The organism is Neorhizobium galegae (genome assembly GCF_021391675.1).
Taxonomy (GTDB): Bacteria; Pseudomonadota; Alphaproteobacteria; order Rhizobiales; family Rhizobiaceae; genus Neorhizobium; species Neorhizobium galegae_B.
This window is the reverse complement of sequence record NZ_CP090095.1, coordinates 4520001-4576962: the sequence shown is the minus strand read 5'-3', so window position 1 is coordinate 4576962 and position 56962 is coordinate 4520001. Positions and strand designations below refer to the sequence as shown.

Annotated in this window: 49 protein-coding genes, 1 pseudogene and 3 riboswitches (2 of these 53 only partly in view); of the genes and pseudogenes, 14 read left to right on the top strand and 36 right to left on the bottom strand. The window is 63.8% G+C overall.

The genetic code is table 11. The annotated features are described in order from the left end of the window. From LZK81_RS22405 to kynU, 5 genes are all read right to left on the bottom strand, one after another. A protein-coding gene (locus tag LZK81_RS22405) for an ABC transporter permease subunit (RefSeq protein ID WP_233954727.1) crosses the window boundary here: on the bottom strand, positions 1-329 show its 5' end (the start). 1441 nt of this gene lie to the left of the window's left edge; 329 of the gene's 1770 nt are visible here — the first part of the coding sequence; it begins with the start codon at positions 327-329; the stop codon falls past the left edge of the window. Positions 330-332: 3 nt separating this feature from the next. After that, positions 333-1367 carry a branched-chain amino acid ABC transporter permease gene (locus LZK81_RS22400; RefSeq protein WP_046628423.1) on the bottom strand — a complete coding sequence of 345 codons (1035 nt, stop codon included), beginning with the start codon at positions 1365-1367 and terminating at the stop codon, positions 333-335. Positions 1368-1442: 75 nt separating this feature from the next. Beyond that, a complete protein-coding gene (locus LZK81_RS22395; protein WP_233954726.1) occupies positions 1443-2591 on the bottom strand; it encodes an ABC transporter substrate-binding protein in 1149 nt (382 codons plus the stop codon). Positions 2592-2733: 142 nt separating this feature from the next. Continuing rightward, a complete protein-coding gene (locus LZK81_RS22390) occupies positions 2734-3249 on the bottom strand; it encodes a MarR family winged helix-turn-helix transcriptional regulator (protein ID WP_233954725.1) in 516 nt (171 codons plus the stop codon). Positions 3250-3253: 4 nt separating this feature from the next. Further along, entirely contained in the window at positions 3254-4447 is a 1194-nt protein-coding gene (gene kynU / locus LZK81_RS22385; protein WP_233954724.1) for a kynureninase, read from the bottom strand. Between the two features lie 201 nt (positions 4448-4648). Between kynU and LZK81_RS22380 the strand changes: the two are divergent. Beyond that, a pseudogene (locus LZK81_RS22380) lies at positions 4649-5055 on the top strand (ACT domain-containing protein). Here the strand turns inward: LZK81_RS22380 and LZK81_RS22375 are convergent. Together LZK81_RS22375 and cobA are read right to left on the bottom strand one after the other, a co-directional pair. Next, positions 5052-6365, bottom strand: a complete 1314-nt coding sequence (locus LZK81_RS22375) for a cobyrinate a,c-diamide synthase (protein WP_233954722.1) — start codon at positions 6363-6365, stop codon at positions 5052-5054. The pseudogene LZK81_RS22380 and the gene LZK81_RS22375 overlap by 4 nt on opposite strands. Then, on the bottom strand, positions 6362-7141 hold the full coding sequence (gene cobA, locus LZK81_RS22370) for a uroporphyrinogen-III C-methyltransferase (RefSeq protein ID WP_233954721.1): 780 nt from the start codon (positions 7139-7141) through the stop codon (positions 6362-6364). The genes LZK81_RS22375 and cobA overlap by 4 nt, the downstream gene beginning before the upstream one ends. Positions 7142-7194: 53 nt before the next feature. On the opposite strand from cobA, the gene LZK81_RS22365 reads away from it, so the two are divergent. After that, positions 7195-8307 carry a cobalt-precorrin-5B (C(1))-methyltransferase gene (locus tag LZK81_RS22365; protein WP_233954720.1) on the top strand — a complete coding sequence of 371 codons (1113 nt, stop codon included), beginning with the start codon at positions 7195-7197 and terminating at the stop codon, positions 8305-8307. On the opposite strand, the gene cobM is transcribed toward LZK81_RS22365, so the two are convergent. Genes cobM through cbiE form a run of 3 tightly spaced genes read right to left on the bottom strand, consistent with a single transcriptional unit; the run spans position 8280 to position 10698 of the window. Then, positions 8280-9065: a precorrin-4 C(11)-methyltransferase gene (gene cobM / locus LZK81_RS22360; RefSeq protein ID WP_046606719.1), complete on the bottom strand. Its 786-nt coding sequence runs from the start codon at positions 9063-9065 to the stop codon at positions 8280-8282. The two genes, LZK81_RS22365 and cobM, sit on opposite strands and share 28 nt — an antisense overlap. Then, positions 9062-9448: a cobalamin biosynthesis protein gene (locus LZK81_RS22355; protein WP_046606720.1), complete on the bottom strand. Its 387-nt coding sequence runs from the start codon at positions 9446-9448 to the stop codon at positions 9062-9064. The genes cobM and LZK81_RS22355 overlap by 4 nt, the downstream gene beginning before the upstream one ends. Further along, positions 9445-10698 carry a precorrin-6y C5,15-methyltransferase (decarboxylating) subunit CbiE gene (cbiE, locus tag LZK81_RS22350; RefSeq protein WP_233954719.1) on the bottom strand — a complete coding sequence of 418 codons (1254 nt, stop codon included), beginning with the start codon at positions 10696-10698 and terminating at the stop codon, positions 9445-9447. The genes LZK81_RS22355 and cbiE overlap by 4 nt, the downstream gene beginning before the upstream one ends. 1 nt (position 10699) lies before the next feature. Here cbiE and LZK81_RS22345 point away from each other — a divergent pair, with 1 nt between their 5' ends. Then, complete coding sequence (locus LZK81_RS22345; protein ID WP_233954718.1) at positions 10700-11455, top strand: cobalt-precorrin-6A reductase; 756 nt, start codon at positions 10700-10702, stop codon at positions 11453-11455. Here the strand turns inward: LZK81_RS22345 and LZK81_RS22340 are convergent. Genes LZK81_RS22340 through LZK81_RS22310 form a run of 7 tightly spaced genes read right to left on the bottom strand, consistent with a single transcriptional unit; the run spans position 11431 to position 19623 of the window. Continuing rightward, positions 11431-12198 carry a precorrin-3B C(17)-methyltransferase gene (locus LZK81_RS22340; protein ID WP_233954717.1) on the bottom strand — a complete coding sequence of 256 codons (768 nt, stop codon included), beginning with the start codon at positions 12196-12198 and terminating at the stop codon, positions 11431-11433. The two genes, LZK81_RS22345 and LZK81_RS22340, sit on opposite strands and share 25 nt — an antisense overlap. Continuing rightward, positions 12195-12935: a precorrin-2 C(20)-methyltransferase gene (locus LZK81_RS22335; protein ID WP_046628439.1), complete on the bottom strand. Its 741-nt coding sequence runs from the start codon at positions 12933-12935 to the stop codon at positions 12195-12197. The genes LZK81_RS22340 and LZK81_RS22335 overlap by 4 nt, the downstream gene beginning before the upstream one ends. Beyond that, entirely contained in the window at positions 12932-13561 is a 630-nt protein-coding gene (locus LZK81_RS22330) for a precorrin-8X methylmutase (RefSeq protein ID WP_233954716.1), read from the bottom strand. Before LZK81_RS22330 ends, LZK81_RS22335 begins: the two co-directional genes overlap by 4 nt. Next, the gene (gene cobG / locus LZK81_RS22325; protein ID WP_233954714.1) at positions 13558-14871 is read right to left on the bottom strand and encodes a precorrin-3B synthase; all 1314 of its coding nucleotides are present in this window, start codon (positions 14869-14871) and stop codon (positions 13558-13560) included. The genes LZK81_RS22330 and cobG overlap by 4 nt, the downstream gene beginning before the upstream one ends. Beyond that, positions 14868-18161, bottom strand: coding sequence for a cobaltochelatase subunit CobN (gene cobN / locus LZK81_RS22320; RefSeq protein ID WP_233954713.1), 3294 nt, complete (start codon positions 18159-18161; stop codon positions 14868-14870). Before cobN ends, cobG begins: the two co-directional genes overlap by 4 nt. Before the next feature lie 17 nt (positions 18162-18178). Then, on the bottom strand, positions 18179-19216 hold the full coding sequence (cobW, locus tag LZK81_RS22315) for a cobalamin biosynthesis protein CobW (RefSeq protein ID WP_046628446.1): 1038 nt from the start codon (positions 19214-19216) through the stop codon (positions 18179-18181). Next, the gene (locus tag LZK81_RS22310) at positions 19213-19623 is read right to left on the bottom strand and encodes a DUF1636 family protein (protein WP_046606728.1); all 411 of its coding nucleotides are present in this window, start codon (positions 19621-19623) and stop codon (positions 19213-19215) included. Before LZK81_RS22310 ends, cobW begins: the two co-directional genes overlap by 4 nt. Positions 19624-19729: 106 nt before the next feature. Then, positions 19730-19937, bottom strand: a riboswitch (cobalamin riboswitch). A 59-nt stretch (positions 19938-19996) separates the two neighbouring features. Next, positions 19997-20224, top strand: a riboswitch (cobalamin riboswitch). Positions 20225-20260: 36 nt separating this feature from the next. Here LZK81_RS22310 and LZK81_RS22305 point away from each other — a divergent pair. From LZK81_RS22305 to LZK81_RS22290, 4 genes are read left to right on the top strand one after another with little or no spacing between them, the layout of a single operon-like run. After that, on the top strand, positions 20261-20437 hold the full coding sequence (locus LZK81_RS22305) for a CbtB domain-containing protein (RefSeq protein WP_037087553.1): 177 nt from the start codon (positions 20261-20263) through the stop codon (positions 20435-20437). A gap of 13 nt (positions 20438-20450) precedes the next feature. Continuing rightward, positions 20451-21203 carry a CbtA family protein gene (locus LZK81_RS22300; RefSeq protein WP_233954712.1) on the top strand — a complete coding sequence of 251 codons (753 nt, stop codon included), beginning with the start codon at positions 20451-20453 and terminating at the stop codon, positions 21201-21203. Positions 21204-21244: 41 nt separating this feature from the next. Then, the gene (gene cobO / locus LZK81_RS22295) at positions 21245-21814 is read left to right on the top strand and encodes a cob(I)yrinic acid a,c-diamide adenosyltransferase (RefSeq protein WP_233956666.1); all 570 of its coding nucleotides are present in this window, start codon (positions 21245-21247) and stop codon (positions 21812-21814) included. Between the two features lie 2 nt (positions 21815-21816). Then, a complete protein-coding gene (locus tag LZK81_RS22290; RefSeq protein WP_233954711.1) occupies positions 21817-23286 on the top strand; it encodes a cobyric acid synthase in 1470 nt (489 codons plus the stop codon). Here LZK81_RS22290 and cbiB read toward each other — a convergent pair. Beyond that, positions 23270-24235, bottom strand: a complete 966-nt coding sequence (cbiB, locus tag LZK81_RS22285) for an adenosylcobinamide-phosphate synthase CbiB (protein WP_233954710.1) — start codon at positions 24233-24235, stop codon at positions 23270-23272. The two genes, LZK81_RS22290 and cbiB, sit on opposite strands and share 17 nt — an antisense overlap. Between cbiB and cobD the strand changes: the two genes are divergently transcribed. Beyond that, the gene (gene cobD, locus LZK81_RS22280; protein WP_233954709.1) at positions 24234-25262 is read left to right on the top strand and encodes a threonine-phosphate decarboxylase CobD; all 1029 of its coding nucleotides are present in this window, start codon (positions 24234-24236) and stop codon (positions 25260-25262) included. The genes cbiB and cobD overlap by 2 nt on opposite strands. On the opposite strand, the gene LZK81_RS22275 is transcribed toward cobD, so the two are convergent. Genes LZK81_RS22275 through LZK81_RS22265 form a run of 3 tightly spaced genes read right to left on the bottom strand, consistent with a single transcriptional unit; the run spans position 25255 to position 29138 of the window. After that, positions 25255-26253: a P1 family peptidase gene (locus LZK81_RS22275; RefSeq protein ID WP_233954708.1), complete on the bottom strand. Its 999-nt coding sequence runs from the start codon at positions 26251-26253 to the stop codon at positions 25255-25257. The two genes, cobD and LZK81_RS22275, sit on opposite strands and share 8 nt — an antisense overlap. A 3-nt stretch (positions 26254-26256) precedes the next feature. Next, entirely contained in the window at positions 26257-27798 is a 1542-nt protein-coding gene (locus LZK81_RS22270; protein WP_233954707.1) for an aldehyde dehydrogenase family protein, read from the bottom strand. Positions 27799-27854: 56 nt separating this feature from the next. Beyond that, positions 27855-29138: an NAD(P)/FAD-dependent oxidoreductase gene (locus tag LZK81_RS22265; protein ID WP_233954706.1), complete on the bottom strand. Its 1284-nt coding sequence runs from the start codon at positions 29136-29138 to the stop codon at positions 27855-27857. A 98-nt stretch (positions 29139-29236) separates the two neighbouring features. Here LZK81_RS22265 and LZK81_RS22260 point away from each other — a divergent pair, with 98 nt between their 5' ends. Both LZK81_RS22260 and LZK81_RS22255 read left to right on the top strand, forming a co-directional pair. Then, on the top strand, positions 29237-30175 hold the full coding sequence (locus tag LZK81_RS22260) for a LysR family transcriptional regulator (protein ID WP_046612033.1): 939 nt from the start codon (positions 29237-29239) through the stop codon (positions 30173-30175). A 53-nt stretch (positions 30176-30228) separates the two neighbouring features. Beyond that, complete coding sequence (locus LZK81_RS22255) at positions 30229-30465, top strand: Lrp/AsnC ligand binding domain-containing protein (protein ID WP_007765628.1); 237 nt, start codon at positions 30229-30231, stop codon at positions 30463-30465. Positions 30466-30519: 54 nt separating this feature from the next. Here LZK81_RS22255 and LZK81_RS22250 read toward each other — a convergent pair whose 3' ends face one another. From LZK81_RS22250 to purU, 3 genes are all read right to left on the bottom strand, one after another. Then, positions 30520-30717, bottom strand: a complete 198-nt coding sequence (locus tag LZK81_RS22250) for a hypothetical protein (protein WP_007765631.1) — start codon at positions 30715-30717, stop codon at positions 30520-30522. A 432-nt stretch (positions 30718-31149) separates the two neighbouring features. Then, the gene (locus LZK81_RS22245; protein ID WP_233954705.1) at positions 31150-33795 is read right to left on the bottom strand and encodes an aminotransferase class III-fold pyridoxal phosphate-dependent enzyme; all 2646 of its coding nucleotides are present in this window, start codon (positions 33793-33795) and stop codon (positions 31150-31152) included. A gap of 85 nt (positions 33796-33880) precedes the next feature. After that, on the bottom strand, positions 33881-34765 hold the full coding sequence (gene purU, locus LZK81_RS22240) for a formyltetrahydrofolate deformylase (protein ID WP_046612035.1): 885 nt from the start codon (positions 34763-34765) through the stop codon (positions 33881-33883). A gap of 311 nt (positions 34766-35076) precedes the next feature. Between purU and LZK81_RS22235 the strand changes: the two genes are divergently transcribed. After that, a complete protein-coding gene (locus tag LZK81_RS22235) occupies positions 35077-36126 on the top strand; it encodes a glycoside hydrolase family 5 protein (protein WP_233954704.1) in 1050 nt (349 codons plus the stop codon). A gap of 131 nt (positions 36127-36257) precedes the next feature. After that, the gene (locus LZK81_RS22230) at positions 36258-38042 is read left to right on the top strand and encodes an alpha/beta fold hydrolase (protein ID WP_233954703.1); all 1785 of its coding nucleotides are present in this window, start codon (positions 36258-36260) and stop codon (positions 38040-38042) included. On the opposite strand, the gene LZK81_RS22225 is transcribed toward LZK81_RS22230, so the two are convergent. Genes LZK81_RS22225 through LZK81_RS22205 form a run of 5 tightly spaced genes read right to left on the bottom strand, consistent with a single transcriptional unit; the run spans position 38010 to position 43876 of the window. Next, positions 38010-40496, bottom strand: coding sequence for a glycosyl hydrolase 2 galactose-binding domain-containing protein (locus LZK81_RS22225; protein ID WP_233954702.1), 2487 nt, complete (start codon positions 40494-40496; stop codon positions 38010-38012). The two genes, LZK81_RS22230 and LZK81_RS22225, sit on opposite strands and share 33 nt — an antisense overlap. Continuing rightward, a complete protein-coding gene (locus LZK81_RS22220) occupies positions 40493-41476 on the bottom strand; it encodes a DUF1839 family protein (protein ID WP_046628469.1) in 984 nt (327 codons plus the stop codon). Before LZK81_RS22220 ends, LZK81_RS22225 begins: the two co-directional genes overlap by 4 nt. Before the next feature lie 4 nt (positions 41477-41480). Next, positions 41481-42392 carry an amino acid--[acyl-carrier-protein] ligase gene (locus LZK81_RS22215; protein WP_233954701.1) on the bottom strand — a complete coding sequence of 304 codons (912 nt, stop codon included), beginning with the start codon at positions 42390-42392 and terminating at the stop codon, positions 41481-41483. Positions 42393-42441: 49 nt separating this feature from the next. Then, a complete protein-coding gene (locus LZK81_RS22210) occupies positions 42442-43623 on the bottom strand; it encodes an acyl-CoA dehydrogenase family protein (RefSeq protein ID WP_233954700.1) in 1182 nt (393 codons plus the stop codon). Position 43624: 1 nt separating this feature from the next. After that, on the bottom strand, positions 43625-43876 hold the full coding sequence (locus LZK81_RS22205) for an acyl carrier protein (protein ID WP_046606773.1): 252 nt from the start codon (positions 43874-43876) through the stop codon (positions 43625-43627). Positions 43877-44055: 179 nt separating this feature from the next. Continuing rightward, positions 44056-44188, top strand: a riboswitch (TPP riboswitch). 99 nt (positions 44189-44287) lie between these two features. On the opposite strand from LZK81_RS22205, the gene thiC reads away from it, so the two are divergent. Further along, entirely contained in the window at positions 44288-46099 is a 1812-nt protein-coding gene (gene thiC / locus LZK81_RS22200; RefSeq protein WP_233954698.1) for a phosphomethylpyrimidine synthase ThiC, read from the top strand. Positions 46100-46843: 744 nt separating this feature from the next. Here thiC and LZK81_RS22195 read toward each other — a convergent pair. Both LZK81_RS22195 and epmA read right to left on the bottom strand, forming a co-directional pair. After that, positions 46844-47890: a lysine-2,3-aminomutase-like protein gene (locus LZK81_RS22195; RefSeq protein WP_233954697.1), complete on the bottom strand. Its 1047-nt coding sequence runs from the start codon at positions 47888-47890 to the stop codon at positions 46844-46846. Further along, positions 47887-48957, bottom strand: coding sequence for an EF-P lysine aminoacylase EpmA (gene epmA / locus LZK81_RS22190; protein ID WP_233954695.1), 1071 nt, complete (start codon positions 48955-48957; stop codon positions 47887-47889). Before epmA ends, LZK81_RS22195 begins: the two co-directional genes overlap by 4 nt. A 165-nt stretch (positions 48958-49122) precedes the next feature. Here epmA and efp point away from each other — a divergent pair, with 165 nt between their 5' ends. Then, entirely contained in the window at positions 49123-49692 is a 570-nt protein-coding gene (gene efp / locus LZK81_RS22185) for an elongation factor P (RefSeq protein ID WP_038547065.1), read from the top strand. A gap of 100 nt (positions 49693-49792) precedes the next feature. Here the strand turns inward: efp and LZK81_RS22180 are convergent, their stop codons facing one another. From LZK81_RS22180 to LZK81_RS22160, 5 genes are all read right to left on the bottom strand, one after another. Beyond that, positions 49793-51220 carry an efflux transporter outer membrane subunit gene (locus LZK81_RS22180; protein ID WP_046606748.1) on the bottom strand — a complete coding sequence of 476 codons (1428 nt, stop codon included), beginning with the start codon at positions 51218-51220 and terminating at the stop codon, positions 49793-49795. 132 nt (positions 51221-51352) lie between these two features. Then, positions 51353-54451: an efflux RND transporter permease subunit gene (locus LZK81_RS22175; RefSeq protein ID WP_233954693.1), complete on the bottom strand. Its 3099-nt coding sequence runs from the start codon at positions 54449-54451 to the stop codon at positions 51353-51355. 50 nt (positions 54452-54501) lie between these two features. Beyond that, complete coding sequence (locus LZK81_RS22170; protein WP_046612047.1) at positions 54502-55698, bottom strand: efflux RND transporter periplasmic adaptor subunit; 1197 nt, start codon at positions 55696-55698, stop codon at positions 54502-54504. 166 nt (positions 55699-55864) lie between these two features. After that, positions 55865-56467 (bottom strand): TetR family transcriptional regulator, encoded by a 603-nt coding sequence (locus tag LZK81_RS22165; RefSeq protein WP_046606751.1) that lies wholly within the window; start codon positions 56465-56467, stop codon positions 55865-55867. 44 nt (positions 56468-56511) lie between these two features. Further along, a protein-coding gene (locus LZK81_RS22160) for a phosphoribosylaminoimidazolesuccinocarboxamide synthase (RefSeq protein WP_046606752.1) crosses the window boundary here: on the bottom strand, positions 56512-56962 show its 3' portion. The gene runs 500 nt beyond the window's last position; 451 of the gene's 951 nt are visible here — the last part of the coding sequence; the start codon falls outside the window, past its right edge; the stop codon is at positions 56512-56514.

Here is a 56962-nt window from a genome sequence, read left to right as displayed (position 1 = left end):
AAATGGCCGGAAAGGCGCACGGTGATGAGGCCGAGCGGCAGGGCGGTCGCCGCCCCGACGATCAGCGACAACGGCAGGGTCAGCCACGGCGACAAGCCGTAGTTCGTGCTCAGCACTGCCGTCGTATAGGCGCCGAAACCGCAGAAGGCGGCCTGGCCGAACGAGGTGAGACCGCCGACGCCGGTCAAGAGCACGAGGCCGATCGTCACCAGCGAGGCGAGGCCGATATTGTTGAGGATCGTCAGCCAGAAGGGCGGCACCGGCAGGAGGGGAATGATCGCCAGGAAAACGATGCCGGCGAGGCCGGGAAGCAAACGCTCGATCTTCATCGCTCACTCCTCCTCGTGGAAGCCGCCGCTCAGCGACAGCCAGATCAGGACTGGAATGATGAGCCCGAAGACGATGACCTCCTTGTAACTGCTGGCGAAGAAGGACGAGAAGGATTCGACCAGGCCGACGCCGATCGCGGCGATCGCGGTGATCGGGAAGCTCGCAAGCCCGCCGATGATCGCCGCCACGAAGCCCTTGAGGCCGATCAGGAAGCCGGTGTCGTAATAGATCGTGGTGATCGGGCCGATCAGCACCCCGGAAACGGCCCCGATGGCGGCTGCCAGCGTGAAGGCGGTGACGCCGGTCAGATGGGTGCGGACGCCGACCAGCCGTGCGCCGAGCCGGTTGACGGCGGTCGCGCGCAGCGCCTTGCCGAGCAGGGTTCGCTCGAAGAACATGTAGAGGCCGATGATGATCGCGATCGTCGCTCCGTAGATGCAGAGGCTCTGGGCGCTCACCATCAAGGCTCCGATCGTGTAGTTGTCGTCGGCGAGCGGTTCGGCGCGCAGGCCCTCCGCGCCGAAGAAGACGAGGCCAAGCCCCATCATGGCGAGATGCACGCCAACCGAGGCAATCAGCAGGACAAGCACGGACGCATCGGCAAGCGGCCGGTAGGCGATCCGGTAGACGTAGACGCCCATGGGCGTGATGATCAGAATGGTGAGCAGGGCCTTCGCAACGGACGGAAGGTCGAGCGGCGCAAGCACGATGGTGATGCCGTAGATCACGCCGGGGAGCACCAGGTTGAGCGCGAGGCTGCGCAGAAAGGTGCGGACATCGGTACCGAGGCGCATGCTCCAAAGGTCGAACAGGAAAGCAACCGCCCCGAAACAGACGAGAAGCGATGTGGTGGCGGGCACCTTCCCGCCGTCGAGAAGCGCCAGCGTCAGCGCGCCATAGGCGACGAATTCGCCCTGGGGGATGAAGATCACCCGCGTGACCGAAAAGAGCAGGACCAGCGCCAGACCGAGAAGCGCATAGATCGCGCCATTGGTGACACCATCCTGGATCAGGAAGGTCGCAATCATCGCGTCCAAGGAATTTCCCCCGATAACAGAAAAGACGCTGCAAAAAGGCCCGGCGCGGACGCCGGGCCTCGTTTATTCGCCGGATTACTTGGTGATCTCGAACTTGCCGTTCTTGGCCGTGAACAGCACGACGGCGCGGTCGTCGAGGCCGAGGTGATCGTCGGCCTTGAAGTTGAAGACGCCCTGGCTTGCCGGGAAGGGACCGCCGGTTTCGATGGCGTCACGGAGAGCAGCGCGGAATTCCGGCGTGCCGGGCTTTGCCTTCTTCAGCGCGACCGGGATGGCCTTCTTGAGGATGGCCATGGCATCGTTGATATGCGGGCCGAACTGGGTGCGGGTGCCGGGACCGTACTTCTTTTCGTAGGCCGTCACGTAGGCCATGCCTTCCGGCTTGGTCTCCGCGGTATCGGGCAGGGCTTCCGGCGCCATGGCCGGGCCGGACGCGAAGATCGTGTTGTCTGCAGCCTTGCCGGCGATGCGCAGGAAGTCGAAGGTCACGGCGCCATGGGTCTGGTAGATCTTGCCGGCGAAGCCACGTTCGCGCAGACCGATCTGCGGCAGCGCGGCACCGGTGCCCGAGGCGCCGACGAAGACGGCATCCGGACGCGCGGCCACGAGTTTCAGCACCTGGCCGGAAACGGAGGTGTCGGGGCGGGCATAACGCTCGTCGGCCACGACCTTCAGGCCGTACTGTTCGCCGATCGCCTTGAACTGGCCCATCCACAGGTCGCCGTAGCTATCGGAGAAGCCGATATAACCGACCGTCTTGACGCCATCGGCCTTCATCTTGGCAAACAGGTTCCTGGCGATCAGGCCGGCATCCTGCGGCATCACAAAGGTCCACTTGCCTTTGGAAATGGCCGGCGGAACCGGCGAGCAGGAGAGATGCGGCGTACTGGTTTCACCGGCAACACCGGCAACAGCGATCGAAGCGGGCGTCAGCGCGGAACCGACGATGACATCGACCTTGTCGTCGTTGACGAAGCGGCGGGCATTGGTGGTGGCAACCGAGGGGTCGCCGGCATCATCGAGAACGATGACCTTCAGCTTTTCGCCGCCCACTTCGGCTGGCCACAATTCGACGGAGTTCTTCAGCGGAATGCCGAGCGCCGCACCCGGGCCGGTCGACGATATGGTCACGCCAATCGTCACGTCAGCCAGTGCAGAGCTTGCAAACAAGGAAAAGGACAGGACGGCAACAGGCGCCATTCCAGCAAAAAACCGGTTCTTCATAGGATCCTCCCAGGACAAAAGCGGGCGATCTCCTCCCGCCCCGCCATTTGTTTACAGGGAGATTGTTTCTTTGTAAACAATTCTGATAATGGTTATGTAAAGCTTACGAAGGCCGGTTTGAATGCGGCAGGGGTCGCAAGCCCTACTCGGCATCGCCCCCCAACAGCCGCGCCAAACCGGCTTTACCGTTCAATTCCACCATATCACGGGCCAACCTGGCGCGACGTTCGATCAGTTCGAGTATCTCCATGAATGCTGCGGTCTTTTCGGGCGGCAGATCGCCGAACATGTGTCTCTCGAGGGCATCGATGCCGGCCACCATCTTTTCGTAGATGGCCGTTCCTGCTGCCGTCAGCTGGATCTGGGCCCATCGCGCATCACGTGCGTCGGTGCGGCGGTCGATCAGGTCGCGGTCGACCAGTTCGCGGATCGCGCGCGACACCATCGCCTTGTCGATCGTCGTAAGCTTGCCGATTTCCATCGGCGAGATCGATTGATAGGTGCCGATCGCGGACATGACCCGCCAGATATTCAGCTTGAAACCGTTGGCCTCGCAAAGCAGGCTGACGAGCTTCATCATTTCCGCGTTGCTGCGCGCGAGCCGGTAAGGCACGACCTTGGAGAGCTTTCGGGGGGACGCGGCCCGTTCTTCCGTCATCCGATCAGGTCACCAATGCCCGCTGTTTATATTCGGCTGTGTCCCAGAGGCGATTGGTCATGATGTCTTCGAGGATATTCACTGCTCCCAACACCTCGGCCTCGCCGATATAGAGGGGCGTGAAGCCGAAGCGAATGGCGTTCGGAGCGCGGAAATCGCCGATCACGCCGCGCGCGATCAGGGCCTGCATGATCGCGTAGCCTTCATCGTGCAGAAAGGAAATCTGGCTGCCGCGCTTCGTCCCATCGCGAGGAGAACCGAGCTTCAGCATCGGGCAGCGCTTTTCGACTTCCGCGACGAACAGATCGCAGAGGTTTATCGACTGCCGCCGCAGGTCCGCCATATCGACGCCGTCCCAGGCATCGAGTGCGGCGTCGAGCGCCGCAAGCCCGATGATCGGCGGCGTGCCGACCCGCATGCGGTCGATACCGCCGCCCGGACGATAACCGAGATCGAAGGCGAAGGGCCGTTCGTGCCCCAGCCAGCCGGACAGCGCCGGCCGCACCTTGTGCGCATGACGCGGGGCAACATAGATGAAGGCCGGCGCGCCAGGCCCGCCGTTCAGATATTTGTAGGTGCAGCCAACCGCGAAATCCGCGTCGGCGTCGGCCAGGTCGACCGGCAGGGCGCCGGCGGTATGGGCGAGATCCCAGACGGTGATCGCGCCTGCGGCATGAGCCTTTTCGGTCAGCACCTTCATGTCGTGCAGCCTTCCGGTGCGATAATCCACTTCGGTCAGCATGACCACGGCGACGGTTTCGTCGATCGCAGCTTCGACGCCTTCCGGCTCGACGATCTTCAGCTCAAGACCTTTGCCGAGCGAGCCGATCAGGCCCTGCGCCATATAGAGGTCGGATGGAAAATTACCGCTGTCGGACAATACGACCTTGCGTTCCGGCACGAGTTCCAATGCCGAAGCGAGCGCCTGGTAGACCTTGATCGACAGCGTATCTCCCATGACGACCGTGCCTTCCGCCGCCCCGATCAGCTTGGCCACCCGGTCGCCGATTCGCCGTGGCAGCGTCATCCAGCCGGCCTTGTTCCAGCCCTTGATCAGCAGCTCGCCCCATTCATCAGCCATCAGCCTGGCGACCCGTTCCTTGGCTGCAAGCGGCAGCGGTCCGAGCGAATTGCCGTCGAGATAGATCATGCCTTCCGGCAGATAGAAGAGCGAGCGGGTCTTTTCGAAATCCGTCACCGGAACACCTTACTGTTCGAAACCAATCGTTTGAGGGGAGCTTAGCTCCGAAGCAATGCAGACTAGAAGCTGGCATCCCCCGTGCAAGGCAGATTTACGACTTTCGCGATTATTTCCGGGACGAATCCGGTCTTGCCGGTAATCGATCGCCGCCGTAACCTTGGTTATACGATCTCCGATGGCAAAGATTATAGGTGCTTCATGAGTGGTTTCACCAATCTTTCCCTCCTACTGGCCACTCTGGAGCCGGTTCTTCTCGAAGGCGAATTCGTCTATGCGACCGTCCCGCCAGAAAAGCTGCAAGAATACCTGGGCCTGAAGCCGATCGGGCTGTTTTTCGAGAAGGAAGGCCTGACGCTGATCCTGCTGAAAGAGACTGCCGAAAAGGCGGAGCTTGCCTCGAGCGCGCCGTTTCGCTGCATCACCATGATGGTGCATTCCTCGCTGGAAGCGGCCGGCATGACCGCGGCGATGGCGGCAGCGCTCACCAAAAGGGCATCAGCGCCAATGTCGTCGCGGCCTATTACCACGACCATATCTTCGTGCCGGCGGCGGACGCGGAACGGGCGGTTGCAGCGCTCAGGGCGCTTTCAGCCTCTGCCCGTTAGCCGCGAGCAATCGCGTGAAAAAAGGCGCCGCTGACCAGGCCTCGCCGGCCGCCTGTCGGACCGATCAGCTTGCCGCCACCGTCGGCGATCGTCGCAAAGGCGGCGTCCGTGCCCGGCGACACCACGCTGGCATAGTGGAATTCATGGCCGCGGATCGTATCGCCCTTTCGGCCGAGCGGGCTATCCTGGACAAGTTCCGCCTGGCGGTAGCCGAGGTTCATCCGGCGTTTGGCGAAACTGGTACGGTGGGAAAGCAGTCCGGTCATGGCGTGGGTGACACCATCGGCATCCTCCAGCGTTTCGCCCAGAACCATGTAGCCGCCGCACTCGCCGTGGATCGGTTTCGTTTCCGCAAACCGGGTGAGGCCGGACTTAAAGTTTTCGGCGGCGGCGAGCCTTCCCGCATGCAATTCTGGATATCCGCCCGGCAGCCAGCAGACGTCACAATCGACTAGCGGTGTTTCGTTGGCCAGGGGGGAGAAGGGAACAACCTCCGCGCCGGCGGAGCGCCATTCGCGCATCAGATGCGGATAGAGGAAGGTAAAGGCGGCATCCTGCGCCAGCGCGATGCGCTGGCCCGGCGGCCGCAGTGATTTTTCGGCCGAACCGCCGGGAATATTGAACGGCTTTGCAGCGGCATAGATCGCATCGAGGTCGAGCGAGGCTTCCATGGCATCGGCCAGCCGCTCGATATGCGCGTCCATTTCCGGATGTTCGCTCGCCTGGACGAGGCCGAGGTGCCGTTCGGGCAGAACCAGCGAGGGATCACGCAGGACGGTGCCGACGACGGGAAGTCCTGCCGCCTGGATGGCATCGCCGCAAAGTTTCTTGTGGCGCTCGCTGCCGGCACGGTTGAGGACGCAGGCGGCGATCTTCACGGTCGGATCGTAATGGGCAAAACCGTAGGCGATCACGCCGGCGGTTTGGGACTGGCCGGAGACATCCAGCACCAGCAGCACGGGCAGGCGGAACAGCCGGGCGAGATCGGAGGCAGCGCCCGAACGGTTCTCTTCGCTGACGATGCCGTCGAACAGGCCCATGGCGCTTTCGATCAAAAGCAGTTCCGCATCTTCCGCCTGGCCGCGCGCGAGATGCCGCAGCAGATCCGGCGCCATCGCCCAGCTGTCGAGGTTGAGGCCCGGCAGATGCGTTGCGGCCTCATGGAACCCGGGATCGATATAGTCCGGTCCGGTCTTGATGCCGCGCACCTTGACGCCGCGGCGGGCAAAGGCGCGCAAGAGGCCGATCGTGACGCTGGTCTTGCCGGAGCCGGAGCGCGGCGCACCGATGATGAGCGCGCGGGCCGTCATGGCTTGCCACCCGTTAGCACGGCCTGCATGGACACGATCCGGCCGATGACGATCAGCGCGGGAGCGGCGAATTTCTGTCGTTCGACCTCGGCCTCGACCGTTGCCAGCGTTGCAGTCAGCGAGCGTTCGTCCGGCGTCGTCGCCGCCATCAGCACCGCGACCGGCGTTTCCGACGACAGCCCGCCTTCGATCAGCAGCCGAGCGATAGTACCGATCGTGCTGACGCCCATATAGACGACGATCGGCTCGCCGGTTTTCGCCAGTGCCTTCCAGTCCAGATCGCCGGGGCTTCCCGCCGCATGGCCGGTGGCAAGGGTGATCGCACGGCTCATTCCCCGCATTGTCGCGGGAATGTTGGCCGAAGCGAGAGCCGCCAGCGCCGAGGTCATGCCCGGCAGGATGCGGAACGGGATGTTTTCCTTGACGAGCGCTTCCGCTTCCTCGCCGCCGCGCCCGAACACGAAGGGATCGCCGCCCTTCAGCCGCAAGACGCGCTTGCCCTTGCGGGCGAGTTCGATCAGCAGGCCGGTAATATCGTCCTGCGCGACGGAGGGTTTGCCGCCGCGTTTTCCGACGAAGATAAGCTCGGCGGTCGTCGCGAGCGAAAGCACGCCGTCGGAGACCAGCGCGTCATGGACGATCACGTCCGCCTTGCGAAGCGCGTCGGCGACTTCCAGCGTCAGGTAACGCGGATGGCCGGGGCCGGCGCCGGCGAGCCAGACATGGCCGGGCTCGAAGACGGGTGCTGCGACGATGGTTTCGATGCTTTCATTCATATGCGGACCTTTGACCGGTGACGCTCGGCCCCGGTCGGGCTATAGAAACGGCCATGGAAGTGGATGGCAAGAACCTTCGTCGTGGCTGGACCACGGGAACCTGCGCGGCGGCGGCGAGCAAGGCGGCCTGTCTTGCTCTCATGTCCGGAAAATTCCCCGACATGATCGAGGTGACGTTGCCCGGAGGGCAGACGCCATCCTTCGCGCTCGCCATCGAAGAGGCGGGCGAGGGATTTGCGAGAGCCGGGATCGTCAAGGATGCCGGCGATGATCCGGATGTCACGCACGGCGCGCTGATCAAGAGCACCGTGCGGCGCGGCGCGGCCGGCAGCGGCATCATTTTCAAGGCTGGCGAAGGTGTCGGCACCGTCACCCGTGCCGGCCTGCCTCTGCCCGTCGGTGAACCCGCCATCAATCCGGTGCCGCGCAAGATGATCGCACAGGCGATCGCCGAGGTCGCCGGCAGCGAGGCCGATTTCGAGGTCGAGATTTCCGTCGCCGACGGAGAGAAGATCGCCGAGAAGACGCTGAACGGCCGGCTCGGAATTTTGGGCGGCATCTCGATCCTCGGCACGACGGGGATCGTCATTCCCTTTTCCTGCTCGGCCTGGATCCATTCCATCTGGCGCGGCATCGATGTTGCGCGCGCTGCCGGCCTCACCCATGTGGCGGGCGCCACCGGCAACACGTCCGAAAAGGCGGTGCAGACGCATCATGGATTGCACGAGATCGCGCTGATCGACATGGGCGATTTCGTCGGCGGCATGCTGAAATATCTGCGCGACCATCCGGTGCCGAAGGTGACGATCGCCGGCGGTGTCGCCAAGATGACCAAGCTCGCGCAGGGCATGCTCGACGTCCACTCCAAGCGCGGATTGGCTGATCTCGAAGCTCTGGCGAAACTCGCCGGTGAAGCCGGGGCGAGCGATGAGCTTGCGGCGCAGATTGCCACCGCCAACACGGTATCCCAAGCCTTTGCGCTTGCGGGTGAAAACGGCCTGGCATTGGGCGACCGGATCGCCGCGCTCGCCTGGAAGACCGCTGCCAAGGCACTCAAGGACCCAGAGATCGCGCTGGAAATCCTGGTTTACGATCGCGAGGGCCGGCTGGTCGGCCAGACCGCGTTTACGCCGTCCGATCATTCGGAATCCTTGGTATCGGTCTGAGGCCAGCCGGGCCGGAAACGGCGCACGTAGTCGGCATTGTAGAGCTGGCTCTCGACGAAATCGGCAGCGCCCAGGCCCTTGCCGACGAAGATCAGCGCCGTGCGTTCGGCCGGCTCCGCGGCCAGCTTTGCCTCGATATCGGCAAGTGTACCGCGGATAATCCGTTCTTCCGGCCAGGAGGCGCGCACCACGATCGCGACAGGGCAGTCTGCGCCATAAAACGGTGTCAGTTCCGCGACGATGCGGTCAAGCGCATGGATGGCGAGGTGGATTGCCAGCGTCGCGCCGGTCGCACCAAAGGCCGCCAGCGTTTCGCCGTCCGGCATTTTCGAAGCGCGGCCGGAAACGCGGGTGAGGATCAGGCTCTGCGCCACTTCCGGAATGGTCAACTCTCGCCGCAGAGCTGCCGCGGCGGCGGCGAAGGAGGGCACGCCCGGGGTCAACGTGTAGTCGATGCCGTGCTTCTCCAGCCGGCGGATCTGTTCGGCGACGGCGCTCCAGACGGAAAGATCGCCGGAATGCAGCCGCGCGACATCCTTGCCGGCTTTGTGGGCCGCCACGTATTCCGCCTCGATATCGTCCAGCGACAGAGAGCCGGTATCGACGATCCGTGCGTCCCTCGGGCAATAGTCGAGCAGTTCCTTCGGCATGATCGAGCCGGCATAAAGGCAGACCGGCGAGCGGGCGAGAATATCGCGGCCGCGCACGGTGATGAGGTCGGCGGCGCCCGGTCCGGCGCCGATGAAATGCACGGTCATGAATGGTCCTTCGAGCGTGCCAGCGCGCAGGTGGCGCCATCGGCAATCAGCCGCGCGACAATCAGCTCCGAAGCCTCGCCGGCAGCCGCCAGTGCTGCAGCTTCGGAAAGACTTGGCGTGGCAGTTTGCGCAAGACTGTGTTTCGAAACGGTTCTGGTGCGGCCTTCTGCCTGCTTCAGCGCCGCCTCGTCGAGAATGCGGAGTGGCAGGTGTAGCCGTTCCGCAAGCTCGATCATTCCCGGCTCATGCCGCTTGATCTCGCCGGTTGCCAGTACGGACACGGATTCACGTGAAATATTGGCTTCAGCGCAGGCGGCAGCCAGCGCCGAAAGCAGCGTTTCCGCAGATGTGCCCTTTCGACAACCGAGACCGGCGGCAATCATGGCTTCACTCCGGGTTTCGTCCAGCTCCATTGGGTGACCGGCATGGCCGGCTTCCAACCCGACATGCCGCCGATCGGGGCTGCGCGGGAAACCTCCATGCGGATCAGTTCGCCGCCGCGTTTCGCATGGGCTACCAGAAGGACCGCTTCCATTTCGAGCGTCACGGCATTGGCGACCATCCGCCCGCCAGGCTTCAGCGCATCCAGGGCCGTGTCGAAAACGCCGGGCTCGCTGCCACCTCCGCCGATGAAGATCGCATCCGGCTGCGGCAGGCCGGCCAGAGCCGCCGGTGCTTCACCTTCGACGATGCGCAGGCCTGGCACGCCGAATGCCAGAGCATTCCGCCCGATCCGTGCTGCCCGATTGGCGTTGGTTTCGATCGCAATGGCTTTCAGGGAAGGATCGGCCAGCATCCATTCGATGCCGATCGAACCCGATCCGGCGCCGATATCCCACAACAATTCGCCGCGGTGCGGAGCCAGTGCCGAGAGCGTCAGCGCCCGGATTTCACGCTTGGTGATCTGCCCGTCATGTTCGAACAGCGTATCGTCCAGTCCGAAAGCGCGCGGAAGGATAAAGGCTCCGGCTTCAGCCTTTACGTCGATGGCGACGACATTCAGCACATCGATATCCACTAGCGCGAACTCATCGGCCTGCTGCGAACGGATGCGTTCCGCCGCGCCGCCCAGAGATTCCAGGACAGTTATCCGAGACGGCCCGAAGCCGGTGCGAGACAGAAGCTCCGCCAGCGCTGCCGGCCCGTTCTCATCGGATGTCAGCGCGATGATCCGCCGACCCGGATGAAGCGACGGCCGAATAAGATCGAGCGGCCGACCATGCAAGGACACCGTTTCGATGTCCTGCAGCGGCCAGCCAAGCCTTGAGGCGGCCAGCGAAAAGGCCGAGGGAGCGGGATAGGCGGTATATTCTTCAGGCGCGACATGGCGGGACAGCGTGACGCCGACGCCGAAGAAAAAGGGGTCTCCGGAGGCCAGCACGCAGACCTTCTGGCCACGCAGCGCGACGACATCGCGCATCGTCGCGTCAAACGGTGTCGGCCACGGCCGCGCCTCGTCGGTGATCAGGGTGGCTGCCAGTTCCAGATGCCGCCTGCCGCCGAAGACCACGACGGCGGATGCAATTGCCGAGCGCGCATTGTCGCCGAGGCCCGCAACCCCATCCTCGCCGATGCCGACGATGGACAGCCAGCGGCTTTGGTTTAAAGGTCTCTGCGCTGATTCAGGAGGCATCTTGCAACGTTCCATCCTCATTCTCGGCGGCACGGCGGAAGCTCGTGCGCTGGCCGGAAAGCTCGCCGGCGATCCACGGTTTACCGTCGAGCTGTCGCTTGCCGGCCGCACCCGCGCGCCGGCCGAGCAGCCCGTGCCGGTGCGTGTCGGCGGTTTCGGCGGTGCCGAAGGGCTTGCCACTTATCTCAGGCAAAAAGGCGTCTCGATCCTGATCGACGCGACGCATCCTTACGCGGCGCAGATTTCCCGCAATGCGGCCGAAGCTGCCGAGATCTCCGGCATTCCGCTTGTCGCCCTGCGCCGTTCGCCCTGGCTGCGGCTGCCCGGCGACCGCTGGGTCGAAGTCGAGAGCGTTGCCGATGCGGTCAGCACCCTGGGAGTGGTCCCGCGAAAAGCCTTCCTGACGCTCGGCCGGCAGGAGCTTCTGCCCTTCGAGGCCGCGCCCCAGCACGACTATCTGGTCCGCAGCGTCGATCCGGTCGAGCCGCCGCTGGCTGTCCCGAACGCGGTCTATCTGACCGCGCGCGGCCCCTTTGGGCAGGCGGGTGAGGCCCGGCTTCTGCAGGATCATGGCATTGAGGTGATCGTTGCCAAGAATAGTGGTGGGCCGGCGAGCTACGGGAAGATCGCCGCTGCGCGCGATCTCGGCATCGACGTCGTGCTGATCCGCCGTCCGGATCTGCCGGATGTACCGTCCGTCGAAACTGTCGATGAAATGCTCGCCTGGCTCGATCATGCGCCCGCGCCTTTGAAATAACGCGGCGAATAGACGATGGGGCGCTGGTTCTGCCGCTCGATCAGCCGGGTCTCGGCTGTGCCGACGATAATGCAGGTCGCCATGTCGGCCATATCGCTTGCCGCCTCGGCGAGCGGCACGATGCGAATAACCTCATCCGGCCGGCCGGCGGCGCGGCCGAAGATCACGGGCACGGTGCCGGGCAAATGGGCGCGCAGAATGTCGAAGGCCTCGCCGAGCTGATGCGGGCGTGCCCTGCTGACCGGATTGTAGAAGGCGATCACGAAACCGGCCGTCGCCGCCGCGATCAGGCGCTTCTCGATCACGTCCCAGGGCTTGAGATTGTTCGAAAGCGAGATGGCGCAGAAATCATGGCCGAGCGGTGCGCCGGCCTTGGCCGCCACGGCCAGCATGGCGGTGATGCCGGGAACGACCGAAAAATCGATCTCACGCCACAAGGCCGGCCCGTCGTCGATCGCCTCGCAGACTGCGGCTGCCATGGCGAACACGCCGGGGTCGCCGCCCGAGACGACACAGACCTTGCCTCCGCCCGCCGCCATTTCGAGCGCGGCGCGGGCACGCGCCAGCTCCTCGCGATTGTCCGAGGCGTGGCGGCGCTGGTCGGGGCGGAGGTTCAAACGGTCGATATACGGAAAATAGCCGAAAAAATCCTCAGCAGCCGTCACTGCGGCGGCCGCCTCCGGTGTCATCTGGTCCGGATTGCCGGGGCCGAGGCCGACGACGGTCAGCGAACCCGCTTTCATGGCCGTGTCTTCCAGCCGGGCACGAGGACGATCGAGAAATAGGGGGCAGGGCTCTCGTCGCGCTCTTCCAGTTTTTGAGCGGTCCCGTTTGCCATGGTGCCACGCTCCACGTAAAGCGCGCCCGACAGCTTGCCGACCGAGGCCAGCGCCCGGCGGATTTTCGGCAGGTTGCGGCCGACTTTCATGATCACTGCGCCGTCGGTGTTTCCGAGCCGCTCCGCGAGCTTCTCTTCGGACAACGTGCCGGGCAGCACGCTCAAAATATCGTCGCCCTGGACGAGCGGCATTCCGGTCATCGACCAGCAGCCGGACATGGCGGTGACGCCGGCGATGACTTCCGCGTGGTAGCGGCCGGCCAGCCGCACATGCAGGTGCATGTAGGATCCGTAGAACAGCGGATCGCCCTCGCTGAGCACGGCGACGTGTCTGCCCGCATCGAGATGCGCGGCGATGTCTTCCGCGGAGCGGTCGAAGAAATCGGCGATCGGGCCGCGATAATCGGCTTCGTCCTTGTGGGTCTCGACCGTGACCGGATAGACCAGCGGCAATTCGAGCGTACCCGGACGGATATGCGCCTCGACGATGGCGCGGCCGTTGCCGCTGCTGCCCTTCTTGCAGAAGAAGGCGATCACATCCGCTTCGTTGATGGCGCGTACCGCCTTCAGCGTCAGCAGTTCGGGGTCGCCAGGTCCGGTGCCGACGCCCGTGAGCTTGCCCTTGGGGAGTACGGCGTTCACAGTCCGGCCCTCGCCAATGCGTTGACGCAGGCAGCCGTCATCGCCGAGCCGCCCATGCGGCCGCGCACGATCGCATAGGGAATGCCGAGCGTCGCTTCCATCAGCGCTTCCTTGGATTCCGCAGCGCCGACGAAACCGACCGGCATGCCGATGATGGCGGCCGGACGCGGCGCGCCGGCATCCAGCATTTCGAGCAGGCGGAACAGCGCGGTCGGCGCATTGCCGATCGCAACGACTGCGCCTTCCATCTCGTCCCACAGGTCGAGTGCTGCCGCCGAGCGGGTATTGCCGAGCGTCTTTGCAAGCTCGATCGTGCGGCTGTCGCGCAGCGTGCAGATCACCTGGTTATGGGCCGGCAGGCGGGCGCGGGTAATGCCGTGCGTCACCATTTCGGCATCGCAATAGATCGGCTTGCCGGCGTGAAGCGCGCCGCGCGCCTGGGCAACGAAATCCTTCGAGAACCGGAAATGCTGAGCCGCCTCGACCAGCCCGCAGGCGTGGATCATGCGCACCGCGATTTCGGCCTGTTCCGACGAAAAAGCCGAGAGATCCGCTTCCTCGCGGATGATCGCGAAGGACTTTTCGTAGATCGCGTCGCCTTCGCGGATGTAGTCGTAACTGTTCATGATCTTCCTGACGTAACGGCCGCAGCAAGCCGGCGCGGTCCCAGACGGGCAATGCAGGCGGCGGAATTTTCCCCGGCGTGCCTCTCGTCTCGGACAAGATCGGCGATGCGGCGAAGGGAGTTGTTGGTATCGGCAAAAGCGACCGAGGCAAAGGGCTCGTCGGCCGCTTTTCCCCGGGTGATGAGCGAAAGGCCGGCGGCTGTTCCGCAGAGAGCAAGCGCTGACGGCTGCGGATGGGCGCAGCCCTTGGGGCAGCCGGTCACGTGCAGCTTGAACGAGCCGTCCAGCAGATCGCCGCAGTCTCCCGCGGCCTTGGCAGCGAGTTCGTGGGTGGCGATGGCTGCGGAATTGCAGGCGGGACTTCCGGAACAGGCGGCAATGGCTGAACGCGGATCGCTCGGCGAGGTGATGAAGCCGTTGCTGCCGGCAAAAGCGGTCAGCGCTTCGCAGGCGGTTTGAAGGCCGAAAAACAGGAGCGAATGGTCGAAGGCCGGTTTCAGCGACGGTATTCCCAGCCGCTCGGCCTCGTCGCAAAGAGCGATCAGAGTCTCTGCATTTGCCTGACCGAAGGCCGGGCCGATGCCTGACGCGAAAAGGTCGTCGGAGAGGCGGAAGGTGCCGAAAGGCGAGGCTGGCCGGCCAGGCGCATCGTATGTGGGCAAGCCGGCGGCGAGATCGCGTCCCCTCGCCTTGGGTCCCTTTTCGCCCAGCTTTCGAAGCAGCGCCAGAGTGGCGGAGACGGCCTCTGTTTCACGTAAAACATTGAAAACGCGGCCGGTTGTTTCGGTCCCACCCAGAAGCAGGGTCCAGAGGATGCCCTCATCGGTGGAAACGGGGGTAACCCGGATATCGGCCAGGAGGTCGGAAAGCCGGAGCTGCCCGCCACCGTCAACCACTACCGACATCTTTGGAGCGAGGCCGGCAATCTCGCGCGCACCTTGGCGGATCGCCTCGGCTATCGGGCGCGGATCGGCAATCTCGGTGTCGTCCATCCCCGCCAGGGGCGGAGTCTCGACAGCAAGTCCCTCGCGAAGCGGCAGGTTCAGCGCACGGACATCGGCGTCGAGAACGGGAGCCGAGGCCTCGCTCAGTCCCCGGATCTGCAGGTTGCCGCGGGCGGAAATATCGAGAATGCCGTTGCCGTCGCGCCGTGCCAACCGGCAGAGTTCGGCCAGCTGTGCCGGGGTGATCGCGTCGATCAGCGCGACGCGGGCTAAAAGCCCGTCGCCGGTCATCATCGGTGCCGACAGGGCGGGGCAGGCGCCGCGGCGCATGTCCAGTGTGCTTCGATCGAGGGAAAGCGTCGTCATGCCACCTTCTCCCGGGTGAACATTTCGAGCTCGGCATCGACCGCGTTGCGGCGGGGATGCCAGAGGCCGCGGCGGAGTGCTGAGCGGAACCGCTCGGCCATGAAGCGGGCGCCTTCGGGGTTCTGGCTCAGCAGGAAGTCGCGGACCTTTTCATCGCCGAGATAGGCGTCGTAGGTCGCCTCGATCAGCGATTGCGGGATGGCATGGGTGGTCTCGGCAAAACCGATCAGCCGGTCGACCGTCTCCACCAGTTCCGCGGCGCCGCGCGGGCCGTGGCGCATCTGTCCGGCGATGAAACGCGGGTTGACTGCGCGGGCGCGCACCACGCGGGTCACCGCCTCCGAAATCGAGCGGGCACGGGGTTTTTGCGGGTCGGTCGTGTCGAGCGCGATCACGTCCGCCTTGCCACCGAGCGCTGCGACCGCAGCCGCAAATCCGCCGATGAAGGCGACATCGGCCGATCCGTCCAGCAGGTCGCGGCCGGGATCGTCGCCGGTATGGACGAGAAGATCGGCGGTCCCGATGCGGTTTGCGAATTGACCGGGCATATGGCTGGCGTCGCCTTCCGCGCCACCGAAGGCATGGCTGGTGGCATCGAGATAGAGGCGGCCGAGTTCTTCGCGTTCCGCCCAGGCACCATCGGCGAGCTTTTCCTCGATGCCGGAGCCGTAGGTGCCCGGTGCCGAGCCGAAGATGCGGGGCGGTACGTGGCCTAGCTTGCCTGCCTCTTCCGCAAGAGGATTGTCGCCCGGCGCCTCCTCGCGGCTGGCGATGGCGCGCATCGCGGCGTCGAGCAAGGCGATGAGAGCCGGAAACATATCGCGGAACAGGCCGGAAATTCTGAGCGTCACGTCGACGCGCGGGCGGCCGAGCGCTGCCGGAGGCAGGACTTCGATACCGGTGACACGGCCCGTCGCCGCATCCTGCACGGGTCTCGCCCCCATCAGCGCCAGAACCTGGGCCACTTCCTCGCCGCCGCTGCGCAGAGACGCGCTGCCCCAGAGATCGAAGACGAGGCTTTTCGGCCAGTCGCCGTGATCCTGGAGATAACGCCGCAGGATTTCATCCGCTGCACGTTTGCCGAGTTCGAAGGCGGTCGGCGTCGGCAGCGTGCGCGGGTCGCTGGCGAAGAGGTTGCGGCCGGTCGGCATCACGTCGCGGCGGCCACGCGCCGGGGCGCCGGACGGGCCGGGGCGGATGTGTTTTCCGTCCAGCGCGTCGAGCAAGGCCTGTCGTTCGGTTTCGGCGCTTCGAACGCGAAGCGAATCGTCATCGCCGGGCGCGACCTGCCCGAAGACGTGCTGGCCGTCCTTGATCGAAAAGTCCTTGAGATCGCAGAGAAAGGCGTCGATGCGGGTGAGCGCCGCATCCGGATCGTCATTGTTCGAGACACCGGCCTCGCCGGCCAGTCCGGTGTCGCGGGCGGTCTCGACGATCAGCTTGGCCAGGCGGTCGCGGCGGCGGCGATCCAGCCCGTCGGCCTGGGCATACTCGTCGACCAGCAGTTCAAGTTTTTTCTGTTCTTCGGAAAGCCCGGCGCCGGCCAGAACCGGGGGCAGGTGGCCGATGGTGACGGCGGCAATCCGCCGCTTGGCAACCGCGGCCTCGCCCGGATTGGAAACGATGAACGGATAGATGACCGGCAGGCCGCCGGTGACGATCTCCGGGAAGCACTCCGTCGACAGCGCCACGGTCTTGCCTGGCAGCCATTCGAGCGTCCCGTGCGCGCCGACATGGACGATCGCATGCGCGCCAAGCGTCTCGCGCATCCATTGGCCGAAGGCGATCAGCGCGTGGCGCGGGGGCAGGTCCGGGCTGTGGTAGTCGGCGCGCCGATCGGCGTTGCGGCCGCGGTCGGGTGCGAGCGCGACGGTGATGTTGCCGAAGCTCGCGGCGCGGAAACGGAATATGCCGTCTCTGAGGTCTTCATCCGCTTCAGGCTCGCCCCACGCTGCCTCTGCAACGGGCTGGGGATCGTAGGCGGAGCGTACGTGGCCGGCGGATTGGGTATCCAGGCGATCCAGGAGATCACGCGGAGTCTCAGGGATATCCGAAACATCATAGCCGGCTACCGATAATTCGTGCAGTATCCCGAGTACGCTCTGTGGCACGTCCAGACCCACGGCATAACCGGTACGGCCAGGCGCGCTCGGATAATCCGGCATGAGGATGACGATTTTACGCTCGGCGCGGCGTGCTGCTTTCAGCCGGAGGAAAGCAGCGATACGGTCAACGACCTGTTCGACCCGGTCCGGTTCCGGCTGGTTGACGAGGTTGGCGGAGCTTTCGCCTGCCTTGAAGGAGATCGCACCGGCAAGAATGCGTCCATCGAGCTCCGGCAGGACGACGTGCATGGCGAGGTCGGCGGGGTTGAGGCCGCGCCGGTTCTCAGCCCAGCCATCGCGGCGGGTCGTGGCGACGACGATCTGGAAGACCGGCACGCCGGTGCGGTCGAAAATCGTTTCGCCGTTGCCGTCCGTGCCGCTGGCAAAGGCGGTGGTGGAAAGGATGGCCGCAGATTTCAGGTCAGAGACCGCCTGTTCGACGAAGGCCAGTGCATCCGGCTCCTTCAGTCCGCCGACGAAGATCGGCACAGGTGCAAACCCGCGGTTTTTCAGCGCCTCGAACAGCGCGTCGATCGGCGCCGCGTCATTCGCAAGCAGCATGGAGCGGTAGAACAGGATCGGCAAGCGCGGCGCATCCGGCGCAAAGCGGGCCAGCAGGTCGTTGGCCTCGACGATGCCTTTTCCGGGCGTGTAGTAGCCAGCCTTCGGCACCGGGGCCGCCTGTGGCAGCGGTTCCGTTTTGCCCTCGGCCAGCGTCGTCAGCAACCTCGCCAGAAGCCGCATATTGGCCGGCCCGCCTTCGCGGAAGCAGCTCAGGATGCCGGCGATCCGGTCTTCCGAAACAGTCGAGGCCGCGGTCAGGCGTTCGTCGCTGATGCTGCATTCGCCGGGCAGCAGCGCCAGCGCGATCTTTTTCCGCTTCGCCATACGCGAAAGTTCTTCCACGCCGTAAGCCCAGCGGTCGTATCCGCCGAGAATGCGCACGAGGATGACTTTGGCATGCGCCGCCGTCTTCTCGATCCAGAGATCGACGGACATCGGATGCCGCAGGTCGGAAAGACTGGTCAGCCGCAGGCTCGGCAGGTCGACGCTCCAGGCGGCGGAAATGCCGTTCAGGTCGCTGCCGGAAAAGGACAGCACCACCACATCGGCCGGCGACTGATTGAGGTCGACCGGTTCGATGAGGTCGTCAAGCGACGACGATGTGGTGGCGAGTATGTGCATCCTTCCCTCGGGCCTTCTTATGCGGCCAGCATCCTTTCGATCGCGGCGCGGTCGATGCCTTTTTCGCCGATCACGACAAGGCGGCTTGTCCGCGCTTCGCCGGGTGCCCAGGCGCGGTCGAAATAATGGTTCACGCGCGATCCTACCGCCTGAACCTGCAGGCGCATCGGCTTGTTCGCGACTTCCACGAAGCCTTTTATACGCAGCACGTTTTCCGCCTCCGCCGTCGCAGAAATGCGGGCGGCGAGCTGTTCGGCATCGGTGACTGCGGCCAGATCGACGACGAAGCTATCGAAATCGTCGTGATCGTGGTCTAGCTCGTCGTCGTGATGGGTCTTGCGGTTTTCGATATCGTCCTCGACGGCAAGGCCGAGCCCGATCAGCACCGCCGGGTCGATCGCGCCATTGGCGGCCGAGACGATTTTGACGGCGCGCGGCAGATGTGCGGCGACGCGGTCCCTGGCGGTCGCGAGGCCGGCGGCATCGAGAAGGTCGCTCTTGGTGAGCACGATCATGTCGGCGCAGGCCACCTGGTCCTCGAATACTTCCTCGACCGGATCGTCATGGTCGATCGAGCCGTCTGCCTGGCGCTGGGCTTCCAGCGCTTCGTGGTCGTCGGCAACGCGACCTTCGGCGAGCGCCAGCCCGTCGACTACGGCAATCACTGCGTCAACCGTCACGCGTGCCTTGACGTCCGGCCATTGGAAGGCCTGGACGAGCGGCTTCGGCAGGGCGAGGCCGGAGGTTTCGATGAGGATATGGTCGACGCGCGGTTCTATTGCCAGGATACGGTCGATCGCCGGCACGAAATCATCCGCCACGGTGCAGCAGATGCAGCCGTTGGCAAGCTCGATGATGTTGTCTTCTGGGCAGCTTTCGATGCCGCAGCCCTTCAGCACGTCGCCGTCGATGCCGACATCGCCGAATTCGTTGACGATGATCGCCAGCCGCTTGCCCTTGAGGTTCTCGATCAGGTTTCGGATCAGCGTGGTCTTGCCGGCTCCCAGAAACCCGGTGACGACAGTGCAGGGAACGCGGTCGAACGAAACGCTCATGATGGCATGTCCTCGTGATGATGAAAGGGTGGAATGCGGGCCGTCATGCCCTTACCGCGCAGGCAGGTCGGACGGCCGCGAAGGGGAAGGAAACCGCGCTCGTCCTCGGCCAGCATCATGGCGCCGGTGACGATGTCCTCGACATTATCGAGCGAAAGGTGGCCGAAGACATAGGACCAGCCGCTCTTGTGGTTGAAGGCGGCGCTCGGGCTCTTTTCGCAATTGGCGAGGCAGGTGACGGGCTTGACGGCGAGTGGCTTGCCGCTTGCGGCTTCACGTAGCGCCGCGATCAGCGCGATGCCCGGCCGGATTTCGCTGTCGGTCGCGTCGCGGCAATTGGTGCAGACGAAAATCGTCACGTCTGCCGGGCTGCCGGTTGCCGGATCATCTGGTCGGTGGTCACTCATCGGTCAGCCGCGTTCCCGCCGGGGTCGAAAAATCGGGGCGCGGAGCAGAAGGTCGAAATCCCTCTGCGGTGATCGAGACACTTCCTCCGGAGCACCCCGCCCGGTGAAGCAAAATTAAACGGACGGCAGGTCTCCTGGCTCGCGGGTCGTCGCCATTTGCCTGCCTTCCCGGTTTCCCAGTGGCCTCTCGGCAATGGCTCGCCGCCTACAGTTGCGGGGGCAGCCGCGGCATTGATCCTCAAGAAGAGGATCGCACCGCATTCTCTCTTAGCCCTCCCCGTTGCCGGAAAGGGACCATCTGTTTTCAAGTAAGCCCGGTCGTACACCCATGTCAATGCGTCGCAAAGGCGATTGCCGTGAGGCCGAATTCGTCTATAGTGACCGAGCCTATGGTGCCCGAAAGGGTTTTAGAGGGAATGCGGTGCGACGGATTTGCCGTCCAACCCGCGGCTGCCCCCGCAACTGTAAGCGGAAAGTCTTTACCCAAAACGGCCGTCCGGCCGTCAAGCCACTGGGAAATCCGGCCAACGGTATCCTGGGAAGGCGGGAGAAGGCGTCCGATCCGCGAGCCAGGAGACCTGCCAGAGGCGGCAAAGAACGTGAACGGCCCTCGGGTGGAGGGCGAAAGGACGAGACCATGGTAACGAATTCTGCTGCAGCTGCAGTCAGCCTCTCCGCTTCGAAGATCATCCCCCTCAGCATGACGGCCCTGCTCGGCCTGTTCATCGTCGGTTTTGTCGGCTTCTCGCATCTGGAAGTCGTCCATAACGCCGCGCATGACACGCGCCACTCGCTCGCCTTCCCCTGCCACTGAGGAGTTCTCCCAAATGTCGTTGTTTCGCAACATCGTCTTCACGGCGGTGATCGCCGGGCTTTTGTCCGGACTGCTGCTTACCGTGATGCAGAGCTTCTCCACCGTGCCGCTGATCCTGCAGGCGGAAGTGTTCGAAAATGCCGCGCCCGAGGCGGGCCATAGCCATGACGCCGCGCCCGCGGCACCTGGCGCTGCGGCTCATCACCATGAGGAAGAGGCCTGGGCGCCTGCTGACGGCTTCGAGCGCTTCATCTATACGCTTGCCGCAGACATGCTGTCGGCTATCGGTTTTGCCCTTGTCCTCGTTGCGGCCTCGGAAGCGTTCGGCGGCTTCAAGGGCTGGCGCGGCGGTCTGATGTTCGGCATTGCCGGCTTCCTCGCCGTCATCCTCGCGCCCGGCCTCGGCCTGCCGCCGGAACTGCCCGGCATGCCGGCTGCGGAGCTCGGCCCGCGCCAGATCTGGTGGGTCTCGACGGCGGTCTGCACGGCAATCGGCCTCGGCCTGCTCGCTTATACCCGCTCGGCCGTGTTCGCCGCGCTGGCGGTCGTGCTCCTGATCGCTCCGCATCTGGTCGGCGCGCCGCTGCCGCCAAGCCATGAAACGGCGGTCCCGATGGATCTCCATACCCGTTTCGTCAACGCGGTCTATGCCACCAACCTGGTGTTCTGGGCGGTGCTCGGCGCGCTTGCCGGGGTCGTCCGCGAAAAGTTCCGCGCTGGCGAGGAAGCTTCTGCCGGATCTCCGGCGAAGCTCGCTTCCCGGTGAAGGAGATCGACGAGGCCTCCGTCGAGCGTCACCGCGCCAAGATGGCGAACCGCAAGGCGGTTCAGGATGCGGAAGTGGCAGAGAAGACCCAGGAAAAGGGTCTTCTCATCGTCCATACCGGCTCGGGCAAGGGTAAATCCACCGCCGCTTTCGGCCTGGCGCTGCGTATGCTCGGCAATAATCGCCGGGTCGGCGTCGTGCAGTTCATCAAGGGTGCCTGGTCGACCGGGGAGCAGCCGGCGCTTGCCGTCTTCGGTGACCGCGTCGTTTGGCACACGATGGGCGAGGGTTTTACCTGGGAAACTCAGGACCTGAAGCGCGATGTCGCCGCGGCGGAAAAGGCCTGGGAAAAGGCGCTCGAGCTGATGGCGGACGAGACGATCGGGCTCGTCATCCTCGACGAACTCAATATCGCACTTCGTTATGACTACCTCGATCTCGAAAAAATTGTCGCTGCGCTTCAGGCACGGCGGCCGGATCTGCATGTGGTCGTCACCGGCCGCAACGCCAAGCCGGCGCTGATCGAGGCCGCCGACATGGTGACCGAGATGACGCTGGTCAAGCATCACTTCAAGGCGGGCGTGAAGGCCCAGGCCGGCATCGAGTTTTAGCCATGGTTGGGGTCAAGCCAGCTCGGGCGCTGATGTTTCAGGGAACGGGCTCGGATGTGGGCAAGTCGCTGGTCGTGGCCGGACTTGCCCGCGCCTTTACGCTGCGCGGCCTGAAGATCATGCCGTTCAAGCCGCAGAACATGTCGAACAATGCCGCGGTCACCGCGGATGGCGGCGAAATCGGCCGGGCGCAGGCGTTGCAGGCACGGGCCGCAGGGGTGCCGCTCAGCGTCCATATGAACCCAGTGCTTTTGAAACCGCAGAGCGAGGTCGGCGCGCAGGTCGTGGTGCAGGGCAGGGTCGAAGGCAATGCCAAGGCTGCCGAATACCAGAACCTCAAACGGACACTGATGCCGCGGGTTCTCGAAAGTTTCGGGCTTCTTCGCAATCAGGCCGATCTGGTTTTGGTCGAAGGTGCCGGCAGCGCTTCCGAGATCAATCTGCGCCAGAATGACATTGCCAATATGGGATTTGCGCGGGCGGCGGACGTGCCGGTCGTGCTGATCGGCGATATCGACCGCGGCGGGGTGATTGCCAGCCTTGCCGGCACCAGGCTGGTGCTCGACCCCGAAGATGCGGCGATGATCCGGGGCTTTATCGTCAATCGCTTTCGCGGCGATCCGGCACTGTTCGCCGACGGCATGCGGATGATCGGGGAACTCACCGGCTGGCAGTCGGTCGGGCTGTTGCCGCATTTTGCCGATGCGGCCCGGCTGCCGGCCGAAGATGCGCTGGGCCTCAATGCGCCATCGGTGCGGAAGGCGGGTGCGAAGATCAGGATCGCGGTGCCGATCCTGCCGCATATCTCCAATTTCGACGATCTCGATCCGCTGGAAGCGGAGCCGGATGTCGATCTCATCCGGGTCCGGCCGGGGCAGGCCATTCCCGGCGATTGCGATCTCGTGCTGCTGGTCGGCTCGAAGGCGACGATATCCGATCTGAAGGCGCTGAAGGCGGCAGGGTTCGACGTGGATATCGCCGCACATGTCCGCCGCGGCGGGCGGGTGCTCGGTCTCTGCGGCGGATATCAGATGCTCGGCAAAACGATCGCCGATCCGGAAGGTACGGAAGGACCGCCGGGCTCGATCGAAGGGCTGGGTTTGCTGGATGTCGGGACGGTTCTTGCGGGCGATAAACGGCTGGAGGCCGTTGCGGGCGCGAGCTTCGACGGAATCTCCCTGTCCGGGTATGAAATGCATATAGGGCGGACATCCGGCGCCGATTGCGCGCGGTCTTTTGCGACAATCGGCGGCAGCCCGGAAGGGGCGATCTCGGCGGATGGCCGCGTCTGGGGCACCTATCTCCATGGGCTGTTCTCGGACGATCGGCAGCGGTCGGCCTGGCTGACGCGGCTCGGAGGCTTTGCTTCGGATCTCGATTACGAGGCGGGCGTGGACGCGGTGCTGGACCGGCTGGCCGGCCATATGGAAAAGCACCTCGATCTCGATGGGCTGCTCAAACTTGCCAGATGATCCACGCCAGAAGGCCGAAGAGGCCGATCAGCAACGCGTCGGCGATCCGGGCGAGTTTCAGCGCGCGGCGGATGTCGTCGTAGGTGAGCTCGGAGCGCCCGCCCTCGCCCATGAAACGCGCCTCGATCATCCGGCCGCCATAACTGCGCGGTCCTGCGAGCGCGATGCCGAGCGCACCGGCCATCGCCGCTTCCGGCCAGCCGGCATTCGGCGAACGGTGATGGCGGGCATCCCGCCGGATGGCGCGGATCGCGTTGCCCGGCGAGGCGCGATCGATGAAGCCCGCTGCGACCACGAAAAGAAGGGCGCTCAGGCGCGAGGCGGGCAGGTTGATGAGATCGTCGAAACGCGCGGCCGCCCAGCCGAAGGCTTCGTATCGCGGCAGCTTGTGGCCGATCATGCTGTCGGCGGTGTTGGCCGCCTTGTAGCCCACGCCACCCGCAAGACCGCCGATCCCCATCCAGAAGGCCGGCGCCACGACGCCGTCCGAAAAATTCTCGGCCAGGCTCTCGATCGCCGCGCGGCAGACGGCCGCTTCGTCGAGCTTTTCCGGATCGCGCCCGACGATTTTCGAGACCGCTTTCCGCCCGGCGTCCAGGCCTCCGTATTGCAGCGCCGTCGCGACGGCCTCGACATGGGTTTCAAGGCTCTTCTGCGCCGGCAGGCTCGCAGCGATCACGACCAGCAGGATCGGCCCGAGGGGGATCATTCTCAGGTCGTATTCGATCACCAGGCCGAGCAGGATGGTGATGCCGAGAAGCGCCAAAAGCGCGAACACGCCCTTTCGCTTGCGCGTGGAAAAGTCGTCGTTTTCGCGGTTCAGATCGCGGTCAAGCCGGGATATCAGTGCGCCGATCCAGGTGACCGGATGGCCGATGCGGCGGAACAGCCAGTCCGGATAACCCACGATGCGCTCCGTGATCAGGGCGAAAAATGCGAGAAGGAACATGAAGTTGGCAGGCCCTGAGATTGGCGGTGAAATTGGCGATCCGATACAGCACGGCGGTAATCTTTCCCGTGCCCGGGCGCTGTTTCGCCACGCGCCGGAACCCTGGGTCGATCTTTCCACCGGTATCAGCCCGCATTCCTATCCGTATTCGCCCCTGCCCGACAATGCTTTCACGCGACTGCCCGACGTCGCATCGGCGGAAAGGCTGAAGGCCCTTGCCGCTGCCGCCTACGGCGCGCCGTCGGCGGCACATGTCGCGGCGGGGCCGGGGACGCAGATCCTGCTGCCGATGGTCGCGGATCTGATCGGCCGGAAAGGCCGTGCCGCGGTTCTTTCGCCCACCTATGCGGAGCATGCCCGCGCGGCGCGGCTTTCCGGTTTCGAGGTCACCGAAACCCACGATCTGGATCGCTTGGCGGAAGCGGGCCTGGCCGTCATCGTCAATCCCAACAACCCGACAGGACGGATCGTCCCGCGTGCCGATCTTTTGGCGCTCGCAGCAGTCATGCGCGCGAAGGGCGGGCTGTTGGTTGTCGACGAGGCGTTCATGGATGTCTCGGAAGCATCAAGCGTCACTGACGCGGTGGATGCCGGCGGGCTGGCGGTGCTCCGGTCCTTCGGCAAATTCTACGGCATGGCCGGCCTGCGGCTCGGCTTCGTGATTTCGCATCCGGAAACGATCGCGCGTATCGAGAACCGGCTCGGCCCGTGGGCGGTGTCCGGCCCGGCATTGCATGTGGCGAACGAAGCACTCGGCGATGTCAGATGGCAGCAGGCGATGCGGCTGAGGCTGAAAGAGGATGCGGCGCGGCTGGATGCCCTGCTCGGGGCTGCCGGAATACCCGTCACGGACGGAACGTCGCTGTTCCGCTTCATCCGCGCTCCCCGCGCGCAGGCGATTTTCGGGCATCTTGGAGAGCAGGGCATTCTGGTGCGCCGGTTCGAGGAACGACCCGATGATCTCAGGATCGGCCTTCCCAGCGAGAGCGACTGGCCGCGGCTCGAAGAAGCCTTGAAAACTATTTAGCCGGCGAAGTGAATTTGTCGCGCCAGGCGGGTAGGGCGCTTGCATTGGGCAAAGCCGTTGCCTCGTAGACGCCGCGGGCCACGGCGCGTGCGGTCACCAGCGTCGCCAGATGGCAGATTTCCATGAAATCCGACGGCTCGCTTAACGGTTTTGCACCAGTCGCCGCCGAAAAGATCGTGTCGCCATCAAACGGCAGGTGCGCCGGCAGGACCGCGCGGGCGAGGCCGTCATGGGCGAGGATGGAAAGCCGGTGCGCCTGTGCCTTGGTCAGCACGGCATCGGTGACGATGATGCCTATCGTCGTCGAGGTCACGTTGCGGCCCTTGAGGCGCATGCGATTGTCGAAGCTCGGAGGCAGGCCAAGCCCGCCGAACTCGTTTCCTTCTTCAAAGGGAGCGGCCCAGAAATGCGGGCCTTCGCCAATTGTCGCCGAGCCCAGCGCATTGGCGGCCACGAGCGCGGCGACCCAATGGCCGGAGGATGCCCTGGCGCTTGCCGAGCCGAGCCCGCCCTTGAACGTCGCCGTCGTGGCGCCCGTCCCCGCGCCGACGGTTCCGAGCGCGAATGGACCCTTCGCGGCGGCCCTGAAAGCCTCGTAGCCCATTTCGCGATAGGGCGAATGCAGGCCCCAGTCCTTGTTGCCGCCGTTCAGGAGATCCATCAGGATCGCCTGCGGCACGATCGGCACGCGGACGTTGCCGACCTGGAAGCCGCGGCCGATCTCGCGCAGGCCCGATTGCAAGCCACCGGCCGCATCCAGTCCGAAGGCTGAGCCGCCTGACAGCACGAAGGCATCGACCGTCTGCACGGTCATCGATGGATCCAGCAGGGCGGTATCCCGCCCGCCCGGCGCACCGCCGAGCACCGAGCCGGAGGCGATCGCCGGTTCGTCGAAGACGATCGCCGTGACGCCCGAACCCAGGGCAAGATCGGTGGCATGGCCGACGGCCACGCCTTCGATATCGGTCAGGAGATTGAGCGTTTCGGCCATCGGTTATTCGATGTCGAACTTGACGCCCTGCGCCAGCGGCAGGGTGCGGCCGTAGTTCAGGGTATTGGTGGCGCGGCGCATATAGACGCGCCATGCGTCGGAACCGGATTCGCGGCCGCCGCCGGTTTCCTTCTCGCCGCCGAACGCACCGCCGATCTCGGCGCCCGAGGGGCCGATATTGACGTTGGCGATGCCGCAATCGGAGCCGCGGGCGGAGACGAAGGTCTCGGCCTCGCGCATGTCGTTGGTGAAGATCGAGGAGGAAAGGCCCTGCGGCACGTCGTTGTGCAGGGCGAGCGCCTCGTCGAAGCTCGAATATTTCATCACGTAGAGGATCGGGGCAAAGGTCTCGTCCTTGACCGGGCCCGCCTGGGCCGGCATTTCGACGATCGCGGGGCGGACGTAATAGGCGTCGGCTGCCTCGTTCTGGTGGACGCGTTCGCCGCCGGTCACCTTGCCGCCCTCGGCCTTGGCGGCTTCCAGCGCCTTCTGCATCTTGTCGTAAGCCGTCTTGTCGATCAGCGGGCCGACGAGATTGCCGTTTTCGAGCGGGCTGCCGATCGTCACGGACTGGTAGGCCTTGGCGAGGCGCGGCACCAGCGTTTCATAGACGCTGTCATGTACGAAGAGGCGGCGCAACGAGGTGCAGCGCTGGCCGGCGGTACCCATGGCGGCGAAGGCGACACCGCGCAGCGTCAGGTCGAGATCGGCGGTCGGGGCGACGATCGCGGCGTTGTTGCCGCCGAGTTCCAGCAGCGAGCGGGCGAAGCGCGACGCAAGGCGCGGGCCGACGGCCCGGCCCATGGCCGTGGAGCCGGTCGCGGAAACCAGCGGGATCTTGTCGTGGTCAACCAAGACTTCGCCGATGTCGCGGCCGCCGATCAGGAGGGTCGAGAGGTTCTTCGGGGCCTTTCCGCCATCCGCGACGAAACGGGCGAGCGCCTTTTCGAAGATCGCCTGGGTGGCGAGCGCGGTCAGCGGCGTCTTTTCCGACGGCTTCCAAACGGTGGAATTGCCGCAGACGATGGCGAGCGCCGCATTCCAGGACCAGACGGCGACCGGGAAATTGAAGGCGGAGATGATGCCGATGGCGCCGAGCGGATGCCAGGTTTCCATCATCCGGTGTTCGGAGCGTTCTGTGGCGATGGTCAGGCCGTAGAGCTGGCGGGAAAGGCCGACCGCGAAATCGCAGATGTCGATCATTTCCTGCACTTCGCCGAGGCCTTCGGAGGTCACCTTGCCGACCTCGATCGAAACCAGCCTGCCGAGTGCCGTCTTGGCGGCGCGCAGTTCCTCGCCGAGAAGGCGGATCAGTTCGCCGCGCTTCGGAGCCGGAACCAGCCGCCATTCGAGGAAGGCCGCATGGGCTGCGTCGATCGCTTTTGCGGCGCCTGCGGCGGTTTCTTCCGGCAGTTTGCCGATCTCTTTACCTGTGATGGGCGAACCGACGGCGAGCGTGCCGCCGGTATAACTTTCGGCCTTTACGCCGAGATCGCCCAGAATGTTTTTCACTTCAGCGGCGAGATCGAGAGTGGCGAGCGTCATGTCAGTCTCCGGATGTGTAATTTTCGTCAATCTACAAGTCGGTGGCGGTTTCGCAATCAGAACCGCTCGCCGGTGAAATGGGCGACCTGTGCGCCCGTTTCGTAATAGGCTTCCTTGATGGCGCGGAAGGCCGGTTCCTGCGGGTCCGAAAGCGGCAGCGGCAGATCGATCTCGGAGACCTCCCCGAGGATATGTTTTGCAAGCAGCTTGCCGAACGTCGTGCCGGGCGCAATGCCCCGGCCGTTATAGCCCGAAAAACCGATCGTGTTGCGGCCGAATTTGTGGAGGCGCGGCAAAGCGTTGTCGGTCATGCCGATCTTGCCATACCACTCGGCCTCGAATTCCACCTCGCCGAGCTGCGGGAAGATGCGCTTCAGCGAGCGCCGAGCCCAGCTCTTGTGGATTGCCGTTCCTGTTCCCCGCAAGGCGCCGACCGAACCGAAGACCAGCCGGCCTGCCTGGTCCATGCGGAAGGAAGAGAGGATTTCCTTGGTGTCCCAGCAACCCTCGCGCCCGGCAAGGATGGAGCGGCGAAGGTTGTCGCTGAGCGGCGTGGTGGCGAGGTTGAAATAGGGCAGGTGCACCTGTTCGCGGCGTACCTGTTCCCACGGGCCGGTGCTGTAGGCATCGGTTGCGACGATCACCCAGTCGACAGTAACCTGACCGGAGGCGGTCTTGACGAATTTTCGGCCCTCGACCTCACCGGTGCTGGTGACTGCGCTGCCAGTATGGAGCCTGGCGCCGGCCTTCGCCGCCGCATGGGCAAGACCACGCGCATAGGCGAGTGGCTGCAGCGTGCCGGCGCGCATGTCGAGCAGCGATCCGGAATAAGCCCTGGATCCGACGCGGCGCTCGGTCTCGGCGGCATCGAGCAAAGTCACCGGCGCGCCGCGCTTCTGCCATTGGCGAGCGCGCTCCTCCAGTTCCTTCAGCCCTTCCGGGCCAACGGCGCAATGCAGCGTGCCGTTCTTTTCCAGTTCGCAGGCGATGGCGTGTTTGTCGATCAGCTCACGGACAAGGGCGGGGCCGTTGCCGAGCAGGTCGAGCAGGCGCTCACCGTAAACCGGGCCGAGTTCCTTGGGGAAATCGTCGGGCATCACCCACATGCCGGCATTGATGAGGCCGACATTGCGGCCGGCGCCGCCGAAACCGATCTCCGCTGCCTCCAGCAGCACGACATTGGTCCCTGCTTGCGCAAGATGCAGCGCGGCCGAGAGACCCGTATATCCGCCGCCGACAATCACCACATCGGCAGATATCGCCTCCTCCAGCCGGGTGGTGAGCGGCGGGGCGGGGGCGGTCTTTTCCCAGAGGCCGTGAGAGCGGGGATCGTTCAGCATGATGATTGTCCGGGAGCGTTGATCGCCAACTCTTTACAGGGAGCCTTTATCGATGAATATCGACATGTTCTCAACAGATCATTCGCTGGAGGAATGACATGCTGCCGCCCCGGCGCTTTCTCCCGTCATTCTCGCTGCTCTCCGCCTTCGAGGCTGCTGCCCGCACCGGCAGCGTCACGGCGGCGGCAAACGAGCTTGGCCTCACCCAGAGCGCCGTCAGCCGTCAGATTTCGGCGCTGGAAAGGCAGCTCGGCGTGGCGCTGTTCCTGCGAGAGCGCCAGACGATCCGGCTGACGCTTGCCGGAGACGGCTATGCCCGCGAGGTGCGCGAAGCGCTCAGGCGCATTTCGCATGCATCGCTCAATCTCAGGGCCAATCCCTCCGGCGGCACGCTGAACCTTGCCATCCTGCCGTTTTTCGGCACGCGCTGGCTGACGCCGCGGATCGGGCGTTTTCTTGATGCGCATCCGGGCATGGTCGTGAACCTGATCACGCGGCTCGAACCGTTCGATTTCCGATTCGATACGCTGGATGCCGCCATTCATTTCGGTGCGGCCCGCTGGCCGGGTGCGGCGCTTACCTTCCTAATGGATGAGGAAGTGCTGCCCGCATGCAGTCCGGAGTTCAAGACGCGGCACAATCTTCAAACTCCGGCCGACGTGCTGCAGGCGCCGCTTCTGCATCTCAATACGCGGCCGGACGCCTGGGAATTGTGGTTTTCGAAGAACCGCATCACGTTCGATGCCTTGCATGGTATGCTGTTCGACCAGTTCATCACCATGGTGGAGGCGGCAACCGCCGGCCTCGGTGCCGCGCTGCTGCCGCGGTTCCTGATCGGCCGGGAACTCGAGCAGGGCCTGCTGGTGCCGGCCGTGGACGCCGAGAGGATGGAGACCGGCCAATATCATCTTGCCTATCCGCCCGATCGAGCGACCTACCCGCCGCTTGCCGCCTTCCGGGACTGGATCACCGACGAAATTCATCGCGACGGGAATCGCCAGGATATGCTTGCGAACGGCGGTCGTATCGGCCAATAGTCGGACATGTCCATCATGATCGCGAAGGCGATCCGACCGACGGGAAGACGTCCATGAAACCTATTTTCGTCCAGCTCCGCTGCAAGCCCGGCAAGACCTACGAGGTCGCCGACGCCATCTACAAGACCGAGCTCGCCTCCGAACTCTATTCGACCAGCGGTGACTGGGATCTGCTGTTGAAAGTCTACATCAAGGACAACGACGAGATCGGCCGCTTCGTGAACGAGAAGATCGCGTCCATCCCGGGCATCGAACGTTCGCTGACGACGATGACCTTCACTGCGTTCTGAGCGCAATAAAAAAGCCGCCACATGGGCGGCTTTTGGAATTGAATTTAAAAAATATCAGACATGCGCCGCCGAGGCGCTGTTGCGCGAGCGAACCAGCTCGCGGATAGCAAGACGCACCTCGTCGGCAGAGCCGAAACGCTGTTCGTCCAGATCGATGACATGGAATTTCACGGCGATGAACTTCAGCCGATCCGCGTCAGGAATGACAATACCGACGGGCTCGCCGCCGAATTCGATTACTTGCTTCTGCATGGCAGACTCCCGCTATGACTGCTTGTGACGCAGCTCTGGCGAATGAAAATTTTCAGGAACGTTTGAACTGAAGCGTTACATTCGACAGCACGGAAGGGAGCGGCGATCCGTGCCATTCATTTTGAACGCGGCCTCACCAAAGGCGGCGACGCGGACGAATTTAAACATGTCACTCTCCCTTCATGGTGTTGCGCGAAAATCAGCCAGACTCAGCAGGCCGAACGGAAATCATCTGTAGGCGAATCCCACAAAATGATCAACGAAAATCAGTCTACCTAGAATTTTTTTCCGACTGATGACAGGAAGAAGGCCGAATTGTGAAATTTCATTCGCGATTCTTGGCCGCCGCCCGTCAGCCCAGAGATAGGTGGCTTTTCCACCCAAGCAAGGATCGACGGCGGAAAATTTCCGGCAAGGACCGGATCGGCCAGCTCAAATTTCCGAGAGCAGGGTCTCGATCCGATCTACCAGCCCGTCCGCGCTTTGGCGGCTGAAGCACAGCGGCGGGCGCAGGACGAGGCGTCTGGGAGCGCCGATATCCGCGACAATGCCGGGTCGCAGCCGTTCGCCGAGGTCCGCCGCTTCGTCGGTGAGATCGATGACGAGCAGCAGCCCGCTCCCCGATACGGCGGAGATCGCGGGAAAACGTTCGGCCAAGCTTTCGAGCCGTGTCTTCAGATGGCTGCCGATCTCGCGCGTGTTTTCGCGCATTTGTTCCTCCCGGATGACGTCGAGCGCCGCGATCGCGGAGGCTGCCCTGACGGGGCAGATCGCCGGCGGATGCTGGTCCGAGTGGAGGTTTGCGGCGATCTCGGGCCGTGTCACGAGAAACGACGGAGCGCCGCTGTCCGGCCCGTCCACAAACATGATGTCCGGCGCGAGCCCGCGGTGCGAAAAACCCCAGGTGTGGTGTCCGAGGCGGCCATAACCGGTTCCGGTTTCGTCGACGATCAGCAGGCCGGCCTTCTGACGAAGTTCCGTCAGGGGCTCGTCCAGGTTCTCGGGCTCGCCATAACCCTGCGCCAGCACTGCAGCGACATCGTCGAGATCGTGGATCATGTCGGTTGCCGTTCCAACGGATGGAACGGCGAAGAAGTCCGGATCCCGCCGGTCTATCCGCAGCCCCGGCAGCCCGATGATGCCACGCTTGTTGGTATGGCTGCGGGCAAGCCTGAAGGCGAGATCCAGCGCTTCCACGCGGCCAGAGACAAAAAAGACACGGCTCAGCCCTTCTGGCGCAAGCTCGGTCAGTTGCGCGCGCAGAGCCTCCTCCGCCTCAGACGGGCGGCCTGCGGCGCGGTTGAGGAGGATGGTCTGGCGGTAGGTCGCGGCAGCAAGGCGCGGATGTCCGTAGCCGATCAGGGGCGCCTGGCCGCTAAGATCGAGCGCGCTGCGGCCCGTTGCATCGAAGAGGTATTCCCTCCAGCCGCGGACGGGCTGGTCGGGATATCTCGGAGCCGGGGTATTCGCGTCGATACCGAGCAGCGCCGACGGCGAAGGGCACAATCTCGACCATGTGCCCACTTCGGTCGGCTTGCAGAAGAGCGGCGGCACCAGATCCGGATCGAGGCAGAACCTGAGGCGCAGGCCGCCGACGGAATTTTCGGTCCCCGCGATGACACCAAGCGGGTCACCCGCTGCGAGCTCTGTCTCGTCGGCCAGCGCGCATTCGAGGCCTTCGACATGCAGGGTGAGGTCGCGGCCGACAAGGACGAGGCGGGGTCCGGCGGTTTTCAGCGTACCCGCAAAGGGCGCCACCGCCGGCGTCCCGGCGGGTATGCAGGCATCGATGTGAAGCGCGAAACTTTCCGGTTCCTGCTGCGGGTCGGTGCTGCTTTTCGAAAGCCGGTATTCGCCGTAGCGGGTGCTGGCGCGGCCGGTTTCCCGGGCAATATGGGCAAGCAGCTTCCAGTCGTTGTCGGTGTCCGTCCAGTTTCCGCCGTAAAGAAGCGGACTGGTGACGCTCAAGTCCACCAGCCGGAAAGCGTCCGGGTCGATATCGGGCAGGAGGCGGCCGATCTCCGGCAGCGGTTTTTCCATGCCCGTCGCGTCAAGGATGGCCGCAAGCACCTGTGCCGGTGCAACGGTCGTTGCAGCGTTCAGTACGGCGCGGCGTTTCTCCGTATCTTCCCTGGCTTGCGGGTCGTCAGGTGATTCGGTCTGACGGCTTTCGGCTTCGGCGGCGAGAATGCCGGTGCGGGCGACGACCAGCGGCCACAGCGCTTCGAGTTCGTTCAAGGTGAACGGGTAGATGCCGTGATAGGCTCGGATCGCCGGCAGCAGCGCGAAAGGATCGCCGTCGCGGTCGGCGAGCAGATAGGCGCAGGTATTGGCGAAACCGGCGACCAGCCAGCCGTTGGAAATGCCGGTGAAGTCCGTCACGCCGGTCGGCAGCCATGCGCCGTCCGTATCCTCGCCGACGACTGTTTCGCCGTTGATATTCTGGTGCGCCGCCGCGATCCTCAGGCTGGGGCCGAGCGGCTGGATGCGCCGGAGCGCCGTCACCATCGCCTTGGCGATCACGTCGCGGATTTCCTGGTCGGCGACGGCGGACAGAAGCGTGACCGTCTGCGGGCCGGCCTTGCGCAGGTCCCCTTCCGGCTCGCGATGCAGGACCGGATGTTCGAAATCCAGCAGGCTTTTTGCAAGTGCTGCGGAGATCGCCCCGAAGGCCGCCACGGCCTGGTCCGGCAGCTTCTCGCCACTCGGCGGGGCCGTACCGTCGAGAAAGGTGAGGAGCCGGATACGCCGGTCTTCGCCGCCGAGCGGCAGGACGAGCGTGTCGCCGCCATCCCTGGTCACCACCGGCTCGGGGACCCGCGGCCCGTCCGGGCTGCGCAGGATATGGCGCATCAGCGCGTGTTCAGCCTCGATCTCCTCGACAGGTCCTTCGGCGGGCGCCACCTTGAGCAGGTAGCGCATGTGGCCGTTGTCGATCAGGAAATAAGGGTTTTGCCTGCCCTCGATCGGGAAGATCTGCCCGGAAAGCCCGTAATGGTCGCGTAAAACGTCCTCGATCGCTTCGATCGGGAGGTCATTTATAGGAGGCTCGATGAGTTCTGGCAGGACGTCGGACATGAACCTCTCCGGAAGGGCGCTTCCGAAGAGGATAGAGCGTTAAAAGCCTGCGTCCATAGGCCTTTCTACCGACTTTGGACGAGCCTCACCCCATGCGCTCCGAAGCGTAGGAGCCGGGGCTCGGCGGGAAGACGACAGTGCGGTTGCCGTTGATGAAGGTGCGGTGATGGATATGGGCGTGGATGGCGCGCGCCAGGACCTGGCTTTCGACGTCGCGGCCGAGCGAAACATAGTCATCGGCAGACTGCGCATGGGTGATCCGCACCGTATCCTGCTCGAGGATCGGGCCTTCGTCGAGATCGGCGGTGACGTAATGGGCCGTCGCGCCGATCAGCTTCACGCCGCGGGTATAGGCCTGCTTGTAGGGGTTGGCGCCCTTGAACGACGGCAGGAAGGAGTGATGGATGTTGATGATCTTGCCGGACATCTTCTTGCAGAGACTGTCGGACAGGACCTGCATGTAGCGGGCCAGCACGATGAGTTCGGTGCCGCTCTGCTCGACCAGATCGAGAAGCTGGGCTTCGGCTTGCGGCTTGTTTTCCTTCGTCACCTTGATGTGGTGGAAAGGAATGTCGTTGTTGACCACGAGCTTCTGGTAGTCGAAATGGTTGGAGACGACGCCGACGATGTTGATCGGCAGGGCGCCGATCTTCCAGCGGTAGAGCAGGTCGTTCAGGCAATGGCCGAAACGCGACACCATCAGCAGCACCTTCATGCGCTCTTCGGTGTCGAAGATCTCCCATTCCATCTCGAACCGTTCGGCGATCGGCTTGAAGCCTTCGAGCAGTGCCGGACGTTCGGCGCCTTCTTCGGAGAGGAAGCTGACGCGCATGAAGAACTTGCCCGTGTCGAGGTCATCGAACTGCGAGCTGTCGATGATGTTGCAACCCTTTTCGGCCAGAAAGCCGGAAATCGCGGCGACAATGCCGCGCGTCGTCTTGCAGGATACGGTCAGGACATAGTTGTTCATGCAAATTCTCCCTCCTCTGCCATCGGTCGGCCACTCCGTGTATACATAAAATTGGTGTCGGACAATATCCAGCCTCATGCAGGCAGGGAAATGCCCAGAGAGGCCCAGATTTGGTTGTGGAATGTGTACAGTCCGTCTTGTTTGTCTGTCCAGATGAGCTTCTTACCTGCCGACCTTAAAGCCGGCCACCCAAAATTCCGTTCCCTTTGCGGCGTCGGCGCGCGCATCACCGCCGCGGGAGCGCTTCGGGCAACGATTCGCATTTGCTAAAGGTTATGGTGGCAGGTTGCGGCTTCGCACTGGAGGAAGACTTGAAGCAGAGGTCTCGAAAAGTCGACTGCGGCGTCTCGCGTTTGCTGGGCGTTCTGGTGTCCCTGGCGGTAGCGGCCGGAGCGGCCGAGGCAAAGACCGCCTGTCTGCGCGGCGTCAACCTGGCCGGCGCCGAGTTCGGCAGTCTCGGGGACGAATACGGCAAGGGCTATATCTATCCCACCAAGGAAACGATCGATTATTTCGCCGGCAGGGGCTTCAACACGGTGCGCCTGCCGTTTCTCTGGGAAAGGCTCCAGCCGCAGCTCTACAAGGGGCTCGATTCCGCCGAGCTCGAGCGGCTGCTCGAGACGGTCCGGCTGATCCGCGCCGGCGGCATGGCGGTCATTCTCGATCCGCATAATTACGGGCGGTTTCGCGGCCAGCCGATAGGCTCCGAAACTGTGCCGCAGAGCGCATTCGCGGATTTCTGGCGTCGGCTCGCCGCAGCCGCAGCCGGCATCGACGGGATCGCCTTCGGCCTGATGAACGAACCCTACGGCATTTCGGCCGAAGACTGGCTTTCCGCCGCCAACAGCGCGATCGGCGCGATCCGCCAGACGGGAGCCGCCAATCTCGTGCTCGTACCGGGCACCGCCTGGACGGGTGCCCACAGCTGGCCTGCCGGGGATTACGGCACCCCGAATGCGGCGGCCATGCTCGCGATTTCCGATCCGCAGGACAACTACGCCTATGAGGTCCATCAATACCTGGACACGGATTTCTCCGGGAAAAACACCGAGTGCTCACGGGCAGCCGACGCCGTGAAGGCGATCGGCGACATGGCCGGCTGGCTTCGGGAGCACGGGCAGCGCGGATACCTGGGGGAACTCGCAGTCCCTGCCACTCCGGACTGCCTGCCGGCACTTGCCGAGATGGTCCGAACGGTCGAACAGGGCGCCGATGTCTGGCTCGGTTGGTCCTATTGGGCGGGCGGCGAATGGTGGCCGGAAAACGAACCGCTCAACATCCAGCCGACCCAAAGCGGCGACCGGCCGCAGATGCAGGTTCTCTCCCGCGTCTTTTCGGAACAATCCGGCTGCGATCGGTAAAATTGCACCAGATAGTTTAAGCGCCTGGAAGCAAGGACGGACGTATTGCTGGTGCAGTGATCAAAAAACCTGCCGGCACGACCATGATGGACGCTCGACATAAATCCCCGACCGCCGGGGAAACCTCGCCCTTGCCTCAACGCTCGGCTTCGCAACCGCTGACGTTCGGCGGCACTGTCGGGCTTTTCACGCCATCGTCCGCGGGAACCGCGCCGTCCGGCGTGGCGGTGCTGTTTGCCAGCCCCTGGGGACTGGAGGAAATGTGCACGCGCAAGTTCTGGCGCATCATTTCGGAAAGGCTTGCCGATCGCGGCATTGCCAGCCTGCGGTTCGATTATCCGGGTACCGGCGATGCGCTTGACGACCTCGATTTCGAGGGCGGGCTTTCCGTCTGGTCCGACAGCCTCGTTTCCGCTGCCACGCATCTCAAGGCGCTTTCCGGCTGCGATCGGATCGTCCTCGTTTCGCAAGGCCTGGGGGCCGTGGTCGCGACCAAGGCCGCCGACAGGCTCGACGATCTGGCCGGCATCGCCTATATGGCGCCGGTCGTTTCCGGTCGCCTGCATATTCGCGAGCTTGCGGTCTGGTCCAGGGTGGTGGATGAAAATCTGGGCCTTGCCGACGAGCAGCGCGACAAGACCGGCGTGTCCATCGCCTCCCTCACCATGCCCGGCCAGATCGCCGACGAGGTTCGGAAGGTCAATCTGCTGATGATCGATCGGCCGGCCGCGCCGCGCGTTCTGGTGGTCGGACGGGCCGACCGGCCGGCCGACACGCAATTCGCCGCGCGGCTCCGGGCGCTCGGGGCGGATGTAACCGAGCAGGCTTTCGAAGGTTACGACCAGCTGGTCTCCAATCCGGCGATTGCGAGACTTCCGCTCCCGGTGGCGGACAAGCTGGCGGACTGGATCGTTGCGTTACCCGGTGAGGCACCCTCCGCGGTACACCGCCCGCCGGTGCAGGCGGAGCCGCTCGTCGGTGACGGTTTCACGGAAACCCCGGTTCGTTTCGGCCTCGACGATCGGCTGTTCGGGGTCCTCTGCGAGCCGAATCACGGCCGCGCGGGCGCCACGGTGCTTTTCCTGACATCGGCCTATGACAGGCATGCCGGCTGGGGCCGCACGACGGTGGCGCTGGCCCGGTCGCTGGCCCGCTCCGGCATTCCTTCGCTGCGTTTCGATACGGCCAATGCGGGAGATAGCCCGCCGGTGCCGGGTCGGCCGGAGCAGGTCCTTTATCATTCCACCCAAAATGCCGATGTATCGGAGGCGATCGACTTTCTCCAAAGCCGTCGCCTGACGCCGGTCGTGACCGCAGGCCGCTGCAGCGGTGCCTATCTCGGCTTCCAGGCCTCGGTCGCCGAACCTCGCATCGCCGGCAATGTATCCGTCAATCCCGCCGTGTTTCGCTGGTCGCCTGGCCGTTCGGTCGAGGATGCGATCGTCAACGGCACGCGCAGCCTGCAGGACTATCGCAGGCGGGCCCTGCGAGCCGAAACGTTCAAGCGCATCATCCGAGGTGAGGTCGATACCATTGTCGCGGCCCGCAATATCGCGAAGGGTCTCGGCAACCGAGCCAAGCACAAGATCCTGCATGCCTTTCGTGGTTTCCTGCCGGAGGGCCGGGCGATCTACGGCACTTTCCGCACCCTCCACCAGCGCGGCACCTCCATTTCGCTGATCTATAGCGAAAATGATCTCGGCCTCGAACAATACGACTTCTATTTCGGCCATGACGGGTCCGGATTGAGCCGTTTCCCCAATGTATTGGCGGAGATCATTCCGGATGCCGACCACAATCTGACGCCGGAGCATGCCCGGGCTGCCTATCTCAAGGCTCTCAGGCAAATGGCTTTCCGTTTTCCGCTGGAAGAGCTCGCCTATTCAAAAACGCAGGATTCGATCGCCGCCGAGTGAACGGATCGTGCCGCCGGGCCTGCCGGCGGCCTCCGGGAGTGCGGCAAGGCGGATGCGCCTGATTGCCCCCGGCGCCAGGTGAAAGCCATTGTCCGAGGGACGATAACCGGCGCATTCGATGCTGACCGATTGCGCAAAGATGTCCGTCGAAAGCTCCAGCCAGAACTCTCCGTCGCCCTCTGCAACCGAAACCGCAATCTCGGCATCATGGAAAGCGCGGACGCGTCCGAGCGGGAAATGGAAAGCCTCCGCGACAATCTCCCCCGTTTGCGCATGTTTCAGCCGCGCAACCGTCACGTCGTGAGAGGGCGGGCCGAAACGGTAGGCGTAATTGGTGTCGAAGAAGGCGCCGAACAGATCGGTCGAGGCGATGCTTTCGCTGCTGCGAGAAACAAGCGTCAGGTCTCGGCGGCCGGATACAACGGGCATCTTGCCGTCCCGCAGGCAGGCCAATTCCAGAACGACCGGCAGGTCGGCGGGCGTTTCGTTGATGAGATGGACATCCAGCCCATTGGTGCCCTCGTCGGCAAATATGGCCTGGACCGGCCGGAAGGCCCGCTTCAGCGCGAACCAGGCAGGTTTCGGCCTGCGGTCGACGCCGACCACGCCCCAGCCGGGACCGTGCATGACATCCTGGAAGGTAAAGGCCAGCGCGCCGTTGCAGGTCGATCCGGGCCGGCGCCATTCGGCGAAAGCGATTTCCATCACCTCCCCGGTCACGGCGCGGGAGAGGGCGATATATCGTTCCGGCTGCTGCGCACGCAACGTCCGCGGATCGGCATCGTAAAGGATGCCGAGGTAATGATCGCGAACGTCCTCGAAATCCCAGTCCACCCCGGCATCACGGGGGATTCCGGACTTGCCGCCGGCCAGCGTTTCCGAGTCGGAGAGGTTTGAAAATGCCAGGCATTCGGCTGCGAAACGGATGTTTGCCCGCCGCGCATCCTCGAGCGGCCGCTTGTAGGCGCCGACACCGTAATAATGGGCGACGCCGGCATTCGGGTAGAAAGGCAAGGCGCCGCCGGAGGGCGAATTCGCCACATAGGGCAGGTCCGGCCGGCAATCGGCTGCCAAGGCAGGAAGGATCTCCTCGCAGAGCAGACCTTTCCAGATCCGTTCCGGCAGGCCCAGCATGGCGCCTTGCTGATAGATTTCGCTGCCGCCGCAAAGGACCGCAAGCGACGGCGAGGCCTGCGTCGCCGCCAGGAACTGCCCGACTTCCGTTTTCACGTGAATCACGAAATCCGGATCGCCGGCAGGATAGTCGAAATTGGCGAACATCAGATCCTGCCAGACCAGCAGGCCGAGTTCGTCGCACAGCGCGAAGAAATCCGGGCTTTCATAGGTGGCGATGCCCGGAATGCGAATCATGTTCATGCCCGCGTCTTTGGCGAGCCTGAGCCAGGGCTCATAGCCGGCGCGATCGCCCGGCAGACCGACGATATCGGCGGAGGTCCAGACGGCGCCGCGGCAGAATATCTTCTCGCCGTTGACGATGACGGCGAAATCGTCGCCGTCCGTGCCACGATCTATCCGGATGTTGCGGAAGCCGGTGCGGGCGAGGGGAAAATCTTTGCCGTCGATCCGGAGCGCCACGTCGTAGAGGGCCAGTTCGCCATGGGTATGCGGCCACCAGGGTTTGACGCCGGGAAGGTGCAGCTCGGCGGAGTATTTTCCTTCGTCGTAGGTGAACGCAGCTTCGTGACCGGCGCAGATGAGGTGGAGGTTGTGACTAAGCTCGTCATCGGCAAAGCTCACCTTCAGGAGACCTTCACCATCTTCGCCGAGTGCGGCTGAGAAGCTGAAATCCCTTCTCTCCGCAGCGATGTAAGGGAAGACGGCGCCCCATCCGATCTCCCCCGCAAGGGGGGAGAAGGAGCCGGCGCCGCCAATCAGAAAAACCGGCCGCCATGGCCCCGCGGCATGGACCTCCGGGCTCCAGCCTGGCATGAAGCCGAGCGCCGTGGTGCGGACAAATCTCAAGCCCTGGTTGTTCATCAGCCGCGGCCGCCAGCGGGCACGGGAGCCTGTCCTTTCCAGATGCGGCTTCAGCGCGCGGAAGCAGATCGATAATGTTTCCGTGCCCGTCAGTTCCACCGCGACATCGTGGCTTTCGAACATGCTTGTCGAGGACAGGATCAGCGTCTCGCCGAGAAACACATCGGCGACAGTCGCAAGCCCGGCAAACCGCAGGATCGCCGGCCCGGGCGCTTCACCGGCAAGCCGGCAGCGATACCAGACATCCCTGTCGATCAGCGGCTCGGGATTGTTGCGGTCGAAGCGGCCTGTGGCTTCCAGGGCGGCGGCGACCGTGCCGGGCACCATGGCCGGGAGGTATTCCAGGTCCGGAGGAAGATCGGACGGCAGGGAGCAGGCGCCAGGCTCGGTCAACGCCAGAGACCAGCCCTCGGCAAGAAGGCTGGTCTCTGATCCGATCGGGATAAGAAGGCTCACGCGGCCTCGCGGGCGTGGCTCAGCGTCGATGCCAGGTCCCCCATCAGCAGGTCCCAGGCGTCGGCGGCCGGATCGAGCGCTGTTGCCAGCGGCTCGAACTTCTTGCGGGTAAGGGCGCGGGCAAGCTGGAACTGGGTGGATTTCGCCACTTCCGAGATCCTCAGCGCCTGCTGTTCAGGCTGGGCGAACGCCTTGTGGTTCAGCCAGGCGAGATGGCTCGCCAGCAGCTCGAAATTGGCGCCGATCTGCCGGAGCGTGTTGAACGCGTATTTGTGAAAGAAGCCGAAATCCCTCTCGGCGATCCGCTCCACCTGCGCCGGGAAGATCTTCCCGAACGCTCGGATCGGATTCTCTTCCGGCCGCCGGGGAAAATGGTGCCTGAGCAGCTTCCAGGCGGTTTCGCGAATTTCCCTCGCGTCCGGATAGGCGGCGGGGAACTTGGCGAACTCGGTATAGGGCAGGAAGGGCAGCGCCTCGGGGCCGGCGTTCAACTGGAACAGGCCATCGAAATCGTCGCCGGAAAGGGTGAAGAAGCCGCCATTGTGGAAATAGTCGAGCTCGCGGCGTTCGAGGTCCAGCCGGTTGATCGCGACCGTCGTCTTGCCGTGTTCCTGGCGATAGGCGACGCCGCGCGTATCGGGCAGATAAAAGCTGTCGAGTTCGAGCAGCGTCAGTCGGCCGCGACGGATCTGCTCCGTAACATGCCATTCCGGCCGGTCGAAGATCGCCAATTCGGTCACGCGGATGCCGAACAGGGTCTCGAGGTCTTCGAGCGGCACCTTGAAGAAGGTGAACTGGTCGCCTTCGAAATCCTGGGTCAGGGTGAAGCCGAGCATGGCTTCCGGCGGCAGACCCTGTGCCGAAAGCACCTCTATCCACAGATCGACGTAACAATTCGTCTCCGGCCACATGCGCTCGGCCGAATGCAGCGCATGCGTCCTGTAGTTCGCCGGATCGAGCGCCGGAAATACCGCCGTCATTGGATCAGCCCCAGAGCGTGGCGCGGACGGAGCCCGGCCACTCTTTTACGTCCAGACCGTGGGTGTGGAAGAGCGCAAGCGCGATGCGTTCGAGGCCGAAACCGACGCAGGCCGTGTGAGCGACGCTGCCATCCTCCAGGTTGAGGCCCCATTTCAGGCCGAAACTGTCCTGATGATAGTTAAAGCTCATGCAGGCGGTGGGCTTGGCGACAGAGGTGATCGGGATCAGCAGTTCGAATTTCAGGTTCTGGTCGCGCTGGTTGTTGACCAGCATCTTGCCGGCGCGGCCGAAGAACGGGTCGTTGGCGATGTCGATCTCCACCTCGAGGCCGAGCGACTTCATCATCTCGACCCCGCGATCCATCCACAGCTGGCGGAAGTCGGTGACGTGGCTCTCGGTGCCCATGCAGACATATTCGCGCATGCGGAAAAGTTGCTGGCGGGCCGGATCCTTGGAGGGCTCGTGGCGGAAGCAGTAGCTCTGCAGGTCGAAGAGAGCGCCGCCGGCGGGCAGGCTGCCCCGCCGCGCGACGGTCGGATAGAGCGGATAGCAGGCGGCCGGCGTCAGCACGATGTCGGTCGCTTCCTGGCCCTTGGTCCAGTCCTCCTCGCCGACTTCCATGCATTTCAGCAGGCTCATATGGTCGAGTTCGTTGCCGCAGAACGAATGCACCGTGCCGGCGAGCTGCGGAAAGCTCTTCATATAGCCGCTGGTCTCGAAGAAGGCGCGGTTCATGCCCGGCGGGAAGCGCATCGCCTCGGCACCGTCGCTACCGCCGACTTTGTCGATCAACCGCTCGAAGGCGGCGATGACGTCTTCGAACTGGCCGCTGCGGCCATACAGTCCGTCGACGCCCGTCTCGATCAGCAGGCCTGCATCGAACAGGCGGTCGAGAAATGAAACTTGCATATCCATGGCTTTACCTCATTCTTTTCAATGGTTTACATATGAAATGATCGGGGCGTCAGCCGAGCAGGCTGGTGTCCGGTTTCTGAACGAGCAGCATGGTCGACGTATTGCCGAGGATGCGGTCGTTGGAAATCATCAGCTGGGCGGAATGCGCGTCGCGCAGATGCCGGCCGAGACTGTAGGGCGTGCCGTTCTTGTAGCCCATGATGCCGCAGATGATCATCGCCTGGTTGATGATGGTCAGGATCGTCTCGGAGGAGGCGAGCTTGACGTTGTTCATGGCGATCGAAAACGCCATGGACGACAGCTGGTCGTGATCGGCCTTGGCATCCGCGTAGATCCTGAGGCCGGAGAGGATGCCGGCCTTGAGGAGCTGCAGCAGGTTCGAGGCTTCGGCGAGCCTCAGCGCGCCGGGCGGCTGGGTGCCACCCGCCTTGCGGGCGGCGGCGCGTACGAAAGCCTGGGCGCGCAGTACCGCATCGGCGGCGATCCCGTACCAGACCGCGCTCCAGAGGAGATGCGAGGTGGCGAGCATCGATTGCGCCGCGATCTCGGCGAACGGCTTCGGAAAGATCTGGACGGACGGCGCCTCGCCCCTGAAGAGGAAACCGTCGGAGCAGGTGCCGCGCATGCCGAGCGTATCCCAGTCGACGGTCTTCTGCAGGGTATACTGGCCTTGCTTGAAGACGGTCATGACCTGGTCGGTCGGTGCGGCCTTCTCGTTGGAGCGAGAGGTGACCATGATCGCATCGGCGTGGGCGCCGTAGGAAATCACCGTCGCATCCTTGGTCAGCCGGCAGGTGTCGCCGTCGACCTCGATCGCGCAGATCGAGTTGCGCATGTTGCCGCCGATGCCGCCCTCGGTCGTCGCGGAGGCGACGAGAAGCTGGCGGCCGGCAAGCTCGCGCATGAAGTCCCTATGCCATTCGCTGTCGCCGCCGTGCTCGACGAGGCTCGAAACCTTGATCTGGTGCATGGCGAAAACCATGGCGCTCGCGGCGCAGGCCTGTCCCAGGATGGAGCAGACCTCGGCGATCTCGGCGATCGAAGCGCCCTCGCCGCCGAACGCGGCCGGGATCTGGATGCCGATCAGGCGCTCGGCCCTCATGGCATCGACCGCCTCGCGCGGGAAGCGGCCGTCATGATCGACGCGGTCGGCAAATTCGGCCGCTACGGTTGCCACGCGGTGAGCGCGGGCGCTCAGGCTCATGTCGGCGGCAAAGGCGGGGAGGCTCATCTCAAGCGGCCTCGCGCGCTTTCAGGATATGCGAAACCGTCTGCTCGATCGCGGCTATGCTGGCGAAGGACTTGCGGTTCAAAAGGCTGTCGGGAAACTCGATGTCGAAGGCCTCTTCCAGGCCCAGCATCAGTTGTACGGATGCAAATGAGGAGAGGCCGGCCGCATAAAGATCGGCGCCGTCTTCCAGCTCGGTCACCGCGACCGGAAGGCCGCCTACCCGTGTGAGCAATTCGCGAATGGTCTCGTTCATCTCGACGTCTCCGGATCGTTCGAATTCTGCGTTCATCGCTGGGGACGTTATTACGCAGGAAAGCCTAAGATTCCGGCAATAAACGTCGTGAAGTTAGGGCTGCGGGATTCCGTAAAATCCGATCGATCGCCATCGGCATGGGCCGGCTTGACATCAACGGCCCGCGGGTTTCTGATGGCGTCATTCACCAGGGGGGTCCCGTCAAGGGGCTGAGATACTGCTGGTCGGACCGGCTTTGGCCGGCCGAGGCGCAGTGACCCGTTGAACCTGATCCAGTTCATACTGGCGTAGGGACGGTGCGGGCGCTGCGGCAGCGAGGACGGGAAACCGTCCTTCGGATTCCGAGGTGTTTTTCCATCATTCCAACACTGGAACTGGGTCTCCAAACGTCAAACCTTGGAGCCTCGAGCCATGAATATCGCAACCACCAAGCTCACCCCGGTCGTCACCACCGGCCCGCTTCCCGCTTCCACGAAGGTCCTGAAAGCAGGAACGATCCATCCGGACATCCGCGTGCCGATGCGGCAGATCGCGTTGCATCCGACCTCCGGCGAACCGCCGGTCACCGTCTACGATTCCTCCGGTCCCTATACCGCCGACGGCGCCGCGATCAGCATCGATGCCGGCCTGGCTCGCCTGCGCGAAAGCTGGATTGTCGCCCGCGGCGATGTCGAGGCCTATGAGGGCCGCATCGTCAGGCCGGAGGACAACGGCTTCGTGTCCGGCAGCCACCTGACGCCGGAATTCCCGGTCCGCAACCAGCCTTTCAAGGCGAAGGCGGGCAGGGCCGTCACCCAGCTCGCCTATGCGCGGGCCGGCATCATCACGCCGGAGATGGAATTCGTCGCCATCCGCGAGAATCTCGGCCGGCAGGCGGCCAGCGAGCCGCCCGTCCGCGACGGAGAAAGTTTCGGCGCCCATGTGCCGGACTTCGTGACGCCCGAGTTCGTTCGGCGCGAAGTCGCCGAAGGCCGGGCGATCATTCCCGCCAACATCAACCATCCCGAATCCGAACCGATGATCATCGGCCGCAACTTCCTGGTGAAGATCAATGCCAATATCGGCAATTCGGCCGTCACCTCGTCGATGGCCGAGGAAGTCGAGAAGATGGTCTGGGCGATCCGCTGGGGCGCCGATACGGTCATGGACCTGTCGACCGGCCGCAACATCCACAATATCCGCGACTGGATCATCCGCAATTCGCCCGTGCCGATCGGCACCGTGCCGCTCTACCAGGCGCTCGAAAAGGTGAACGGCATTGCCGAAGACCTGACCTGGGAGGTCTATCGCGACACGCTGATCGAGCAGGCCGAGCAGGGCGTCGACTACTTCACCATCCATGCGGGCGTGCGGCTCGCCTATATCCCGCTCACGGTCAACCGCGTCACCGGCATCGTTTCCCGCGGCGGCTCGATCATGGCCAAGTGGTGTCTGCACCACCACAAGGAGAGTTTTCTCTACGAGCATTTCGAGGAGATCTGCGACATCGCCCAGGCCTACGACGTGTCGTTCTCGCTCGGCGACGGTCTTCGCCCGGGTTCGATCGCCGACGCCAACGATGCGGCCCAGTTCGCGGAACTGGAGACCCTCGGGGAGCTGACGAAGATCGCCTGGGCGAAGGATTGCCAGGTGATGATCGAAGGCCCCGGCCATGTGCCGATGCACAAGATCAAGGCCAACATGGACAAGCAGCTCGCGGTCTGCGGCGAGGCGCCGTTCTATACGCTCGGGCCGCTGACCACCGATATCGCGCCGGGCTACGACCACATCACGTCGGGGATCGGGGCTGCGATGATCGGCTGGTTCGGCACCGCCATGCTCTGCTACGTGACGCCCAAGGAACATCTCGGCCTGCCGGATCGCAACGACGTCAAGGTGGGGGTCATCACCTACAAGATCGCGGCGCATGCCGCCGATCTCGCCAAAGGCCATCCGGCGGCGCAGGTGCGCGACGACGCGCTGTCGCGCGCCCGCTTCGAGTTCCGCTGGGAGGACCAGTTCAACCTCTCGCTCGATCCGGAAACGGCGCGCTCGATGCATGACGAGACGTTGCCCAAGGAGGCGCACAAGGTGGCGCATTTCTGCTCCATGTGCGGCCCGAAATTCTGCTCGATGCGGATTTCCCACGACATCCGCGCCGAAGCGCAGAAGGAGGGGCTGGAAGCCATGGCCGCCAAATACCGCGACGGCGGCGATCTTTACATGCCGGTCGAGAAGGGGTGAGCTGATCCTGCGCCCTTCGATGACGAGGCGAGTTCAGCCCGCTGCCTTGCAGCCCAGCCAATCTCCCCTCAAGAGCAGGGCGATCCCATGAAGGCATGGGGCGGCGCGTGGAGCCCCTCCCCCTTGCGGGGAGGGGTTGGGGAGGGGACTTCATCCAGCATCAAAACCCCTCCCGCCTGCCGGCCACCCTCCCCACAAGGGGGAGGGTTAAGAATGCCGCGCTGCCGCACATTCCATATGTGATGGCTCTGACCTGGTGGGAGATGCCCGGCAGGCAGAGGAGGCTTACGCGGCACGCCAAATTTTTCCGGTTTTAGTTTCCCCGCCCTTCTGCGCTATGCCTACAATCCCCCCGCTTCCGTCGCCGGAGTGTTTCGCGAGACGTTCGCGGGCAGGCGGGGGCCGGCGCCCTGGTTGGACCTGTAACGTGCAGGAAAGGTCAGGGAGGTGAAAGCCATGGAGGGTGCGCTGAAAGGCAAGCCTTCCTATCAAGCCTCCCCCTGGCCACCGGGCCGGGTTCGGTTGAGCCGTGCAAGTGGCAGGATTTCCCGAAAGGAGATCGCGAACGAAGCCACGCAGTGGGGCGAGGTGATCACCTGTAGGGGCCGGAAGCCCCGAAAAGACGCCGAAGGCCACGCGAATGCGGAGCCACCATTAAAAAATCAATCGAGGTTCCGCATTCGTGTGGGCTCTCCAAACAGGCCAAGCCACGGGCGCACTTCGCCGCGTGAACAAGAACCCGTGTCATTTCGGAGGATACGCATGCTCCCCGCCGCGGAAATCGCTGACGGAATAACATCCGCCTTCGCCGCGCACGGCGCTTTCGCCGATCACCGCCTTGCCGTGGCCGCCGGGGATATCCAGGACATAGGTGGGCTGGCAGAGGCCGGAGATGGTGCCGCGCAGCGCCGAGACGATCTTCTGGCCCTCGGCGATATCCAGCCGGAAGTGGCTCGTACCCGGGGCGAGGTCGGGATGGTGCAGGTAATAGGGCTTGATCCGGGTCTCGACGAAAGCCTTCATCAGGTCGCCAAGCACCGCCGGATCGTCATTGACGCCGCGCAAGAGCACCGTCTGGCTCACCATCGGAAAACCGGTATCGACCAGGCGGGAGCAGGCGGCACGGGCGGCGTCGGTCATTTCGCGCGGATGGTTGGCGTGCAGCGCGATGTAGACCACCTTGCCGCTTTCCTTCAGTGCCGCAATCATTGCCGCGTCGATGCGCTCCGGTTCGACGACGGGCACCCGCGTGTGGAAGCGGACGATCTTTACATGGGGAATCTCTGCAAGGCCGCGCATGATGGCAGCAAGCCTTCTCGGCGAAAGCACCAGCGGATCGCCGCCGGTGAGGATCACTTCCCAAATCTCCGAATGCTCGCGGATATAGGCGAGTGCCGCCGACAGCTCTTCAGGCGCCAGCGTTCCGTCGCCTTGTGGCCCGACCATCTCGCGGCGGAAGCAGAAGCGGCAGTAGACCGGGCAGATATGCACGGCCTTCAGCAGCACCCGGTCCGGATAGCGGTGAACGATGCCCTTGACCGGGCTGTGCGCCTGATCGCCGATCGGGTCGGCACGCTCTTCCGGCGTCGTCAGCAGTTCGGCCGGATCGGGGACGAATTGCCGGGCGATCGGATCCTGCCGGTCTGTGCGGTCGATGAGCGAAACCACGGTCGGTGTCAGGGCGATGGCATAATGATCCGCCACCGCACGAATGGAGGCAAGTTTTTCGGGTTCGATCAGTCCGGCGGATACCAGATCATCGGCGGCCTTCAGTGAACGCGTTGCGGTCATCCAAGCACCTCCGCGACCGGCGCCCACATGACCTGTTCGATATGGGTCGCACCCGTTGCCAGCATGGCGAGCCGGTCGAAGCCGAGTGCGGCGCCGCTTGCGTCGGGCATGATCGAAAGCGCGTCGAGAAAGTCTTCGTCGAGCGGATAACGTTCGCCGTAGATGCGGGATTTCTCGGCCATCTCGTGCTCGAAACGGCGGCGTTGTTCGCCGGCGTCGGTCAGTTCCCCAAAGGCATTGGCAAGCTCGACGCCGCAGGCATAAAGCTCGAAACGTTCGGCGACCCGCGGATCACGGGCGGAAGGGCGGGCAAGCGCTGCTTCGCAAACCGGGTATTCATGGAGGATCGTCGCGCGGTCCTGGCCGAGATGCGGCTCGACCTTCTCGACCAGAACCTTGCTGAAAAGGTCTGCCCAGGTGTCGTCTTCGGCAAAGCGAATATCGGCCTTTTTCAGGCCGGCCGCCAAAAGGTCCCTGTCGGTATCGCCGTTCGTCGCGACGGAGGCGAGCAGGTCGATGCCAGCGAACCGGTCGAAGGCTTCAGCGAGCGTCAGGCGTTCCGGCTCGGCGAAAGGGTCGACTTCCATCCCGCGGAAGGCAAAGCGCCCGGTCCTGGTGGTATCGGCGACCAGTGCCAGCATCTCGGCGCAATCGGCCATCAGCTGTTCGTAGCTTTCGCCGACGCGGTACCATTCCAGCATGGTGAATTCCGGATGGTGCAGCGGCCCGCGTTCCCGGTTGCGATAGACATGCGCGAAGGTGAAGATACGCTTCTCGCCGGCGGCCATCAGCTTCTTGGCGGCGAATTCCGGCGACGTGTGCAGATAGAGCGGCGCCCTGCCGCCATCGATGGCGACCGCTTCGGTTGCGAAGGCATGCAGATGTGTCTCGTTGCCCGGGGAAACCTGGAGCGTCGCCGTATCGACCTCGATGAAATCGCGCTCGGAGAAGAAGTCGCGCAACGCCGTCTGGACCGCGTTGCGGCCCATCAGGAAGGGCCGGCGGTCGGCATGGTTTGCCGGCGTCCACCAGGGCGAGCGGGATATGGCAGGTCGCGACGAGCTCATTTGCGGCTTTCTTCGCCGGTTCTCCCCGGCAAGGCTTCCACTTTGCGCGGTTTTAGAGTAGTTCCGGCCGGAAAACAGACGATCCGTCCTTCGGGCCGGTTATCGCCCGGTCCTCTACGACGCATTTTCGGCAGTTACAAGCCGGTTCGCACCACAAGGAATCCCATGGTCAAGGTCATCGCCTCTTCCGTCCGCAAGGGCAACGTCATCGATGTGGACGGCAAGCTTTATGTCGTTCTCACCGCCGAGAACTTCCACCCCGGCAAGGGCACGCCTGTCACGCAGGTCAATATGCGCCGCATCGTCGACGGCGTGAAGGTGTCCGAGCGCTGGCGGACGACCGAGCAGGTCGAGCGCGCCTTCGTCGAGGACGTCAACCACCAGTTCCTCTATGAAGACGGCGAAGGCTTCCACTTCATGAACCCGGAAAACTACGACCAGGTCGTGGTGGACGTGGACACGATGGGCGACCAGAAGGCCTATCTTCAGGAAGGCATGACCTGCGTTCTGTCCATGCACGAAGGCATCGCGCTGGCTCTTCAGCTGCCGCGCCACGTCACGCTCGAGATCGTCGAGACCGAACCGGTCGTCAAGGGCCAGACTGCTTCCTCGTCCTACAAGCCGGCCATGCTGTCGAACGGCATCCGTACCGCGGTTCCGCCGCATGTCGATGCCGGCACCCGCGTCGTGATCGCCACCGAAGACAATTCCTACGTCGAGCGCGCCAAGAACTGATCGTCGAATCGATCGTCCCCGGCCTTTCCGGGCGTGATAAAAAAACCTCCGAAGCGCTGGCTCCGGAGGTTTTTTATTGTCGGTTATGCTGAGGCCGAGGCTACTTCTTGACGACCACAGACGCGACCTTGGTATCGGTCTTGCCGAAGGCGTAACCGCCGCCGATCGCCACATTGAGCGAGACGTAGTCCTGCGCCATCTGACGCACGGCGGCAGCGAGGTTCGACTGGGCGGTCGAGACCTCACGCTGGGCATCGAGAACGTCGAGCAGCGAGGAGGCGCCGTCACGATAGCTGGCGGTACCGAGCTGGAGGGCTTCTTCGTAGGACTTCACAGTTGCCTGAAGTGCGGAAACCGTGCGGCTGTCGCGAGCGACAGCGGCCAGTGCATTTTCCACTTCCTCGACCGCGTTCAGAACCGCCTGCTTCCAGGCGAGATACTGTCCGCGAGCGCTGGATTCGGCGATCTTGACGTTGCCGCGCAGACGGCCGCCGTCGAAGATCGGCAGGCTCAGCTGCGGACCGAAGGACCAGGTCAGGGCCCGGGTATCCAGGCTGCCGGCAATGGCGTTGTATCTCGGAGAAATGGAGCCTCCGAGCGTAATGGCCGGATAGAGCTGGGCCTCGGCAACGCCGATTTCGGCGACAGCCGATGCGAGGTTGCGTTCCGCCGCACGGATGTCCGGACGGTTGCGGATCAGGTCCGCCGGGATGCCGGCCTTGGTGCTGAAGCGGGCGACCGGCTGGCGGGCGCCCTTCTGCAGTTCAGGAACGAGCGTCGATGCAGGCATGGCGAGAAGCGTGGCGACACGGTGCGCCGCGCCGCGGAAACTCGTCTCCAGGCCCGGAATTTCTGCGATCGTCGAATTGACCAAGCCTTCCGACTGGACGACATCGAGGCGAGACGCCGCGCCGGCATCAAGCTGGAGCTTGGTGAGGCTCAGCGTTTCGCGCCGCGAATCGAGGTTGCGTCGGGCAATCGCGATGCGCTCCTGATAGTAGCGTACGTCGATATAGGCCGCGGCGATCTGAGACAGGAACGAGAGACGTGCGACGTCCTCGCTGGCATAGGCAGCATCGAGGCTTGCGAGCGCACTTTCCTTGGAACGCCTGTAGAGGCCGAAAAGATCGAGGAACCAGGACGCATCGGCAGTGCCCGCCGTCACGGTCGTCCGCGAGAACGAACCGGGGTCGGTACGAGTGCCGGCGGTCGTGCTGGCGGCCGAGAGATCCAGCGACGGGAGAGCGCCCGCGCCGGCGACGGTGACGTTGGCCTGGGCAGACGTGATCCGCTCCATGGCCTGGAGGATATCGAGGTTCTGGCCGATCCCCTGATTTACATAGCCGTTCAGACGGCTGTCATTAAATGCGGTCCACCAGGCAACCTGCGAAACATCGCCGTTGCTGGTCTTGCCGGCTTCGGCAAATTTGCCCGGAAGAGCAATTTCCGGCGCCTTGTGATCTGGACCGACGACGCAGCCCGAAAGCAGCAGCATAGTGAGAGGAGCAACAACACGAATGGATAACATTTTTCTGTCCCAGTGCCCTACAACGCGTGGAAGGTCAGCACTCATGCCTCTTCCGATTGTCCCGTCAGCAGCGATTCGTACAGCTTCTGACGGCATTAAAGGTCGAATACGTTAACGAACGTAATCGTCATCCTACTCTTTTTCACGCTTTGATAACCGTCTAACGACAACAAAGAAGGACGGAACGAAGAAAATTCCGAGAAGTGTTGCAGAAAGCATACCACCCAGCACGCCGATGCCGATGGCGTTCTGCGCGGCAGATCCGGCGCCGGTTGCGATCGCCAGCGGCACGACGCCGAGGATGAAAGCGAGGGATGTCATGACGATCGGCCTCAGGCGCAGGCGTGCTGCCTCAAGGGTCGCCTCGATCAGGCTCTTCCCGCCTACCTGACGATCCTTGGCGAATTCGACGATCAGAATGGCGTTCTTCGCCGCCAGGCCGATCGTCGTCAGAAGCCCGACCTTGAAGTAGACGTCGTTCGACTGGCCGAAGAAATACGCGGCGGAAAGCGCACCGAGCACGCCGATCGGCACGGCCAATATGACCGAGAACGGGATCGACCAGCTTTCATAAAGTGCCGCAAGGCAGAGGAAGACGATCAGGACCGATAGCGCATAAAGCATCGGCGCCTGGGAGCCGGACAGCCGTTCCTGATAGGAAATGCCCTGCCAGGCCACCGAATAACCGCCAGGCAGTGCGGATGTCAGCCTCTGCATCTCGTCCATGGCCTGGCCGGTGCTGACGCCAGGACCCGCCGCGCCGTCGAAAGGAATGGCGCTGGTGCCGTTGAAGCGCGCAAGTTGCGGCGTGCCGTTGATCCACTGGACGGTGCTGAAGGAGGAGAAGGGTACCATCTCGCCGCTATTGTTGCGGGCGAACCAGTGTTTCAGGTCGTCCGGCTGCATACGGTAGGGCGCATCGCCCTGGACATAGACCGGCTTCAGCTCGTTGTTGAGGGTGAAGTCGTTGACGTCGCGCCCGGCGAAGATGGTCGCCAGCATCGAGTTGACCGAAGCGAGGTCGACGCCCATCGCGCCCAGCTTTTCCTGGTCGAGCAGGATCTTGAGCTGGGTTTCGGACCGCTGGGTGCTGCTGCGCAGCGAACTGATGTTGGGATTGCCGGTGCCGGCCTGGATGAGCTGCTGCGATGCCGTGGTCAGCGCCGCATTGCCGTTGTTGCCGCTGTCGACCAGGTACATGGAGAAGCCGCTCGACGTGCCCAGTCCCTGGATGGCCGGCGGCAGCAGCGCGAAGACCTGCGCGTCGCGGATGGTGAAAAAATAGCCGCTCGCCCGCTGGACGATAGCTGCGGCGGACTGCTCCGGCCTGGTTCGCTCGGCGAAATCCTTGAGCTTGGTGAAGACGATCGCGTTGTTCTGGCCGCTTCCGCTGAAGCTGAAGCCGAGGACGCCGAATACAGCATCCACATTGTCCTTTTCCTTTTCGAGGAAATAGGCCTCGACCTTCTTGACCGCTTCGTCGGTGCGGGGCGTGGTGGCGCCGACGGGCGTCTGGATAATGGTCAGCAGAACGCCCTGGTCTTCCTGCGGAAGGAAGGAATTCGGCAGCTTGGTGAAAAGCCAGGCGCAGCCGCCGATCACCAGCAGGAACACCAGCATCACACGGAACGGGCGCTTCAGGAGATAACCGATGGTGCTGACGTACCCGCTCGTGGAACGCTCGAAGCCACGGTTGAACAGGGCGCCGATACCGCGACGTTTCTTGTGATGGTCGATCGGCTTCAGCATGGTGGCGCAAAGCGCCGGCGTCAGCACGATGGCGACCAGAGCGGAAAGCAGCATGGCGGACACGATGGTGATCGAGAACTGGCGGTAGATGATGCCGGTCGAGCCGCCGAAAAAGGCCATCGGGATAAACACCGCCGTCAGGACGAGCGCGATGCCGATGATGGCGCCGGTGATCTCGCCCATGGACTTTTCGGTCGCTTCGAGCGGACTCAAGCCCTCTTCGTCCATGATGCGCTCGACGTTCTCGACGACGACGATGGCATCGTCGACGAGAAGGCCGATCGCCAGAACCATGGCGAACATCGTCAGGGTGTTGATGGAATATCCGGTTATCGCCAGGACCCCGAACGTGCCGAGCAGGACGACGGGCACCGCAATCATCGGGATCAGCGTTGCACGCAGATTTTGCAGGAAGACGAGCAGGACGACGAAAACCAGGATGATTGCTTCGATGAGCGTGTGGACGACCTTTTCGATCGAAAGCTGCACGAAGGGCGTCGTGTCGTAGGGATAGGTGATCTCCACGCCGTCTGGAAGATGGGGTCCAATGTCGGTCAGCGCCTCCCTGACGCGTGCGGCGGTATCGAGAGCGTTGGCGCCGGTCGCGAGGTTCACGGCGAAACCCGTGGACGGCAGGCCGTTCTGGCGGGAGCCGCCGCCATAACTCTCTTCGCCGATCTCGACGCGGGCGACATCGCTGAGCCGCACCGTCGCGCCGTCCTGTTCGACCTTGAGGATGATCCGCTCGAAATCGTCGACCGTCGTCAGCTGGCTTTGCGCGGTCATGGTGACCGTGAGCTGCTGCTCCGCCTTGGCCGGAAGACCGCCGAGCGCGCCGACCGAAACCTGGGTGTTCTGGGATTGGATCGCGGACGTCACATCCGCGGGCGTCAGCTGGTATTTCTGCAGCTTGTAGGGATCGAGCCAGACCCGCATTGCGTAACCGGACCCGAAGATATCGATGCTGCCGACGCCTTCCAGGCGCTTGACCTGATCCTCGATCTGCGTGGAAAACAGGTCGCCGAGATCGACGGAGCTTCGCTTCTTGTCGGTCGAAACCAGGGCGCCGACCATCAGGATGCTCGAGGTCGAACGGGCGACCTCGAGACCCGCCTGCTGCACGACATCGGGAAGCTGCGATTGCACCAGCTGCAGCTTGTTCTGCACCTGCACCTGGGCGATGTCCGGAAGGACGCTGCTGCCGAAGGTCAGCGTGACGGTGGCGCGGCCGGTCGAGGAGGACGAGGTCATATAGGTGAGGTCGTCGAGGCCGGTCATGCCGTCCTCGACGATCGTCGTAACCGATTTCTCGACGGTTTCCGCGCTTGCGCCGTTGTAGCTTGCCGTGATCCTGACCGTGGTCGGCGCGATGTCGGGATATTGCGAGATCGAGAGCGTCGCGATGGCGAGCGCGCCGCCGAGCATAATGACGATCGCGATGACCCAGGCGAATACCGGTCGCCGGATAAAGAACTTGGCCATTCAGATTATTCCTTGCCGCGTTTCGTCATGATCGGTTCCGCTCAGGGCCTTCACGGCTTTGCCGCGGCTGGTTTCGGCGCCTCGACGACAAAACCCTTGTCGTTGATGGTCGCCTCGACCGGTTGAACCGTGGCGCCATCGGCGATCCACTGGAAGCCGTCGACGACCAGGCGATCGCCATCGGTTACACCCTGCGTAACCAGCCAGTTGTTGCCGGAAACGCTGCTGGCCGGGAAGATGCGGGTCTCGACCTTGCCGTCCGCCGTGACGAACTTGGCGGAAAGTTCTCCGCGGGCATTGCGCGTCGCGGCGCGCTGCGGGATCAGGTAGCCGCTCTCGTTGCCGAGGGTGACCGTGGCGCGCACATAAGTGCCCGGCAGGATCATGTCGTTGGGGTTATCGAACAGCGCGCGGATCTGATAGGTGCCGGTGGTTTCGCTGACGGCCATGTCGGCCATGTCGAGCTTGCCGGTCATGGGATAGTCCGTCCCGTCTTCCAGAGCAAGGCGGATATCCGCCTTGCGCGGATCGCCGCTCAAGCGGCCGGAAGCCATGGCCGAGCGCAGCTCAAGAAGATTGGTGCTGGAATCGATGAGGTCGATATAGACCGGATCGAGGCGGCGGAGCGTCGTCAGCGCCGTTGTCTGGTTGGCGGTAACGATATTGCCGATGCTGACATTGGAGATCGACGTGACGCCGTCGAAGGGCGCACGGATTTCGGTCAGGTCGAGATTGATCTGGGCGGCATTGAGCGCGGCATTGGCCTGAGCCACATCCGCCTGGGCCTGAAGAAGCGTCACCCGCGCGCTCTCATATTCGATCTGCGTCGCACCGCTGTTGACCAGCCGCTCATAGCGGGAGAGGTTCGCCTGGGCGCTCGGGATACTGGCTTCCGCCTTCGAGACGGTCGCCTTCGCCTGGGCGACCTCGGCCGCATAGGTGCTGTCCTCGATCTTGTAGAGAAGGTCTCCGGCCTTGACCTCGTTGCCCTGCTTGAAGGCGATCTCCTTGATCTCCCCGGTGACGCGCGGGCGGATGTCGGCAATCTGGAAGGGTGCCGCCCGGCCCGGCAGGACGGCCGTGATCGGCTGCTCGGACTTCTTCATGATCACCACGCTGACCGGCTGCGGCGGGCGTTGCGGCGCGCCGCCAGCCGCACCGTTGCCGGCCGGCGTCTGGCCCGAATCGCTGCAGGCAGCGAGTGCTGCGGAAAGAAGCAGGGAAAGTATCAGTTTGCGTCCGGTCATGGCGTCATCCAAGGCAAAACATCTGGGCGATCGCCTCGGCAAGCGGGATGTGCCGGGGCGGAAGACGGGGAGATTAACCCGTCTCAGGCGGTCGGAACAGTGGTGGTCGAAAACGGAAGTTCGACCAGCGTTCCAGGTTCGCGAAAGTGACGTAAATATAAAACCGTCACTTGGCAAGCGGATTTTGCAGCGCAGCATTCACAAGTCTGGCAAGGCCATTGCAGCGGTCATGCAATTCCGCCTCACCGGCCTTGGCCAGAAGGACCGGATGGAGCACGCTCGCAAAGGCGGCCGCTACATGCTGGCTGATCGCCTGCGGGTCGGTACATTTGTAGGCGCCGCTTTCGACACCCTGCCGTATCAGATCGGTGAACAGGTTCTCGATCAGCCGCTTGTAATGCTGGCCGCTGGGGAGATCCGCCTCCGACATCAGGAAAATCATCTCGAACAGGAAGGGATTGTCGCGGAGGTCCTGGAGATGTGCCTCCATCAGCTTGCGGACGACGATCGCCAGCCGCTCCGGCGCCGGTGCCGGCTCGTCGAGCGTCTCGAACCGGCCGATCATGCGGCTGATATGCCGGTCGCAGATGGCATCCGCCAACGATGCCTTGGAATGGAAATGCTTGAAGATGTTGGCGGGCGACATATGCAGCGCATGGGCGACGTCGGCGATCGAACACTTGGCAATCCCCCGTTCACGGAAGAGCGTCTCTGCCGTGTTGAGGATATCGCCCCGGGTTTCTTCCGCCTTGCGTCTCGGTCTGCGCACTCTGTCCTCTTTACAATACCGGATCGGTTTTCCGGCCAATTTGTTCAACGCGTGCTGAAATAGGGCGCCAGATTGCTGCGGATACGGTCGAGCACGGTCGCGCCGCTGGTATCGGGCACGAAAGTCTCGCCGGTGATCGTCTCGTAAGCCGTGCGATAGACCTTGGCGGTCTCATCGACGAGCTCGGCGGGGATCGCGGGGATCTCATCCTTATAGGGGTCGCAACGCTCGACCACCCAGGCGCGGATGAAATCCTTGTCGAAACTCTTCGGCCGCGTGCCGTTGCGGAAGGCCTCGTCGTAGCTGTCGGCGATCCAGTAGCGGCTGCTGTCCGGCGTATGGATCTCGTCGGCAAGAATGATGGTGCCCTCGGCATCGGTGCCGAACTCGTATTTGGTATCGACGAGAATCAGGCCGCGTTGCGCCGCCAGTTGCTGGCCGCGTGCAAAAAGCGCGAGCGCATAACCGGAGAGGGTCGCCCACTGCGCGGCGGTC

Excerpts from the sequence above, each read along its gene's own strand:
- LZK81_RS22180 (WP_046606748.1), bottom strand. The coding sequence starts at position 51,220 with ATGTTATCCATTCGTGTTGTTGCTCCTCTCACTATGCTGCTGCTTTCG.
- LZK81_RS22175 (WP_233954693.1), bottom strand. The coding sequence starts at position 54,451 with ATGGCCAAGTTCTTTATCCGGCGACCGGTATTCGCCTGGGTCATCGCG.
- cobA (WP_233954721.1), bottom strand. The coding sequence starts at position 7,141 with ATGAATGAAAGCATCGAAACCATCGTCGCAGCACCCGTCTTCGAGCCC.
- LZK81_RS22275 (WP_233954708.1), bottom strand. The coding sequence starts at position 26,253 with ATGGCCGAAACGCTCAATCTCCTGACCGATATCGAAGGCGTGGCCGTC.
- LZK81_RS22340 (WP_233954717.1), bottom strand. The coding sequence starts at position 12,198 with ATGAAAGCGGGTTCGCTGACCGTCGTCGGCCTCGGCCCCGGCAATCCG.
- cobD (WP_233954709.1), top strand. The coding sequence starts at position 24,234 with ATGAAGTTGGCAGGCCCTGAGATTGGCGGTGAAATTGGCGATCCGATA.
- LZK81_RS22310 (WP_046606728.1), bottom strand. The coding sequence starts at position 19,623 with ATGAGTGACCACCGACCAGATGATCCGGCAACCGGCAGCCCGGCAGAC.
- efp (WP_038547065.1), top strand. The coding sequence starts at position 49,123 with ATGGTCAAGGTCATCGCCTCTTCCGTCCGCAAGGGCAACGTCATCGAT.
- LZK81_RS22215 (WP_233954701.1), bottom strand. The coding sequence starts at position 42,392 with ATGGATATGCAAGTTTCATTTCTCGACCGCCTGTTCGATGCAGGCCTG.
- cobO (WP_233956666.1), top strand. The coding sequence starts at position 21,245 with ATGGCGAACCGCAAGGCGGTTCAGGATGCGGAAGTGGCAGAGAAGACC.
- LZK81_RS22355 (WP_046606720.1), bottom strand. The coding sequence starts at position 9,448 with ATGATTGCCGCCGGTCTCGGTTGTCGAAAGGGCACATCTGCGGAAACG.
- LZK81_RS22250 (WP_007765631.1), bottom strand. The coding sequence starts at position 30,717 with ATGCAGAAGCAAGTAATCGAATTCGGCGGCGAGCCCGTCGGTATTGTC.
- LZK81_RS22195 (WP_233954697.1), bottom strand. The coding sequence starts at position 47,890 with ATGACCGCAACGCGTTCACTGAAGGCCGCCGATGATCTGGTATCCGCC.
- LZK81_RS22220 (WP_046628469.1), bottom strand. The coding sequence starts at position 41,476 with ATGACGGCGGTATTTCCGGCGCTCGATCCGGCGAACTACAGGACGCAT.
- cbiE (WP_233954719.1), bottom strand. The coding sequence starts at position 10,698 with ATGCCTCCTGAATCAGCGCAGAGACCTTTAAACCAAAGCCGCTGGCTG.
- LZK81_RS22365 (WP_233954720.1), top strand. The coding sequence starts at position 7,195 with ATGGAAGTGGATGGCAAGAACCTTCGTCGTGGCTGGACCACGGGAACC.
- cobM (WP_046606719.1), bottom strand. The coding sequence starts at position 9,065 with ATGACCGTGCATTTCATCGGCGCCGGACCGGGCGCCGCCGACCTCATC.
- LZK81_RS22305 (WP_037087553.1), top strand. The coding sequence starts at position 20,261 with ATGGTAACGAATTCTGCTGCAGCTGCAGTCAGCCTCTCCGCTTCGAAG.
- LZK81_RS22265 (WP_233954706.1), bottom strand. The coding sequence starts at position 29,138 with ATGCTGAACGATCCCCGCTCTCACGGCCTCTGGGAAAAGACCGCCCCC.
- purU (WP_046612035.1), bottom strand. The coding sequence starts at position 34,765 with ATGAACAACTATGTCCTGACCGTATCCTGCAAGACGACGCGCGGCATT.
- LZK81_RS22170 (WP_046612047.1), bottom strand. The coding sequence starts at position 55,698 with ATGACCGGACGCAAACTGATACTTTCCCTGCTTCTTTCCGCAGCACTC.
- LZK81_RS22205 (WP_046606773.1), bottom strand. The coding sequence starts at position 43,876 with ATGAACGAGACCATTCGCGAATTGCTCACACGGGTAGGCGGCCTTCCG.
- LZK81_RS22330 (WP_233954716.1), bottom strand. The coding sequence starts at position 13,561 with ATGAACAGTTACGACTACATCCGCGAAGGCGACGCGATCTACGAAAAG.
- thiC (WP_233954698.1), top strand. The coding sequence starts at position 44,288 with ATGAATATCGCAACCACCAAGCTCACCCCGGTCGTCACCACCGGCCCG.
- LZK81_RS22375 (WP_233954722.1), bottom strand. The coding sequence starts at position 6,365 with ATGACGGCCCGCGCGCTCATCATCGGTGCGCCGCGCTCCGGCTCCGGC.
- cobW (WP_046628446.1), bottom strand. The coding sequence starts at position 19,216 with ATGAGCGTTTCGTTCGACCGCGTTCCCTGCACTGTCGTCACCGGGTTT.
- cbiB (WP_233954710.1), bottom strand. The coding sequence starts at position 24,235 with ATGTTCCTTCTCGCATTTTTCGCCCTGATCACGGAGCGCATCGTGGGT.
- LZK81_RS22210 (WP_233954700.1), bottom strand. The coding sequence starts at position 43,623 with ATGAGCCTCCCCGCCTTTGCCGCCGACATGAGCCTGAGCGCCCGCGCT.
- cobN (WP_233954713.1), bottom strand. The coding sequence starts at position 18,161 with ATGCACATACTCGCCACCACATCGTCGTCGCTTGACGACCTCATCGAA.
- LZK81_RS22290 (WP_233954711.1), top strand. The coding sequence starts at position 21,817 with ATGGTTGGGGTCAAGCCAGCTCGGGCGCTGATGTTTCAGGGAACGGGC.
- LZK81_RS22260 (WP_046612033.1), top strand. The coding sequence starts at position 29,237 with ATGCTGCCGCCCCGGCGCTTTCTCCCGTCATTCTCGCTGCTCTCCGCC.
- LZK81_RS22270 (WP_233954707.1), bottom strand. The coding sequence starts at position 27,798 with ATGACGCTCGCCACTCTCGATCTCGCCGCTGAAGTGAAAAACATTCTG.
- LZK81_RS22390 (WP_233954725.1), bottom strand. The coding sequence starts at position 3,249 with ATGACGGAAGAACGGGCCGCGTCCCCCCGAAAGCTCTCCAAGGTCGTG.
- cobG (WP_233954714.1), bottom strand. The coding sequence starts at position 14,871 with ATGACGACGCTTTCCCTCGATCGAAGCACACTGGACATGCGCCGCGGC.
- LZK81_RS22395 (WP_233954726.1), bottom strand. The coding sequence starts at position 2,591 with ATGAAGAACCGGTTTTTTGCTGGAATGGCGCCTGTTGCCGTCCTGTCC.
- epmA (WP_233954695.1), bottom strand. The coding sequence starts at position 48,957 with ATGAGCTCGTCGCGACCTGCCATATCCCGCTCGCCCTGGTGGACGCCG.
- LZK81_RS22245 (WP_233954705.1), bottom strand. The coding sequence starts at position 33,795 with ATGTCCGACGTCCTGCCAGAACTCATCGAGCCTCCTATAAATGACCTC.
- LZK81_RS22300 (WP_233954712.1), top strand. The coding sequence starts at position 20,451 with ATGTCGTTGTTTCGCAACATCGTCTTCACGGCGGTGATCGCCGGGCTT.
- LZK81_RS22255 (WP_007765628.1), top strand. The coding sequence starts at position 30,229 with ATGAAACCTATTTTCGTCCAGCTCCGCTGCAAGCCCGGCAAGACCTAC.